Genomic DNA, 41260 nt, shown 5'->3' on the forward strand with positions numbered 1-41260 from the left:
GCGTGTGGTGTAATAGCCCAACGTGGGATGCAGCAGCGCCTCGCCCATATAGTCCGCCACGGTCATGGGGCCGTGGGCCTCAATCCGGGCGAGGAGATGCTGGGTCAATGTGCTCATGTGGCGGGCGCGGGTTCAGGGCGGGCGCGCAGGATGAGGTAGAGGCCGAGGGCGATCATCGGCAGGGAGAGCAGCTGCCCCATGGTGAAGCCGTAGCCGTTCATCTGCAGCGCGAGGCCAAGCGGGTTGCCCGGCGAAATGAACTGCGCATCGGGTTGGCGGACAAATTCCACAAGGAAGCGCGCGGTGCCGTAGCCTGCAAGGAAAGTGCCGATCAGGGTGCCGGGCCGTTTGAGCGCGCCGCGACGATAGGCGAGCCACAACATGAGGCTGCCGAGGATCACGCCTTCCATGAGGGCTTCATAGAGCTGGGAGGGGTGGCGCGCGCAATAGGCCACCAGCTGGCCGCAATCCTGCGCGGCCTGACCGGGGAAGATCACGCCCCATGGCAGATCGGTGGGGCGGCCCCAGAGCTCGGCGTTGATGAAGTTGGCGATCCGGCCCAGAAACAGGCCGACCGGCACGCCAATCGCCATGGCATCCCCGACCTGCATCGGGCGCAGGTCATATTTGCGGCAATAGAGGTATCCCGCGAGGATCACGCCCAGCATGCCGCCGTGAAAGGCCATGCCGCCATCCCAGATGCGGATGATGTCGCCCGGATTGGCGAGGTAGAAGGCGGGTTTGTAGAACAGCACATAGCCAAGGCGGCCGCCAAGGATCACGCCGAGAATGACCCAGCTGAGCAGATCTTCGACCTGCCGCGCTTCAATCGGGGCGGTGTTGCTTGGCCAGAGCGATGCGCGATTGACGGTGGCGACCACAATGCGCCAGCCGATCAGGATGCCGACGATATAGGCCAGCGCATACCAGCGCAGGGCAAATTCCATGCCAAAGGCGGAAATCGAGAAGATCTCTGGCGAGATATTGGGGAAGGGAATTTGTCCGCTCATGTGCCTCTCCGTTTGCGGCCCAAATGGCCGGGTGCGCGCGACAAAGTCAACCTTGTGTCTGCGGGCGTTGACGCCCATATAAGGGGTCAGGATCACAATGCGGAGAGAGCGATGCAAACCCGGAACAAATTCATGGACGACATGTCTCAGTTGATGACCAACGCCATGGGTGTCGCTCAGGGCGCCAAGGATGAGGCGGAGAACGCCATGAAATCGCTGATGGACCGCTGGCTGGCGGATCGCGATTTTGTCACCCGCGAGGAATTTGATGCGGTGCGCGCCATGGCGCAGAAGGCCCGTGAAGAAAACGAAGCCCTGAAAGCGCGGATCGAGGCGCTGGAAGGCAAGTAAGGCTCAGGCTTTTGCCGAGCTGATGAATGCGGGGCTGGCCGATGGGTCGGCCCTTTTTCTTTTGGCTACAGCGCGATTGTGCCTGTGATGCAGCTCTGCACGGCGCCGCCGACCCAGATCTCACCACCGTCACTTTGCACATGCACGCGGCCTTTGCGCCCCAAGGCGGTGCCTTGTGCGGCCACGTAGCTGTGTGCGGCATGGCCTGCACCGATGAGCCATTGGGCGATGCCTGCATTCAGGCTGCCAGTCACCGGGTCTTCCAGCCCGCGGGCGGTGAAGCCGCGCACTTCAAAGTCGGTTTCCGTTGCCGGGGCAACGACGCCGATGCGCAGGCCGTTCAGCGTGGCGTAGTCCGGCGAGATGGCCATGGCCGTGGCGTGATCGCGCAGCAGAAGCGCCGCCCAGCCGGGGCCATTGTCGACCCATGCGGCCTCTATGATGTCTGTCTCTGAGAGGCCGAGACCTTTGATGGCGCGGGCGCGGGTGGCTGCATCCAGTGCGCCGCTGCGGGTGAGGGGCGGGGCCATGAAGAAGAGCTTCTCTCCGTCGCGGCGGATGCGGATCAGGCCTGCGCCGCAGTCTTGCAGGATGTCGTCGCCTTTGGGGACACCGCCTTGGTTGAGCCAGACCTGCGCGCTTCCGAGTGTCGGGTGGCCGGCAAAAGGCAGCTCTTGTGCCGGGGTGAAAATCCGCACGCGGTAGTCGGCCGCAGGATCGCGGGGCGGCAGCAGGAAGCTTGTTTCACTTAGGTTGGCCCAGTTGGCGAGTTGCCCCATTTGGATGTCGCTGAGCGGCTCTGCGTCGCCGACAACGGCCAGCGGGTTGCCAAAACTCGGGTTGTCGGTGAAGACATCAACCTGCGCAAAGGGGAATTCCTGCTGTCCCATCACTATCCTCTTGGAATCTGGCGAAAATCCGGGCATTGGGAACAGCCCTTCCTTGGGTCTCTCACCGGGCGGTGGAGACTTGTGCATAGTTCACTTTAATCCACAACTTATTGCGTTATCCACAGATATTTTGCTTTACACATCGTAAAGGGCACCTCACCATATGTTGTAAGGGCGGTGGAGTTTTCCACAGGTCCTAGAGCAGGCACCAAGCGTTAGGGGAGCTGCCAATCCCCACGCGATAGCAAAACGAGGTGGCGCCATGGCATTATCAGAGCAGTTTCTGGAAGAAGACCTGCACCCTATTGATATCGTTGAGCATATCGCAGAGGTGCGGGACTGGAATTTTGAGCGGATCGCAGATGACCAGATCGCTATGGCGGTCGAAGGACAGTGGAAGACCTATTCCATCACGCTGGCCTGGTCTGCCTATGACGAGACTTTGCGGCTGGTCTGTTCCTATGAGGCGCAGCCGCCGGAAGAGAAGCTGCCGCAGCTTTATGAGACGCTGAATGCAGTGAATGATGAGTGTTGGTCCGGTGCCTTCACCTATTGGGAGCGCCAGCAGCTGATGATTTATCGCTATGGTCTGGTGCTGGCGGGCGGACAGGTGGCGAGCCCTGATCAGATCGACACGATGATCCGCAACGCGGTGCAGAACGCGGAGCGGTTTTACCCGGCGTTTCAGCTTGTGGTCTGGGGTGAGCGAACTGTGAAAGATGCAATGCAAGTTGCCATTGCAGAGGCCTACGGGCGGGCGTAACACTTGCCCCCAACAGGATAAGGGGGCTTTCATGGACATGACTTTGGTGGCCGAGCGCGGGCTTGTGCTTTTGGGCTGCGGCAAGATGGGCTCTGCGATGTTGCAGGGCTGGCTGGCGGATGGGCTGCCTGCGGGCTCGGTCTGGGTACAGGATCCATTTCCCAGCGATTGGGTGCAGCAAAGCGGTGTCCATGTGAATGCAGAGCTGCCAGCCGCGCCCGCGGTGGTGCTGATCGCGGTGAAACCACAGATGATGGCGGATGCGCTGCCGGTTCTGGCGGCCATGGGCAATGGCGAGACGCTGTTTGTCTCGGTTGCGGCGGGCATCTCCATCGGCACCTATGAAGACATTCTCGGCGAAAACACCCCGATTGTGCGCGCCATGCCCAACACGCCCGCGGCGGTCGGCAAGGGCATCACGGCAATCGTGGCCAATGGGCCTGCGGGAGAGGCCGGGTTGGTCGCCTCTGAGGCGCTGCTTTCTGCAGTTGGGGAGGTGGTGCGTCTTGAGCGTGAAAGCCAGATGGATGCGGTCACCGGGCTGAGCGGCTCTGGCCCGGCCTATGTGTTTCACATGATCGAGACCATGGCGGCGGCAGGAGAGGCGCAGGGCCTGTCGCCTGAGCTGTCCATGGCGCTGGCCAAAGCCACGGTGGCGGGCGCAGGCGCGTTGGCGGAGAGCGCTGAGGAAAGCCCTGAACAGTTGCGCATCAATGTGACCAGCCCCAATGGCACCACGCAGGCCGGGCTGGAGGTTCTGATGGACACCGCAGAAGGCCTGCCGCCTCTGATGATCAAAACCGTGGGCGCCGCGGCGGAGCGGAGCCGGGAGCTGGCCAATGGCTGAGATCAGTTTTGACGATTTTCTGAAGGTCGATATTCGCGTGGGCACGGTGGTGCGGGCGGAAGACTATCCGGAGGCGCGCAAACCTGCGATCAAGCTCTGGGTGGATTTTGGCGATGAGCTGGGCGTGCGCAAAAGCTCGGCGCAGATCACCGCGCATTATAATCCCACCGGATTGATCGGCAAACAGGTGATGGCGGTTGTGAATTTTCCACCGCGCCAAATTGGCAAATTCATGTCGGAAATTCTGGTGCTGGGGCTGCCCGATCAGGCGGGAGAGATCACGCTGATCGGCCCGGACGGGCCGGTGCCAAACGGGGGGCGGATGCATTGAAATCGCTTTTGATCACACGGCCGCTGCCAGATGAGGTGCTCGCGGCGGCGAGGGCGCAGTTTTCGGTGACGGTGCGGCTCAACAACCTGCCGATGGAGGGGGATGAGCTGCGCGATGCCCTGCGCAACTTTGATCTGGTGCTGCCAACACTGGGTGATGCCTTTGACCGCAAGGTGTTTGCCGATGTGGCGGCGCCGCGCTGCAAGATGCTGGCGAATTTTGGCGTGGGTTTCAATCATATCGACACCAAGGCGGCCAAGATGGCGGGCATCACCGTGACCAACACGCCGGGTGCTGTGACCGATGCCACGGCAGATGTGGCGATGACCTTGATCCTGATGAGCGCGCGGCGCGCCGGCGAGGGTGAACGTCTGGTGCGCGCAGGCCAGTGGCGTGGCTGGCATCCGACCCAGATGCTGGGGATGCATCTGACCGGCAAGACCGTCGGCATCGCGGGCATGGGCCGCATTGGTCAGGCGATTGCCGCGCGCTGCCATTTTGGCTTTGGCATGCCGGTGAAATACTGGAACCGCTCTGAAAAAGAGCTGGCATTTCCGGCAGAACGCGTGACCTCGATCACCGATCTGGCGGCGCAGGTGGATGTGCTGGTGGCGGCGGTGCCCGGCGGGGCGGACACCCATCATCTGTTTGATGCGGAGGTCTTTGCCGCGATGCAAAGCCACGCCCATTTCATCAATATTTCCCGCGGGGAAGTGGTGCATGAGGCCGCTTTGATCGCCGCTTTGGAGGCGGAGGAGATCGGCGGGGCGGGCTTGGATGTCTATGAGTTTGAACCCAAGGTGCCGGAAGCGCTGCGCAAGCGCGAAAATGTCACCCTGTTGCCGCATCTGGGCACAGCGGCGCTGGAAGTGCGCACGCAGATGGGACTGATGGCGGTGGAGAACCTGATCGCCTTTTCCCAAGGGCAAACGCCGCCAAATCTCGTTTAGATTGTCGGCCTGAAAACCTGAGGCGCGAGTGGCAGGTTTATTCCGCCGCTCTGCGTTCCTTGGGCATGTCGCCCATGGCCTCGCGCCAGTGACGGCGGCAGAGAGACACATAGCTTTCATTGCCGCCGATCTGCACCTGAGCCCCCTCGCGCAGGACATTGCCGGTTTCATCCTGACGCACAACCATGGTGGCTTTCTTGCCGCAATGGCATATGGTGCGCACTTCGCGCATCTCATCGGCCAGCGCCAGAAGCGCGGCGGAGCCGGGGAACAGCTGGCCCTGAAAATCGACGCGCAGCCCGTAGCACATGACCGGCACTTTCAGATCATCCACGGTGCGGGCCAGTTGCCAAACTTGTTCCTCGCTCAGGAACTGGGCCTCATCAATGAAGACACAGGCGATTTTTCCTGCCTCGATGCGGGCCTCGATCTTGGCATAGAGATCAGAACTTGGATCAAAGGTGTCTGCAGGTTCGGAAATGCCGATGCGGGAGGCGATGCGTCCGGCCCCTGCGCGGTGGTCGAGCTTGGCGGTGAGCAGATAGGTCTGCATCCCGCGCTCACGGTAGTTGTGAGAGGCCTGCAAAAGCACAGTCGATTTGCCGGCGTTCATGGTCGAATATTGGAAATACAGCTTGGCCATGGGCGGGTGATAAGACGCAACGGGCCATGGGTGCAAGACCATGGGGGGAGGGCTGCGCGAAAAACTCTGACGGCGATGCACAGAGGCCGATCGCTGCGCCGGATCGGCGGCTGAGACAGGTTTGTTTGGCGGGTGGAGCGCACCCCGGGGTCAAACTGGTTGAACCATTGGGGATGTTGATCCCGGGATGCGCGGCCTGTTGGCCAACGGCAGATCTCCACGCAGATCTCCACCGCCCTCCTATGATCCGGCTGCACCCACCGGACACTGACATTGCCGGAGGAAACGCTTCCGGTCTTTCTCAAATGACAAAAATAGGGTTAATTCGAAAATGGGAAAAGAAATCTGCCTTTCCCCTCACGTGGGGGTGTGAGATGAAATGCGGCAGATCATTCAATGGGTTGGAACGAATATATGAGCGTTGTGGACAGTTATCTGAAGAAGCATTCCGAGGCCTTGGTGAAAGACGTCGGGATCGAGGCTGCCTGCGAGCTGACGGGCAAGTCCAAAGCAACACTGGGGCGCTACTATTCAGGGCATGAGGAGCACGCGGATCGGTTTATGCCGATTGATGCGGTGGCCGCGCTGGAAGAGGCGGCGTCTTATCCGCATGTGACCGCAGCGCTTGCGGAGCTGCGGGGCAATTCGCTCAACCATGACAGCCGCCGCAACCCGAACAGCAAGGGAGGCGTCAACTCTGATGTGATCGCGCTGAGCCAGCGGTTTGCTCTGCTGATGGCGGAATACAACCAATCCATCGAGGATGGGGTGATCACTGTCACCGAGGCCAAACGTCTTTTGCGCGAAACCGTCGCGCTGCAGCAGGTTCTAGTGGATATGAAGCTGCATCTGGAAGAGGAATCCGTCTGACCGATGATCGATGCGTCCGGGCGTCGGCCGCTTCTGGCGGCTGAGCGTCACACACCGGAACTGTTGCACGGGTTTCTGGCTGATCTGGAAGCCACGCGGACTTCAGCGGAGGTCTGGGCGCTGATCGTCGAGGTGGGGCAGACCCTGAACCTGCCGTATATTGATTTCATCTGCGCCAACAACTTCTCCAACTGGAAGCGGACGCTGTTTATCCGCACCTCGTATGACAGCACCTGGCTGAACACGCACAACAACGATCCAGAGACCTCCAAGTGGAGCTATTTCCGCACCCATGCGATCAATTGCCTGACGCCGATTGCGGTGGGGTTGGAGTTTGCGGATGAATTTCACCACATCCCGGAGCAGCGCTACAAGGTGCTCAAGGAGGCGGCTGAGCGGGGTTTGCGCGCGGGGTTCTCTATCCCTCTGAGGCTGAATGCGCCGCCGCAGGCCGCGCTGATCACCTTTTGCGGGGACCACTCCAAAAGAGAGATGCGACACATCATTCAGACCCATGGATGGGTCCTAAATACTGTCGCAATGATGGGCCATCAGCGGTATCTTGCTCATTTTGCGGCAGAATTTACCGAGCGGAACCAAATTTCGGACAAACAGCGCGAACTTCTGGAAATGATCGGGGCCGGGCTTCAGGACAAGGTGATTGCCGAGAAACTTGAGATCTCTGTTTCTGCGGTGCGGCAACGGATGAAAAACATCCTCAGCAAAACCGGACTGTCCAATCGAGCGGACCTTGCAGCGCTGGCGATGAGCGCCGGGCTGGTGAAAGATCCGCTGAACCGGATGCACAATGAGGAAGCGGGCATTCTGGTTGAGATGGATGATCCGCCGGGCGGCAAGCATCTTGTGAGATACCGTTAGCATCTGAATTATAATGATTATTTTCGGGTTCTGGTGTTTTTTGGAGCCCAAAGAAAAAGGTGCCCCGGAGAACCGGGGCACCTACACGTCATGAAAAGACATACAGGGAAAATATGTGCACGGGTGTGCATACAAGACTCCGCACGGGACAGCGCAGAGTAGAAGGGGATCAGTAAACTATCACCTCTCGAACCTCTTGTCTCAGGATGCCTGGGGTAGCACCGCGGCGAAACAACAGCTCCCTCCGTAGACCATGCTAGCGCATTACCTTACGTGAGTCTGGTAGGGCAGACTGGGTGGTCACAGTAAAGAGAGCTGTCAATTGTGATAGTTTTCTCGAGATAGGCTATCATTTCTGACAGTCAGTGTGCGGCAGTATACCGCACACTTCGAATCACAGTTTGTTAATGACGCTTGACGAGCACGGATCCAACTGAATAGCCCGCGCCGAAGGAGCAAATCACCCCGTAGTCACCGGCTTCCAGATCGTCAGAGTATTTGGAGAAGGCGATGATGGAGCCCGCAGAGGAGGTGTTGGCGTAGTCCTGCAGGATGTTGGGCTGCTCGCCGTCTTCCGGTGTGCGGCCCAGAACCTTCTTGCCGATAAAGTCGTTCATCGACTTGTTGGCCTGATGCAGCCAGAGGCGGCGCAGATTGTCCGGGGAAACGCCTTCTGCTTCGAGGTGGGACAGCATGTGGGCGGAGACCATTGGCACCACCTCTTTGAACACCTTGCGGCCGTTTTGCATGAACTGCATGTCGCGGCGGTCTACCACGCCATCGGGGCGGGAGCGGCGCAGGAAGCCGTTGTTGTTGCGGATGTTGTTGGAGAACTCGGTGGCGCAGCGGGTCGAGATGATCTCGAAGTAGTCGCCTTTGGCGTCTTCGGCGCGCTCGATCACGGTGGCGGTGGCCACATCGCCAAAGATGAAGTGGCAATCGCGGTCGCGCCATTCCAGGTGGCCTGTGCAGATCTCCGGGTTCACAACGATGGCTTTGCGCACAGAGCCGGAGCGCACCATATCAGCAGCAGCCTGCAGGCCAAAAGTTGCAGAAGAGCAGGCCACGTTCATGTCAAAGGCAAAGCCGCCCGCGCCAAGGGCGTTCTGGATCTCAATTGCGATGGCCGGATAAGCACGCTCCATGTTGGAGGCCGCACAGATCACCAGATCAATCTCGGAGGCGTCAACCTGCGCCTGCGCGAGCGCTTTGGTGCAGGCATCAAGGGCCATTTCGGTCATCACGCCGGGTTCGTCATCGCTACGCTGGCGCAGCAGCGGGTGCATCACATCGGGGTTCAGCACGCCCTCTTTGTCCAGCACGTGGCGCTGTTTGATGCCGGAGGCCTTGTAGATGAATTCGCTGGAGGAATGCTGCATGGGCTCCATCTCGCCGGCTTCGATGGCGGCGGCGTTCTGGGCGTTCATCTTGTCGGCGTAGGCATTGAAGCTTTCGACCAGCTCGTCGTTGGTGATGACTTGATCTGGCGTGAAGACACCGGTGCCGGTGATGGCTGGCTTGAACATGTTGGGCCTCAAGAGTTTCCTGTGACGGGCAAATAGCATGGATTTGGGCGAAAAGGTCAAGGGTTTACCCCTGGTAAGCTTTCAGTTCTGCCTTGTTTTGCTGATCACAAGCGGGGGGAGGCCGGTTCGCAAGATCAGGTAAATGGGGCATCCGGATAGGTGACCCCAGCCAAATAGAGACCTTGTGGCGGACACACCGGGCCGCAGGCGGCGCGGTCGCGGGCCTCAAGCGCGGCCGTCACATCATCCGGCGTCCAAGCGCCTGCGCCGACGCGCTCCAGCGTGCCGACAAAGCTGCGCACCTGATTGTGCAGGAAGGAACGCGCGCGCACGTGAAAATGGATTTCCGGCCCGCCGATGGTCTCCACGCGCTCCACGCGCAGCTCATCCAGCGTTTTCTGCGGGCTGGCGGCCTGACAGATGGAGCTGCGGAAGGTGGTGAAATCATGGTTGCCAAGCAGGCGGTCTGCGCCTGCCTGCATGGCGGTGACGTCGAGATCGTGTTTGACCTGCCAGACCAGCCCTGCCTCATGCGTGGCCGGGGCGCGGCGCATGAGGATGCGGAAGAGATAGCGCCGTTCGGTGGCGGAAAACCGGGCGTGCCAGTCGTCATCCACCTTTGCAGCTTTGACGATGGCTACCGGATCTGGCTTGAGCTGAAAGTTCAGCGCCTCAGACAGGCGGAAGGGATCCCAGTCTTTTTCCATGTCACAATGGGCGACCTGTGCCAGACCATGCACCCCCGCATCGGTGCGGCCTGCAGCGGCAATGGTGTGTTCGCGCGGCTCAAGCTTGGCCAGCGCGGCCTCAATGGCCCCCTGAACCGAGGGCTGATCGGCCTGGCGCTGCCAGCCTGCGAAAGGGGCGCCGTGGTATTCGACTTGGAGAGCATATCTGGGCATGGGCGTCCGGTTACCGCACTTGGGGGGAAATTTGAAGCCATTCTCACCACTGGAAATACAGGGGGCCGCCGCATAGGTTGAGGCAAACAGGCAGAGGGCCCAAGCCATTGGTCATAAGCACAATAACAGATGGGATCGCGCGCCAGGTTGAGGCGGTGGCCGACGGGGTCAGCGGTGTGTTTGAGCCGGTGGTGCGGCTGGGGGTGACCGGGCTTGCGCGCTCTGGCAAGACGGTGTTCATCACCTCGCTGGTGGCCAATCTGCTGGATCGCGGGCGTATGCCACAGCTGGCTGCCGCCGCAGAAGGGCGCATTGAGGCGGCGTTTTTGCAGCCCCAGCCCGATCAGCTGGTGCCAAGGTTTGATTATGAGCGTCATCTGGCGATGATGACGGGGGCCGCGCCCCAATGGCCGGAAAGCACCCGGGCGATCAGCGAATTGCGGGTGTCCTTGCGGGTCCGGCCCAATGGCCTTCTGGCTGGGTTGCAGGGCGCGCGGACAGTGCATCTGGATATTGTGGATTATCCGGGCGAATGGCTGCTGGATCTGGGGCTGATGGAGAAGAGCTTCGCGCAGTGGAGCGCAGAGGTTCTGGAGCGGATCGCAGAGCGGGATGAAGCGGCCGAATTTCTCGGTCTGATGCGCGCGATGAACGGCGCTGATGATCTGGATGAACCCAAGGCGCAGGATCTGGCGGCGGCTTTTGCGGAATATCTGCAGGCGGCGCGCGCGGGCGGCTATTCCGATTGCACCCCGGGGCGATTCTTGCTGCCCGGTGATCTGGCGGGATCGCCGGTGTTGACCTTTGCGCCGCTAGCGCCCGTGCAAAACGCGGCCAAGAGCAGCCTGTGGCGGGCGTTTGAGAAACGCTTTGAGGCCTATAAGGCGCAAGTGGTGAAGCCGTTTTTCCGCGATCATTTTGCTCGCATCGACCGGCAGGTGGTGCTGGTGGATGCGCTGGGGGCGATCCATGCGGGGCCGCGCGCTCTGGAGGATCTGCGCGGCGGGCTGGCGGACACGCTCACCGCATTTCGCCCCGGACGCACGGCCTGGCTCACGCGGCTGCTGGGGGGACGGCGGGTGGAGAAGATCCTCTTTGCCGCTACCAAGGCGGATCATCTGCATCACAGCCAGCATCCGCAGTTGACCACGATTATGCAGGCGTTGACGCGGGAGGCGGCGGATCGGGCGCAATTTGCGGGGGCAGAGACCGAGGCGCTTTCGCTGGCTTCCTTGCGCGCGACGGTGGAGGAAACCGTGAGCCATGACGGCGCGGCGCTTGATTGTGTGCGCGGGCGGTTGCTGGCGGACGGGCGGCAGGCGGCGTTTTATCCCGGCCAGTTGCCGGAGGATCCCAATGTGTTGCTGAATGCGGCCAAGGTGGGCGCGGACGGTTGGTTGGATCAGGATTATCAGATCATGCGCTTTGCGCCTGCGGCCAACACCCTACGCCCCGGCGAAGGCCCGCCCCATATCCGGCTCGACCGCGCGGCGCAGTTTTTATTGGGAGATGTGTTGTGACGGCGGTCCTGCGCCGTGCGCAAGCATCGGATGGGCCTGTGATGGGCGCGATCCTGCAAGGCTGGATCGAAGACGCGCCGTGGATGCCGGTGCTGCACAGCTTGGCCGATACCCAAGCGTTCTGCGCGCATTTGATTGCGGCAGAAGAGTGCTGGGTGGCTGAGGCGGATGGGCAGGTTCAGGGGTTTCTGGCCAGCAAAGACGGCTGGATTTCGGCACTTTATCTGCGACCCGAAGCGCGGGGGCGCGGGCTGGGAGCCGCGTTGTTGGCGCATGCGCAAGAGGAAGCGGCAGAGCTGCAGCTGTGGTGTTTTCAGGACAATCACGCGGCGCAGAGGTTTTATGAGGCCGCTGGGTTTCGTGCGGAAGAGCGCACGGATGGCGCGGGCAATGCGGAGCGGTTGCCGGACATCCGGTATGTCTGGCGGCAAGAGCGGAGAGAGATGTCATGAGCAAAGGCCCGGTTTTGATTGAGCTGGAAGACAGCCCTGCGCCGAAGGTGGCGGAGGCGGCGCCGGTGCCGGATTTGATGGTGGAGACGCCAAGCGGGCAGGCGATGCAGGTGGCGGCCAAGCTGGGGGCGGGGAAGCCGTCGCGGTTGGCGCGACTGTTTTGGGCCTTGGTGGCGGCGTTTCTAGGGGCAGCACTTTCGGTGGCGGCTTGGGATTTTGTGACCGGTCTGGTGGTGCGGTTCCCGCTCCTGGGCTGGGCGGTCATGGTGATTGGGGCGGCGGCTTTGGTGGTGGCTGTGCTGATTATCCTGAAAGAGCTGGCAGGTCTGGCGCGGCTGCGGCGGGTGGATGGGCTCAAGGCGCGGGTGGATGCGGCAGTGCAGGCGCATGATCTGACGCAGGCACGGGGCGTTGTGGATGATTTGCTGCGGTTTTACCGCGGGCGGGAGGATCTGGCCTGGGGGCGGGATGGTCTGACCAAGCAGCGCGCAGAGGTGCTGGACGCAGATGCGCTGATTGCTTTGGCGGAGGCGGAGCTCATGACGCCGCTGGATATGGCGGCGCAGCGCGAGGTGGAGGCGGCGGCGCGGCAGGTGGCGGCGGTGACGGCGCTGGTGCCGCTGGCCTTAGCGGATGTGGTTGCGGCGCTGACGTCCAATGTGCGCATGATCCGGCGGATTGCGGAGATCTATGGCGGGCGGTCTGGCACGTTGGGCAGCTGGCGGCTGTTTCGCGCGGTGATGACCCATCTGGTGGCCACCGGGGCCGTGGCTGCGGGCGAAGACCTGATTGGCACGGTTGCAGGCGGCGGCGCGTTGGCCAAGCTCAGTCGCCGGTTTGGCGAGGGCATCGTGAATGGCGCGCTGACCGCGCGGGTGGGCGTTGCGGCGATGGAGGTGTGTCGCCCGCTGCCCTTTGGCGCAGGGCGCAGACCTTCGGTGGCGGGGTTGGTGAAGCGGGCCTTGACCGGGTTGTTCAGTAAGGAGAGCTGAGGCGGCAGCGTGTCATAACCGGCCGCTGCGCTTGTGGCGGCTTTGGGGAGCCTCCGGCGGGGATATTTAGGGCAAGAGGAAGCGGTGGTGCGGCCGTGCCCCAGCGGGGTGTGGGATCAGCGCAGGATTGGGACGCCGCCGGGGCCTTTGATCTGTTCGACCACACCGGCGCGCAGGGAACGGCCGATTTTATGGGCCAGGGCAGACCAGGCGGCGGCTTGGTCCTCGGTGAGTTCACGCTTGAGCGTCATCTCAAAAAGCGCAAGCCAGGCGTCAAACATGCCGGGGCGCACATTGCCCGCCTCGCGGTGGACCTTCAGCGGGTTGCCATCATAGCTGCGCTCATAAAGGATCGCATTGGCCCAGAAATCAGCCACCTTGGCCTCATGGGCGGGCCAATCCTCCACATGCACGGCAAAGACCGGCCCGAGACCCGGGTGTTGGCGCACCATTTCATAAAACGCGGCCACCACGCGGGAGATCTCTTCGCGTGTCACGTCAAATTTTGGGGGCAATGTGGCCATGTTTGGTGTCCTTTTGGACGTGCCTACAGAGGCGCTGCCTTTCATACAAGCGCGCAGGGCGCTTTGTGGGTGTGACATATGTGTTTTACTTGGGATTTGGAAGTGAAACACTCGGGTTTGGTTGTTGAGAGAATCTGTCAAGTAACTGAAAATAAACAAAAATAATCTTGAGGTTGCGGATTTTTACGGATACCACTGGAGCACGAATTGATGCGGGACTCGTGGTGAGTCTCGATAGCCAGCAGAACAACCACAGCCAGCCCGTCGCCAGCCAGTTTGGGTTCTGAAAAGCAAAAGGAAAGACCGATGACTGATAAAGCTTGCAACGTATGTGCGTTCTTTGACGGGGCTGCTGTTTCTGAAGCTGCGAAAGCCGATACCGCGGGTCTGTGCCGCTTCAACGCGCCGACCTTCCTCACCGAAGAGGAGATGAAAGGCGCGGCGCAATGGCCGGTTGTGCAGAGCAACGACTGGTGCGGCAGCTTTGAAGGTCAGGCGGCCTAAGTCGTCGACCCTGTGTCTGACGGTTTTCTGATCAGACCAGCACGCCAGATGCGGCTCTTTTAGGTCCCCTCAGTTCACGCCACGTAGCCAGCTTTTGCCAGCCACGCCGCCAGACCAACCCGGACCCAGCCTGATCCAGCCAGCCCGTTTGACAGCATGTGAGGGAGTTGCGATTGCCGCAGCTCCCTTTCTTATATGGTCTTGGGCGTGCTGCGGGGGCGATCATTGCTTTACCCCATGGGCTGAGCCGCCTATAAGGCGCTCATGACGCAGATATTCGCAATTATTATTCGAATTATCAGCCCGGCGCTCTGATCCAAGAACGAGCCGCCGGGACAAGGCGTATGGACTGCCGCGCCGCTCTACATCCTTCCAAATAAGACCGCCTGAAAAGGACCGGACACATGTGTGCCGATACCGTCAAAGAGACCCCAGAGTACAAAGATACGCTGAACCTTCCGAAAACCGATTTCCCGATGCGCGCGGGGCTGCCCAAGCGTGAGCCTGCGTGGCTGGAGCGTTGGGAAAAGCTGGGTGTGTATGACCGCCTGCGCGAGAAAGAGGGGCGCACGCCCTTCACGCTGCATGACGGCCCGCCCTATGCGAATGGCCATTTGCACATCGGTCACGCGCTGAACAAGACCATCAAGGATATGATCGTGCGCTCCCATCAAATGATGGGCCATGATGCGCGCTATGTGCCGGGCTGGGACTGTCACGGTCTGCCGATCGAGTGGAAGATCGAGGAGCAGTATCGCAAGAAGGGCAAAGACAAAGACGCGGTGGATATTGTCGAGTTCCGTCAGGAATGCCGCAAGTTTGCCGAGGGCTGGATCGACATCCAGCGCGAGGAATTCAAACGTCTGGGCATCACCGGCAACTGGCCAAACCCTTACATCACCATGGATTATCACGCTGAGGCGGTGATTGCCGATGAGTTCATGAAGTTCCTCATGAACGGCACGCTTTATCAGGGCAGCAAGCCTGTGATGTGGTCTCCGGTTGAGAAAACCGCGCTGGCGGAAGCGGAAGTTGAGTATCACGACAAGGAAAGCTTCACGATCTGGGTGAAGTTCAAAGTGGCTGAGCCGGCTGATCACAAGCTGGCGGGCGCTTATGTGGTGATCTGGACCACCACGCCCTGGACGATCCCTTCCAACAAGGCGGTCGTGTTTGGCAAAGACATTGCCTATGGCCTCTATGAGGTGACCGGCACGCCGGAAGAAAGCTGGGCCAAAGTGGGCGACCGTTTTGTGCTGGCCGACAATCTGGCCGGTGACGTGATGACCCGTGCGCGTCTGGACGCCGATATGTGGAAACGCGTTGGCGATGTGCCGGTGAGCGATCTGGAAGGTGTGGGCCTGGCCCACCCGTTGCATGGCGCCGAGGGTGGCAACGGCGAATGGGATGATCTGCGTGATTTCCGCGCCGCTGAGTTTGTGACCGACACGGAAGGCACCGGCTTTGTGCATTGTGCGCCAAGCCACGGGATGGAGGAATTCGAGCTCTACCGTGATCTGGGCATGCTGGAGAGCGTTCTGACCTATAACGTCATGGATGATGGCGGGTTCCGCGCGGATCTGCCGTTCTTTGGCGGTAAATACATCCTGAACCGCAAAGGTGGTGAGGGGGATGCCAACAAAACCATCATCGACAAGCTGGTGGAAGTGGGCGGCCTGCTGGCGCGTGGCAAGATCAAGCACAGCTATCCACACAGCTGGCGCTCCAAGGCGCCGATCATCTATCGCAACACGCCGCAGTGGTTTGCGAGCGTGGATCGCAAGCTGGATGACGGCAAAGGCGAGATGGGCGACAGCATCCGCGAACGCGCTCTGCGCTCCATCGATGAGCTGGTGAAATGGACCCCGCAGAAGGGCCGCAACCGTCTTTATTCCATGATCCAGGATCGCCCGGATTGGGTGCTGTCGCGTCAGCGCGCCTGGGGTGTGCCGCTCACCTGCTTTGTGAAGAAAGGTGCGCTGCCCACCGATGAGGGCTTCCTGCTGCGGGATCCTGAGGTCAACGCCCGCATCAAAGCGGCCTTTGAGGAAGAGGGCGCGGATTGCTGGTATGTGGAGGGCGCGAAAGAGCGCTTCCTTGGTGAAGGCTATAACGCGGATGAGTGGGAGCAGGTGTTTGACGTGCTCGACGTGTGGTTTGACTCAGGCTCCACCCACGCCTTTGTGCTGCGTGACCGTGAGGACGGCACCGAGGACGGGATCGCCGACGTTTACATGGAAGGCACCGACCAGCACCGTGGCTGGTTCCATAGCTCGCTGTTGCAGGCCTCGGCCACGCTGGGCCGGGCACCTTACCGAAATGTGGTGACCCACGGCTTTACGCTGGATGCCAAGGGCAACAAGATGTCCAAATCTCTGGGCAACACCATTGTGCCTGAGAAAGTTGTGCAGCAGTACGGCGCGGATATCCTGCGCCTGTGGGTGGCACAGACCGACTACACCGCCGACCAGCGGATCGGGGATGAGATCCTGAAAGGTGTGGCGGACAGCTATCGCCGTCTGCGCAACACCATGCGCTTTATGCTGGGCTCCCTCAGCGGGTTCACCGAGGCGGATCGTGTGGATGTGGCGGATATGCCGGAGCTGGAGCGCTGGGTGCTGCATCGTCTGGCGGAGCTCGATCATCAGGTGCGCAAGGGCTATGCGGAATTCAACTTCCAAGGGGTTGTCTCTGCGGTCTTCAACTTTGCCACTGTGGAGCTGTCGGCCTTCTACTTCGATATCCGCAAGGATGCGCTTTATTGTGACGGGGACACACTGAACCGTCGCGCGGCGCGCACGGTGCTGGATATCCTGTTCCACCGCCTGACCACATGGCTGGCGCCGGTGCTGGTGTTCACCATGGAAGAGGTCTGGCTGGAGCGCTTCCCGGGGGACGACAGCTCTGTGCATCTGATCGACTTCCCGGAAACGCCTGCGGATTGGCTCAATGAGCCGCTGGCCGCGAAATGGGCCAAGGTGCGCGAAGTGCGCCGTGTTGTCACTGCCGCGCTTGAGGTGCAGCGGACCGACAAGGTGATCGGTGCCTCGCTTGAGGCGGCTCCGGTTGTGCATGTGCGTGATGCTGAGGTGGTTGAGGCGCTTAAGACGGTGAACTTTGCCGACGTCTGCATCACCTCCACCATCGACGTGAACAACGACCCAAGCCCGGCAGAGGCCTTCCGCCTGCCGGAAGTTGAGGGCGTTGGCGTGGTTTTTGAAAAGGCTGATGGCGAGAAATGTCAGCGCTGCTGGAAGATCCTGCCTGACGTTGGCAAGCACAGCCATGACGGTGTTTGTGGCCGTTGTAACGACGCGCTGGGCTGAGGCTTTTGCCAAAGAGATTGAGGAGGGCGTCCGGTTTGGGCGCCCTTTTTTGTTGATCATGGCCCGGAACAAGGCCGCAGGCCGCCGGGCCAGCGCACGACCGCCCGCATGGGCGTGCGCTTTGGCGAGGTGGGCTGAATACTGGGCGTTCGGATGTGTTTGGCTGGGATAAAACGCGCGCTTTCGGAGGTTTGAGCGCACACCCGCGGTCCTGCGCTGACCCCGCGGCCTTGATTCCGGGCGGGTGAGGCGGCATCGTGGCGCCATGCTGCAAACCACCGTTGAAACCCCGACTGGCCTTATGACTTTGACCGAAGAGGACGGGGCCATCACCCGTGCGGAATGGGGGCAGGGGGGCGCGGACGACACGCCTTTGCTGCGAGAGGCGGCGGCGCAGTTGGTGGCTTATTTTGACGACCCAGAGCGGGGATTTGATCTGCCCTTGCGGGTGGAGGCGTCAGCGTTTCAGCAGAAGGTCTGTGACGCCATGCTGGCGATCCCACTGAGGGAAACGCGCACCTATGGGGATCTGGCCAAGGAGATTGGTGTGCCCGCGCAGGCGATCGGCCAGGGCTGTGGCGGAAATCCGATTCCGGTGATAATCCCCTGCCACCGCGTGCTGGGGGCCAATGGGCTTGGCGGGTTTTCAGGGCGCGGCGGTGTGGAAACTAAAGTCTGGCTGCTCAAACATGAGCGTGCGGGTGGGCTGTTGATTTGAAGCATCGTACCCAAAATCTGAAACGCATGACCTTCACCACCGTGCAGGAGGCGAAGCCGACCAGCCCCCGACCCTCCCCAAGGGAGGGGGCTTCACCCCTACCTAGGGTCAGGGGCTGGTCTGTGTGATCCGATACGGTTGTTGCAGATTTGTTGGGCGATGATCTAGAGCGGCTGTAACGCGGCGCAGAAGCCGGCTTAGAAACCGCTCAGAGACGTTCGCGGTAGAGGATCTGCTGAGCAGCGCCTGCGCCGAGAAGATAGACCGAGGTGGCTACAAGACCCCAATGCGCCCAGCTTTCGGGGTGGAAATCGACCCATGCGGCCCAGCCTGCAAAGAAGGTCCATGCAAGTGCTGTGGGCAGAGACAGCCAGCGCCAGCGCTCGGTGCGCACGGGGTGGATGAACTTGATCGGCAGGAACATGGCCACTGCCAGAACAGTCACAAGCGCGAGGCTGACCCAGAAATTCGGCTCCACCGCAAAGATCACAATCACCAGCATGTTCCAGCATCCGGGGAAGCCTGAGAAGGAATTGTCTTTGGTTTTCATGCGGGTGTCGGCGAAATAGAGCGCCGAGGTGAAGGTGATCACGATGATTGCAAACCAGCCGGTCCAGCCGTCCATCAGCCCTGATTTAAAGAGCGCGAAGGCGGGGATGAACACATAGGTCAGATAGTCGATGATCAGATCGAGCAGCACGCCGTCAAACTCAGCCGCGTTTTTCTTCACGTCGTAGTGGCGCGCGAGCGGGCCGTCGATGCCGTCCACGATGAAGGCCACCACAAGCCAGAGGAACATGAGGCTCCATTTGCTGTCAACTGCGGCGAGCATCGCCAGCATAGCGAAAACCGCCCCGGTAGCAGTGAAGAGATGAACGGAGAGCGCGCGTGCATGAAGTGTCATGCCGTTGTCATGCAGCAAAATGGGGCGTTTGGCAACGGTTGAGCGCGCCTCTTGCAAGGCACTTTTTAGAGAGATGCCTTTGTGATGGGCGCGGGGTTGACAAAGCTTGGTGCGAGGCCTTAGGCGCGCGGTTTGAGCGCGCGGATCTGGGCTTTGATGAGATCAGGCAGCGCGGTGTCGGCCCCCTCGGGCGCGGCGTCAAGTGCTGAGGCCACGTCTTTGGTGAGGATGCCGATTGTATTGTCCGCTTCCCAGCCGTCGCGGGCAAATTCGATCTCCTCAAATCCTGAGGCGAGCCAGTTTTGCCCCGATGAGGTGTGGATGAGATCCAGAAGCGCGCGTTCGTCCAGACCGCTCTGATCGGCCCAATCGAGCACAAGGCGGGTCATGGCAGTGTTGGAGGCGGCGAGCAGGTTGTTGAGCACTTTGGCCTGCATGCCCGCGCCGAAGCTGCCCATGAGGTGAAAATGCGCCCCCATGGCCTCAAACAGGGGCTGATGCGCGGCGATGTCCTGCGGCTCACCGCCAAGCATGAAGGACAGCCGGGCCTCTTCGGCGGCAACGGCGGCGCCGGACATGGGGGCGTCGATCAGGGTAATCCGCGGTGGGATCCTGTCACGCAGCGCGCGGACGTAGCGTGGCGACAGGGTGGAGGAGATGATGACGGTGGAGAGATTGGGCGCGGCTGCGAGCAGATTTTGCGCGCCAAAGAGCACATCGTCGGTCTGAGCGATGTCGCGGACCACGATGATCAGCGTGGTGAGCTGGGCCGCGAAATCGGGCAGCGCCATAACATGCGGTGCAAGCGCGCCGAAGTCGGAGGGCGGGCGCACATCAAAGCCTTTGGCGTCAAACCCTGCAGCGCGGAGCGCGGCGAGCATCGGAGCGCCCATGCGGCCGCAGCCTGCGATGCCGACGCCGGTGGCGAAATCTGGATTGGTCAAGTTGTGGCCCCCGCCTGCGTGATGCCTGCGGGGGCTCACGTGAATTAAGAGAACGCGCGTTTGAGCGCTGGAACGTTTGAGAGCACTATAACGTCAAAGGCGAGCACGGCCAGCAGGGTGAGGCCCACAAGCGGGAAGGCGATGGAGACCACGGCGGCGATCAGGAGCGCGCCTTTCCAGAGCGGCATTTCACGCGGTGCTGGCGGGGCGGCGAGACGCAGGGCTTTGCCCGGGCGGCGTTTCACCCACATGACGACGCCTGAGACACATAGGAAGATCACGGCAAGACAGAACAGGGTGTTCAGGATCAGGTTCCAAAGCCCCATGAGGCCCATGTGGAAGGGGATGCTGACCGCCATGGATTTGCCAGCGACGGAATAGTCGGCAAAGCGCACCTCGGCGAGGATTTTGCCGGTGTATTGATCCACATGCACGGTCACATCGCCCATTGGGTCGGTGCTGTCGCTGCTCATGCTGTCGCGGTTGATGGTCCAGACGCCTGTTTCATCGCCCGGATAGGCGACGCGGAAGCGGCCCTCAAGACCCAGCGCGCGCCCCAAAGCCACGAGGCTGTTGATGTCGACCGCCGCGCCTTCGGGGGTGCCGGTGACGCCCACATCGGAACCGGAAGCAGGCATCGGCGTTTGCTCAAGCGCCCATGGCACGTCGTTCTGGTTGCCGTGGCCCATGGCGGCGTGGGTGCTGTCTGACAAGGGCACGTTGTTCCATTTCTCAGCCGGGAAGGTGGACCAGGCCTGAACAAATTTGCCGCCCCAGATGCCGGCCCATGCCAGACCGGAGATCAGGAAGATCACCATGAGGGCCGAGATCCAGAAGCCGACAACTGCGTGCAGGCTTTTCCAAAGCGCGCGGCCACGGGCGGCGAGGTTTGGCACCAGAACGGAGGCGGAGTTGCCACGGGGCCACCAGATGTAAAGCCCGGTGAGCACCAGAACGAGGCCGAGGCCTGCGGCGATCTCAATCAGGCGATCACCTGTGTCGCCCAGCAGCAGCGAGCCGTGCACATTGTCGGCAAAGTCATACCAGCCGTTGCGGCGGTCCCAGCTTTCCAGAACGGCGCCGGTGTAGGGATCAACGGCGACGAGCTGTTGGTTGGTTTCTGTTTTGACGCGGAAGACAGCGGCGAGGCTGTCGCTTTTGGGGCCGATGTATTCCACCACGGTGCCGGGCACAGCGTTGGTGGCGGCCTCTGCCTGTTCTGAGATCGAGAGGGCGGTGGCTCGGGGCGTGACTGCGATTTTCTCCCCGTCGCGCCCGTCAAACTGGGTGATGAACATCATCATCATTCCGGTGATGGCAAGCATCATCAGGAAGGGGATCACATAGAGGCCGGCATAAAAATGCCAGCGCCATGCGGCGAAATAGAGTTTCTGGGACAGGGTGTTGGGTGCGGCTTCGCCGCTGAATTGGCTGTTCTGAGCCATGAAGATATCTCCTGACAGACCGCAACCCGGGCAATCGGGGCGGTTTGGATAAAGCTAGGTTTTGAAGGGGTGTCAGGAGAGGGAAGGGGGGCCGCGCGCGTCATAGCGGCGGTGAAAGCCTGCGCTTTCGTGGGTGAAGCCCTGATGTTGCCAGAGCGCGGTGAGCGTGCCCTCCAGCAGCAAAGGGTGCGGGCCGTCCGCCACAATCGCGACGTCAGGCACAGCGGAGAAGGCGCAGGGGCTGCGCTCTTCGCCGGTGCGTTCGTGCAATGGCACAGGCTCGCCGTTTTCATCGACAAGCATCTCCACCATTTCGTCTGCGGTACAGAGCACGAGCAGGATGTGGCCGTCGTCCATCACCTTTGGCATCCACCCTTTGGGGATGACAGCTGTCAGGCCGATGGCCAACAGCAGGATGAGGGGCAACAGCCGGTGCAAACTATGCAAGTCCCGCGATGATGGCGCGCAGGGTGCCGATGCCGTCGCCCTTTTCAGAGCTGGTCAGCACCATCTCAGGATAGGCGGCGGGGTGTTTGGCGAGTTTCTCGCGCACCTGTTTGAAGATCTTTTCGCGATCTTTCTCTTTCACCTTGTCGGCTTTGGTCATCACCACCTGAAAGGTCACGGCGGAGCTGTCGAGAAGAGACATGATCTCTTCGTCCACGTCTTTCACGCCATGGCGGCTGTCGATCAGCACAAAGGCGCGGCGCAGGTTGGCGCGGCCAGAGAGATATTGCTTCAGCAGGCGCTGCCATTTCTCGACCACCGGTAGCGGCGCGTTGGCGTAGCCATAGCCCGGAAGGTCCACAAGATAGTGGCTGTCGGTCAGGGTGAAGAAGTTGATTTCCTGCGTGCGGCCCGGTGTGTTGGAGGCACGTGCCAGACGGGTGCGCCCGGTCAGCGCGTTGATCAGGCTGGATTTGCCAACGTTGGAGCGGCCCGCAAAGCAGACCTCCACACGGTCACCGGCGGGCAGACCATCCATGGCCACCACACCTTTGAGAAAGTCGGAGTTGGCACCATTGAAGAGCTTGCGGCCGCGCTCCAGCGCGATCGGTTCCGGGTCTTCGACAAATGGGAAGGGCAGTTGCATCAGAGAAGCTCCGCTGTGTCGCCGACGGAAATGTCGCCGGTTTTGGTTACGACACCGTAAACGCCGAAGTCCTGATGGCCATAGGCCCCCTTCAGTGCGCCCAGCGTATCGGCATCGCGCACGCCGGTATCGGGGTTGGATGTGGTGGCAAGGCAGCGGGTGATGCGCTCGCGCACTTCGATTTCGGCGGTGCCGATGCGCAGGGTCTTTCCGATCCAGTCAAACTCGGAAAACGCTTCAAACCCGTCCAGCCAGATATTGCCGCGCCAGCGCTCTGTGGAGAGGGATTGGCCCAAGAGCTCCTCGACAGCGCGGTGGCTGGCGGTGGCGTGGATGGCGATGGAGGGGAAGTTGCTGTCGGTCATGCCAACCTCGCCTGCAGGCAGCAGTTTGGCACTGGCGGCGCGGTCTTTGGGCATGATCGGGCGCACCCAGTCGATCAGCTTGTCGCCTTGGGTGGCGGGATCAATGGTGAGTTCCCACAGATCAGGGTGGTTCAGGGTGATTTTGCCGCTGTCCTCATCCACCTTGGCGGTGATGGCCATCAGGGCAGGGGCCCCGGCGGCACGGGAGAAATTACGGCAGGAGGCCCATTCGCCACCTTCGGTCTTGGCAGCCTCATGGGCCACGGCCCAGCGGCGATCCCAGGGGAAGGTCTGGCCTTCGACCAAAGAAATGTGACCCACGGACTCGCGTCCGTGGGCCTTGATTGGGTGTCTCCAAAGTGCGGCAACTGTGCCCATCACTTGGCGTCCTCTTTTGGTTTTTTCTTAAAGCTGGCTTTGATGTTGCCAAATACGTCCGGTTTGTAGCCGTGCTGACGCATGATGGCGTACTGCTGCACGAAGGTGATCACGTTGTTGGTGATCCAGTAGACCACGAGGCCGGAGGCAAAGCTGCCGAGCATGAACATGAAGACCCATGGCATCCAGGCAAAGATCATTTGCTGGGTCGGATCGGTGGGCGCCGGGTTCAGCTTTTGCTGCAGCCACATGGAGATACCCAGCAGGATTGGCAGAATGCCGAGGCTGAAGATCTCAAAGAAGCCCAGTTCAGGGATGCCGAAGGGCAGCAGGCCGAACAGGTTGAAGATCGAGCTTGGATCCGGCGCGGACAGGTCGGTGATCCAGCCAAGCCATGGGGCGTGGCGCAGCTCCAGCGTCACGAAGATCACTTTATAGAGCGAGAAGAAGATCGGGATCTGGATCAGGATCGGCAGACAGCCGGCCGCTGGGTTGACCTTCTCTTTCTTGTAAAGCTCCATCATGGATTGCTGCATTTTCTGACGGTCGTCACCGGCCGCTTCTTTCAGCTTTTCCATCTGTGGCTGGAGTTCTTTCATCTTCGCCATGGAGGCATAAGATTTATAGGCCAGCGGGAAGACGATGATTTTCAGGATCACGGTCAGGCCGATGATCGCCCAGCCCATGTTGCCGATCTGGACGTTCAGCCAGTGCAGCAGGGCAAAGATTGGCTTGGTCAGGAAGGCAAACCAGCCCCAGTCGATGGACTCAACGAAGCCCTGAACACCGCCCTCGTTCTGATAGGCGCGGATGGTGGCCCATTCCTTGGGACCAGCAAAGAGCTGGCTGGAGGTGGTGGCGGTCTCGCCCTCGGCGACGGTGAGCGTGCGCATCACGGCTTCGGTCTGGTAGATGTCGCGGTTGGCGTCATATTTTGCGACCGATTTGAAGCCTGTGCCCGGTGCCGGGATCAGGGTGGCCATCCAGTAGTGGTCGGTGAAACCCGTCCAGCCGTTGGCCTCAACCTGTGTCACCTCAGCCGGTGCGCCTTCGCGCTGGTCAAAGGTGAAATCGGTCATGTCGTCATAGTCGATTTCAGCCAGCTCGCCGTCCGCCATGGAGACCATGCCTTCGTGCAGGATGAAGAAGTTCTTCAGATCCTCTGGCTGGCCGTAGCGCGCCAGCACACCGTATGGTGCGAGGGATACGGAGCCTGCGCCGGTGTTCTCGACCGATTGGTCCACGGAGAACATGTAGTTGTCGTCCACGGAAATGGTGCGGCGGAAGGTGAGGCCTGCGCCGTTGTCCCAGGACAGGGTCACGGGCGCGTCTTCGCTCAGGATGTCGCCGCTCTCAACAGACCAGAGGGTGTTGGAACCGGGCACCTGATCAAGGTTCAGACCCGCGCCGGGGGCCCAGCCGTAAAGCGCGTAGTAGGCGTTTGGCTCACCGTTGGGAGACAGCAGGGTCACGATCTCGGAATCGGCGTCCTGTGTCACGCGGTAATCATTGAGTTTCAGATCGTCGATGCGGCCGCCCAGCAGGGAGATCGAGCCGGTCACGCGGTCGGTTGCGATGTCTAGACGGGGTGCATCTGCAGCGGCCGTTGGCTCAGCACCTGTGGCAGCGGCAGAGGCCGTGTCGGTGCCAGCGCTGCTCAGGGCAGGGGCCGTAGACGGCGTGGCGGCATCAGTGCTTTCTGCGGTGATCGCCGGGGCGTTGGGATCCTCCACCGCTTCTGGTGGGGGAAACAGGGTGAACCAGATCAGGATGACGCCAAAGCTGAGCGCCGTCGCGAGGATGAGGTTCTTGTTCTGATCGTCCATTGCCGCAAGCCATCTGTCGTTGAAACGTTGGGGAGGTTCAACAGAGGTGGGGGCCAAAGGTCAAGGGGATTCGACTGGAATCACAGGAAAGCCGTTGTGTCGTTGCTTGTCTGTGCGGGTGGCGCGTGGCTGTTGGCGCGCAGATCAGCTCGGTTTGTTGCCGATCTGGAGGGCCGGGCCGATTTTTTCCTGATGGGCGGCCATCCATTTCAGGGTCTCATGGAACGGCATAGGGCGGGCGATGCCGTAGCCCTGCACGTGAGAACAGCCGAGCTGCGCCAGCATGGCGTGTTCCGCGGAGTTTTCCACGCCTTCGGCCAGGGTCTCGAGGCCCAGACGCTCTGCCATGGTGACAATCGCCGCAATCATGCGCTGCTGCTCCTGATCACGGTCCACATTGGTGACAAAGGAGCGGTCAATCTTGATGCGTTTCACCGGCAGGCGGCGGATCGAGGAAATGGAGGCGTGGCCGGTGCCAAAATCATCCAGATCCACAGAGCAGCCAAGGGCGGAGATGGCTTCAAGGTTGCGCACAACCATATCGTCAGGTGCACCAGCCACCACGCTTTCCAGCACTTCGATGCCGAGACGCGCAGGCAAAAGCTCGGTGCGGTCGAGTTCCCACTGGATACGCTCCACGAGAGTGGGGCTGCGCAGCTCTTCGCCTGCGAAATTCACGCCCACGACCGGCACGCTGTAGCCCGCATCATCCCAAGCACGCAGTGCATCAAGGGATTGGCGCAGCATTAGGTCGGCAAGCTGGCTCATCTGGCCGGTTTGTTGCAGGACGTCGAGAAACTGGATGGGCGCGAGGATGCCGCGTTCGGGGTGTTCCCAACGGGCCAGCGCCTCAAAACCGGTTACAAGGCCGGTGTCGGTGGAGACCTGCGGCTGGAACCACGCGCGAATTTGGTCGCGTTGCAGGGTGCGGGCTGCTTCGCTTTGGGTTTTGCGGCGGGAGATCACCTTGCGGCCCATATCCGTGGAATAGGCGCGGATGTTGGAGGCACCGGTGAGCTGTGCTTCGTTCATGGCCATTTCGGAGGCCTGGACGAGCGCTGTCGCGGTTGGGCGGCTCAGACGTGAGGACAGGCAGAAGCCCACGGACACGCTGACATAGATGGAGGCCATCTGCAGGGGCACCGGCTCTTCCAAAGCGGTCTGGAAACGGGTGGCCATCTGGATGCCGCTTTCGACATCAAAATAGGCCACAGGCGCCAGCGCGACAACAAAAGCCGCATCACCAGAGCGGGCCACCATGTCGTCAGAGCGCAGGGCGAATTTGAGGCGGTTGGCGACATTGCGCAGCACGTCTTCGGCGGCCTGATCGCCGTGGTTTTCACGCAGGCGGGCAAAGTTGTCGATCTTGATGGAGAAACAGGCGGTCACACGACCGTCGTGTTCCAGCGTCGCCATCTTGTCCTGCATCTTGTGCTCAAGACCCGTGCTGGTCAGCAGGCCGGTCAGCCCGTCTGTTTCACTGCGGCCGCGGCGCTTGGTGCTTTCGGAAAACGGCGAGAAGGCCAGAAACGGCAGCGGCAGCAGGAAGGCGCAGATCAGCAGGCCGATCTCGCCAAAGATGAACCATGCCGCCAGAGTCGCCAAAGGCACGACAAGCGGAAGCGCTTGCCGGACATGAGACTCCTGAACCCAGAATGCACGAAGCGATTCCAAGAGCTGTCCCAGCTTTGACTGCATTTGACGTTTCCCGTGCGGCATAAAACTCGAACTACTCTTATCGATTCTCTTAAGTGATCCGTTAACGCAGCTTAGGAATGCTGTCGGAATTTTGTTCAAATTTTACCGGATCACGCATCAAACCGGCAAAATCGAAGAGGTTCGGATCCATCATGTGGCTGGGCCGCACGTTGGTGAGGGCCTTGAACATCACCTGCCGACGACCGGGGCTGTTGGCCTCCCATTGGTCCAAAATCTGTTTGACCTGCTGTCTTTGAAGCCCGTCTTGCGAGCCGCAGAGATCACACGGAATGATGGGGTAGTTCATCGCGTTGGCAAATTTCTCGCAATCGGCTTCGGCCACATGGGCGAGGGGGCGGTAGACAAAAAGATCCCCTTCTTCGTTAACCAATTTGGGCGGCATGGTCGCCAGTCGCCCGCCGTGGAAGAGGTTCATGAAAAATGTTTCCAGAATGTCGTCGCGGTGGTGCCCCAGAACCACGGCGCTGCAGCCTTCTTCGCGGGCAATGCGGTAGAGGTTGCCGCGGCGCAGACGTGAACACAGTGCACAATAGGTGCGACCGGCCGGAACTTTGTCTTTCACGATCGAATAAGTGTCCTGATATTCGATGCGGTGCGGAACCTTCATGCGCTCCAGAAATTCGGGCAACACGGTTGCGGGAAAGCCCGGCTGGCCCTGATCCAGATTGCAGGCCAGAAGCTCGACCGGCAAAAGGCCGCGCCACTGCAATTCATGCAAAATAGCCAACAGGGTATAGGAATCCTTGCCGCCGGAGAGGCACACAAGCCAGCGCGCGCCGCGCTCAATCATACCGTATTGTTCGATTGCCTCACGGGTTTGGCGTACGATTCGTTTGCGCAACTTCTTGAAACTAGCGGAAGAAGGCGCGCCATGAAAAAGCGGGTGAATATCATCGAGATCATCAAGCATGTGCGCCTTATGCGAAGTCTTGGGCAAAGGTCAATCTGTCCCCAAAGTTATCCACAGGAGAGTCATGCGGCGCAAGCTGAGATTCGCAGTCAAAGGCCCTGTTTTTTAAGGTGCGCCTCAAAGCTGCACAAAAGATTGGTTTTTTAGTGAGCTTTTGCGCGACAGAGGTGTGAAAAAAAATGGGACCGCCTAACGGGCGATCCCATTCTTAACCATTCGGCTCTGTGTCTTACGCCTTTGATGTCAGGCGTCAGGCACCGCTGCTTCTGCGTGCTGAGCGGCTCACTGAACTTGCTCTTGGTTGCATTTGCGCGCCAGATCGAGCGCCTTGGCGGTGCCGGTCAGATCAACTGTGAAGCTGTAGTGTTTTTCCGGGAAGACAATCATGGTCTGCTCGCGGCGGATGGCCTCGTAAACAGCGGGGTTGTCGGTCAGGACGTAGCCGCCGCTGTAGCCTTTGGTGATATTGCCGCGCATGCCGGTGGCTTCGCCAACATAGATTTCATCGCCAAGCAAAATGCCAACCGCTTCTTTGTCGCCGCGCTTGATGTCGGTCTCGGCCGTGGTGAACACGCCGATGTAGCCGATGCCGCGATCTTTGGTCAGGCCCATTTGGATCACGTTGTCGAGCTGATCCTTGGTCTCAACAAGGCAGGATTTCTTTTCGGTGTCGATGTGAACATTCCACCCCTCAATGGCGCCGTAGCCGATAAATTTATCCGCATAGCTGGCGGAAGCGGCGAGTGCGGCGACACATGAGGCCGCGAGAAGACGTGAAAAACGCATGGGAAAACTCCAAACAAATCAATGGGTGATGCCACAGCTCTAGGTAGATTGGCTGGGCCTGTCCAGAGCATCACGCGCGCGCGGCAGAAATCGGCGGGTTTCAGGACTTTGAGCAGCCGCAGTGTTTGTCGTCTTTGCCGTCCGGCACCGGATCATAGCCTGAGCTGCCGAGCGGATGGCAGCGCCCGATGCGGCGCAGGGTGAGCCAGCTGCCTTTGACCGCGCCGTGTTTTTCCAAAGCTTCCAGCGCATAGGCGGAACAGGTGGGCTGATAGCGGCAGTTAAACCCCACCCATGGGCTGAAAATCAGCCGGTAAGCTTTGACCGGAAGGGCGAAAAGGCGGGCGAGGGGCGTCATGGCCGCAATGTAGGCTTTGGCGGAGGAAAGAAAAAGGGGGCGCAGCACAGCTGGTCCCCCTGAGACTGTCTTTGGCAATGGGGCCTGTTACTTCACAATGTGCTCGTCTTTCACAAACATATTGGACCAGGCGCGGTCGATGAGGTCGGGGCGCATCTGGTAGGGAATGCCCTCAAATTCGCAGATGGAAATCATCTGGTCGATCAGGAACACCGGCTGATAGTTCGCATAGGTGTTGTCGATCGTGGGGTATTTGGTTTTTAGCAGGTGCACGAGGCTGGCTTCGTCCAGCGGCAGACCTTTTTTCTTCGCCACAAGTGCGAAGATTTTCAGGAAGTTTTCCTGGCTCGGGCCGTCGATTTTGATCTTGTAGAAGATCCGGCGCAGCGCCGCTTGGTCAAAGATCTCATTCGGGTGGAAGTTGGTGGAGAATATGACGAGTGTGTCAAAAGGCACCTCGAATTTCTCACCGGACTGCAGGGCAAGGATGTCTTTGCTTTCCTCAAGCGGAACAATCCAACGGTTCACGAGCGCCTGAGGCGGTTCTTCCTGACGGCCCAAGTCGTCCACGATGAAGATGCCGCCGCTGGATTTCAGCTGCAAAGGCGCCTGATAGGTGCGCGCGGTTGGGTTGTAGACCAGATCAAGCATGCTAAGGGACAGCTCACCCCCGGTGATCACGGTGGGGCGGTCACATTTGACATAGCGGCTGTCAAAGCGCGCGGTGCGGCGCAGGCTCGACATGTCCTGCTCTTCGGCTTCGGCGGCGGAGTGCACAATCGGGTCATAAACGGTGATCACCTGACCGGCGTATTCGATGGCGTGAGGCACATAGACCTTATCCCCCATCGCGTCGCGAATGCCGTTGGAAATCGAGGATTTACCGTTGCCCGGAGGGCCATACATCAGGATGGAACGGCCGGAGCCCACAGCCGGTCCCAACTGATCCAGCAGGGTGGGGGGCAGGATGAGATGCCCCATGGCGTTGGTCAGTTGGTCCCGGGTGATCTGGATGTTGCGGATGGATTGGCGTTTGACCTGCTCGCGGTAGACTTCGAGCGGCACAGGCATGGCGCCGAAATACTCGGACTGGGCCAGCGCATCCATGGCGCGGGATTTGCCGGCATCGGTGAGCTGATAGCCCATTTCATTGCCGCTGTTGGCGTTGAGTGTTCCGGTGGCCTCAAGCAGCTTCTGTTCGCGCGCCATATCCACCAGCTGTTGGGTGACGGCGATGGGTAGGCAGACGGCCTTGGCGATTGCGGTGACCATGTCCACGTTTTTGCGGAAGATGGTTTTCAGCAGAATGTCCCGCATCATGACAACAGGCAGTTGCATGTCTTCGAGCCGCTTGGGGGGCGGCGGGGCCATCACATTGGTGGTCTGCATATTCATGGATGGATCGCTCCTAATCGGGCCACGGCTGGCCCCATTGCTGTTTCCATCTCATAGACAATCAAAAGGTGGCGTTTTTTGGGCCGCATCAAGCCGCGAAGGTGAAGCTTGCACAGACAGCGGCTTGCAAAAAGCGCCTTCGCCAGATCGCGGTGTTACTGGCCGTAAAAAGCGCCGAGCAGGAGGTATGTACAGAGCATCAGGCCGATGCCGGTGCCCATGGGCAGGGTCATTTGATCGCCTTTGCCCACTGCCACGCCGTCGGCCGAGGGTTTCAGCCGCCATGCGGCCCAGTCAGGCGCAAGTTTGCGCAGCGGTGTAAAGCGCACGATCAGGGTGGCAACGGTGGCGGCGATGAGAGAGGCAAAGGCAATCCACATCATGTCGCCCGCGTCTGCGCGGTGCACAAAAAGCGCACCAACAGCGGCCATTTTCACGTCGCCAGCCCCCATCTGCCGGAGCATCCACATCAGCAGGAGGATGGCAAAGACCACCGCGTAATTGGCGAAGCGCCAGACAAAATCCATCAGCGGCAGGGAGGCGAGGCCGACCACAACAAAGACGGCAAAGAGTGCCCAAACGGTCATGTTGCTGATCCGTTTGAACTTCATGTCGACATAGAAAGCATACAGGCAAATCGGGAGCGCCAAGATCAGCGACCATAGCGCAAAACTGCTGGAAACCTGCATCTTTATAAAGCCTTAGGCGCGCTCAAGTGCATCCAGTGCACGGACCGCCGCCTCAAAGTGTTGCGGATGCGTTTCGATGGCTTCACGCAGCAGAACCTTGCCGGTTTCGGTGTCGCCCTGCTTGATCGCTGAAAGCGCCAATGTATGCAGCAGCTGCGCGCGCTCGGTTTGCACCATGGGCACAACAGGCAGTGTGTATTTGCGCTGCGCACCGCGGGCGAGAACCATGTTGTTCTTGGCGGTGAAAAGTGTGCTGTCCTGACGGATGGCCTCGCCAAACAGGCGTTCCGCTTCGGCATAATCGCCGCGGGTCAGTTTGGAGTAACCCCAGTTGTTCATCACACCGCCGGGGCGGGTGGTGAGGCCAACGGCGATTTCATAGAAGCTGTCGGCGCGGTTCCATTCCTGATTGCTGTCCGCAATCATGGCCTCAAGGCGATAGCGCTTGAAGGTCTCATGGGTGGGAGGAATGCTGTCCAGCGTCTTTTCGGCTGCGTCCCACTGGCCCGCGCGGATCTGCGCATCGGCGAGATCAACGCGGTCGTTTGCGGTGCTCTCTTTGTGTTTGGTGACACGTGTCCAGGCCGGGACGGCCTCGGTGAAGCGTTTGGCACGCACATAAGACACCGCCAGACCACGCTGAATATCAATGCGGTCAGGGTTGTCGTTCAACGTGCGTTGGAAATAGGCAATGCCTTCGTTTGGATCCGCCACCGTCAGCATCACATCTGACAGGTTGCTTTCATCCAGCGCGTTCACGTCCTGAATCGCGCGCTCAACGCTCTCTTGGTCGCTATCGGAGCAGGCTGCCAAAACAGCCAAGCTTAGCCCGCAGATCGACCCCAACACAGTATGGCGCATTTTTGCGTCCTTTGCTGCTCGTGCCTTCAACTATGGTGTCTGACGGATGAGATAGTCACTGCTGCCCCGTCGAACCAACTTATATTCTTGTGGTTTTTCGTCAGCATAGCTGGGTTGATTCGATTTTGCGAGCGCTAAGCGCAAATTATCCCGGATTGCGTCACTTTCGCCATTGTCCAGCGCATAGGCCCGTCTGAGGATCTGTTCGGCCTCGGCGTTTTTGCCCTGTTCCATCAGCGCAACGCCGAGATTGTTCCAGGTTTCGGGGTTTGTGTCGTCTGCCTGCGTGGCCTCGCGCAGCATTGTTTCCGCCTGTCCCAGACGCCCCATGACCAGATTGGCAGTGCCAACAGCAGAGATCACCTCGGGCGTGCGGCCCTGATCCACGGCGGCGCGCACAAAGGCGTCCATGGCCAGCTCGTATTCGCCCGCATCCATCAGGCGCCAGCCCACAAGCAAACCGTCGACCGCTGGTTCAGAGCGGTCCACGGCGGGCGCATAGGGGCTGTCTTTGGACGCCCCAAGGCCGCCCGTGTCACAGGCGGCCAGTGAAAATGCTGCGATAAGGGCGCAGGCCCGAAAACCTGTCATCTTTTTGTTTTTGCTCGTTTTGCCTTATTGGCCGAGCTGCGTGATCCCGATCACGGATGGGCTGACCAGAATGATCAACAGCGGCGGCACTGTGAGCATCATTGTGGCCAATGTCATCTTTGTTGGCAACTTGTTTGCCGCCTCTTCCGCCCGCATCACACGTTTGTCACGCATCTCCCCGGCATAGACCCGCAGGGCCTCGGCGATGGAGGTACCAAAGGTGGCCGATTGGATCAGCACGGTCACAAAGGAGGACACATCCTGCACGCCGCAACGCTCGCCCATGTCAGAGAGCACCTGAGATTTGTCCTTACCGGCTTTCATCTCCTGCGCGACGATCTGAAATTCCTGGCTGAGCGCCGGATAGGAGGCGCGCAACTCGGCCGCAACGCGGACGATAGATTGATCAAGCGACTGACCGGCTTCCACACATACCAGCATCATATCGAGGCTGTCGGGAAAGCCTGCGGTGATTTCCTCTTTGCGCTCTTCAACGCGGCGGGTCACCCAGTATTTCGGGAGCATGTAGCCTGCCGCACCGGGGCCAAGGGTCCAGAGCATCATATCGGTAGTGCTGGATTCCGGGGTTTGCTTCACAAAAATGAAGTAGCTCACACCCAAGATCAGACCGCCGATGCCCAGAAGAAACTGTGCCAAGTGATAGGCACGCACCGCGTCGCGGGAGGGGTAGCCTGCCTGCATCAGTTTGAGGCGGACAGAGCTCAGTTCCTCTTCGCTTTGAGGTTCCAGAAAGGCTTTGTATTTGTCGAGTTTGGCGTTGGCGGCCTTGCGACGCAGCTTGTCCTGTTGTGAGTTCTTGGTGTCTGTCTTGCCGCTTTGTGCGCGCTTGAGCTTTTCGATGGGGTCATCCTGACGGGCGACCATCATGGCAAAAACCAGCAGGGCAAAGAAGCCGCCAAGCACCAGAACAGCGAGAAGGGGACCTTGGGGACCGATCATGTCGGTCAACATCAGGTTCAAGGCTTCCATAGTGGTCATAGTGGTTTCTCCTCAAACTTTGATGTTGGTCAGGATTTTCATCACGATGAGGTTCAGGCCAAGGAACATGCCCACGGCGATACAGCCGGGAATGTAGAGCCAGTGGTCTTTGACTTCGTCGTAGTAGTTCGGGTCCATCACGTTGATCACGATCAGCGCCAGAACCGGGAAGGCGGACAGGAATTTGCCGGACCATTTCGCCTCGGCGGTGATGGCTTTCACGCGGCGGAACAGGCGGAAACGTGCGCGGATCACTTTGGACAGGCCGGCGAGGATTTCTGCGAGGTTACCACCGGATTGCTGCTGGATGGTCACGGCCACAGACAGAAAGCGCATGTCCTGCATGTCCAGACGTTCGGCCATATCCTTGAGCGCGTCGCCCATGTCGCGGCCATAGGCGGCCTCATCGGCGATCACGCCAAATTCGGTGGCCAGCGGGTCTTCGATTTCCTTGGACACGATCTGAATGGCGGAGGAGAACGGGTGGCCCACCCGCAGGCTGCGCACCATAAGTTCGATGGCGTCAGGCAGCTGCTCTTCGATCAGAGAGATGCGTTTGTTGGCCTTCATCGACACCCAGGTGAAGACGCCGCCAACCCCCATCATCACACTGATGGCGGCGCGGGTCACTGTGCCTGTTTCCGTGCCAACGGAGAGACCCACAAAGGCAAAGATGGTGAGCGCGACCATGATCAGGATCAGCTGTTGGGGCGAGAAAGCGATGGCCGCCTTTTGGGCCTTTTCAGCCAGCACCGAATAGAGCGGGATGCCACGGTTTTCGGTGTGCTGTTTCATCTCCTTGCGGAGCTGTTCCAGCACCTCTTCGCGCTTGGCGCCCTTGTCGAGCATTTCAAGGCGGCGGTTGACGCGGCTGTTCAGGCTGATGGATTTGCCAAAAACAGTCAGGTAGATGCCTTCGACCAAAACGAAGACACCCACAAAGATAAGCCCGTAGACAATGAGTTCGGGTGAGAATGGCATGTCGTCTTACCCCGCAGACGGTTCGTAAATTTCAGGTGGCAGGTCATAGCCCCAGAGGCGGAAGCGCTCGGAATAGTGGCTGCGCACGCCGGTGGCGGTGAAGTGACCGATAATCTTGTTCTCCGGCGTCAAGCCGGTGCGCTGGAAGCGGAAGATTTCCTGCATGGAAATCACGTCGCCCTCCATGCCGGTGATCTCGGTGATGGAGGTCATCCGGCGCGAGCCGTCCTGAAGGCGGGAGGCCTGCACGATCAGGTTCACCGCCGAAGAAATCTGGCTGCGCACCGCTTTGATCGGCATTTCGATCCCGGCCATGGCGATCATGTTTTCCAGACGGGAGATACCATCGCGCGCGTTGTTGGCGTGGATCGTGGTCATGGAGCCGTCGTGGCCGGTGTTCATGGCCTGCAGCATGTCGATCACTTCTTCGCCACGGGTCTCGCCCACGATGATGCGGTCAGGACGCATCCGCAGCGCGTTTTTCAGACAGTCGCGCGGGGAGACCTCGCCTTTGCCTTCCACGTTGGGCGGGCGGCTTTCCATCCGGCCCACATGGGTCTGCTGCAGCTGAAGTTCCGCCGTATCCTCGATGGTGAGGATGCGTTCGGCGTTGTCGATAAAGGAGCTGAGCGCGTTGAGCGTGGTGGTCTTACCGGAACCTGTACCACCGGACACAATCACATTGAGACGCGTGGCCACAGCGGCCTGAAGATAGGCGGCCATTTCTTCGGAAAAAGCGCCAAAACGCACCAGATCGTCGATGCCCAGTTTGTCTTTTTTGAACTTACGAATGGAGACCAGCGAGCCATCCACCGCAATCGGGGAGACCATGGCGTTAAAACGCGAGCCATCGGCCAAGCGGGCGTCCACATAGGGGTTGGATTCATCCACCCGGCGCCCCACGGCGGAGACGATTTTGTCGATGATGCGCAGCAGGTGGCGTTCGTCTTTGAACACCACATCGGTCAGCTCCAGCTTGCCGGCGCGTTCCACGAAGATCTGCTTGGGGCCGTTCACGAGAATATCGTTGACGGTTTCGTCCTGCAGGAGGGTTTCCAGTGGACCAAGGCCTGTGACCTCGTCATACAGTTCCTGAAAGACCGTCGTGCGCTCTTCGCGGTTCAGGACAATGGCCTTTTCCTGCAGCACTTCGGTGGCAATCGCCGTGATTTCCGAGCGCAGTTCCCGCTCGGAGGCTTTGTCCAACGCGGCAAGGTTCAAGTTGTCCAGAAGCTCGCGGTGCAGCTCCAGTTTGATTTCCCCAAGCCGCTCCTTGCGGCGGCGTTCCTTATCGCCCGCGACCACTTCGCCAGCGGCCTGCTGCGCCATCGGGCGGCGCATGATCTTTTTGGCTTCGACCGCAGCTTCCGGCGCTGGGGCCGTGGGGGCAGGCTTTGCAGCTTTTTTCTGCGCGGCGGCCGCCTTTTGGGCGACTGCGGCGCTGGGCTTGGCGTCGGCTTTTTTATAGCGGGAGAACATGGGGTGATCCCTCTTTAGGCAGCTTTGTCGTCAGATTGATCGAGCGCATGCAGGCTGGTGGCCAGTTTGGCGATTTCCTTGCGCAGCGGGTTTTTGGCCGCTGAGACCGCGAGGGGCTGGCCGTGGTCTGAGGCCTGCGCGATCTGCTTGCCGCCGTCCGGCAGATGCAGGTCGATGGAGATGCTCAGGCTTTCGGCCAGACGTTTGACGCGGCTTTTGCCCGCCAGATCAGTGAATTTCGGTGCGCGGTTCATCACGTAGCGCAGCTTTTCAAATGGCAGATCTTCGGCCTGCAAAGCCCGTTTCAGGCGCATTGCGTTCTGGGCGGAGCGCATGTCGATTTCCATGGTCGCAAAGTAGACATGGGCCGCCTGCAGAACGACTTCGGACCACTGCACAAGCGTTGAGGGCATGTCCACGATCACGTAGTCATAGTGCTTGCGCGCCATTTCCAGCACCCGCTCGATGTCCTCAGGGCCGACCAGATCCAGCGGAATGATGTCTGCGGGCGCGGTGAGCACATGCAGGATGTCCTCGTATTTCTGCAGCGCCTGACCGAAGCTGTCGCTGTCCATGCTTTCGGTATCGGTGATCAATTCAAAAACCGAGTCCGGGCGGGGCAGATCCAGGTAGGTGGACATGGTGCCAAACTGCAGATCGAGATCGACCAGGCAGACGCTTGGCGTTGTGTCCCCAATGGTTGCCAGTTCCCAGCCGAGATTGGTGGCCAGAGTGGTCGCGCCGGTGCCGCCTGCAAGACCATGCACGGCGATCAAAACGCCTTCGCGGGATTCCGAGGAGGCTGACAGGGTGACTTTGCTTTCCGGCCCAGCGGCTTTGGCGGTTGTGGTGGTGCGCAGCTTTTCGATGGCGGCCTGAAGCTCGCCCGGTGGCAGCGGGTAGGGAATGAATTCGTCAGCGCCGTGGCGCAGCAAATGGTGCAGGGACGCGGGCGTAACATCCTCTGCAATCAGAAGCGTGCGGATATTGCGATTGCGTGCCTCTGTGATGATGGCTGTCAGCTCGTCCAGCGCGTCTTCATCCATGTCATCAATCGCCAGAGCAATGAATTCCAGATGTTCGGCATCCGGTTGCTCCATGAATGGAAGCGCGTCTTCAAACCCCAGGTCGCCCCATTGCTCCCCAAGTGCCTCTTCCATGTCCACGATCAGAAGCTCAAAATTCTGCACATCCCGGCAAATTGTGCATGCCAGGATCGGACTTTGATCAGTTTGCAGCGGTTCGCTACTCATATTCAGCCTCTAGTTCGCTTGCGCTTGACGCGCGTGATGTTGTGCAGAGGTGCCCACCTCGTTCAGCGTTTGGACTTCAGGGAAGCCCCCAGTGCCGCGAATCTTCGCAAGGGCACTTTGCCTCAAGAACGAACATCCCCCTCAACTGGGGCAACATTGGGGCCAAAAAGCCGAAATTGTGCGGAATTGTGCGACGATCAGCGGGTGGGGCGGGGATCGTTTCCCAAATAAAACAAAGCCGACCCAAGGGCCGACTTTGTGTAAGGTGTTGTTTTATTAGCGTCTTTGGGCGCTTTGCGTTATTCGCCGCCACCAGAGACCGCGAGGCCGGAAATTGCCGTCGTCGGGAGGGCGCTGTTCACGTATTCGCGATAGACAATCTGGGCGTATTTTCCGTCAAGCACGGTGGGGTGGCGATCCACAAAACCTGTAACTTCGGTCACGGTCCGGCGGTTCTGGCGTTCGCGGCCCTGGCTTACGACGAGAGGCTGGGTTTTGCCGAGAGAGACAACCGCTTCAAGCCGATCGGTGCCGATGCCCTGTGAGCCGAGGTAGGTCACAACGGCACGTGCGCGACGCAGGCCGAGCTGTTTGTTGTAAGCGCTGGAGCCCACCGCGTCTGTGTGGCCATAGACCTTGAAGCGCACTTCAGGGAACTGTTTGATCCAGACTGCCTGCTGGCGCAGGATTGCGCGGGCCTGTTCGTCAAGTTCCGCGCTGTCAAAGCGGAAGTTCACCATATCCGGCACTTCTTCGGCGAAACGGTTGGCGAGGCTCAGGACGTAGCTTTGATCGCCATTCTGGATGCCGAGGTTATTGACGGTGGCCTGGCCAAATGTGCCGCTGTCAACGACGGAGCCAGCTTCGCGGAACCAAGACGGCACGGCGCTATTATCGCCGTCAGAACAGGCGGCTGCGAGGAAAAGAGTGAGGATTGCTAGTTTCTTCAACATGTCGCGTCCTTCCCTTAATCCATCACGTAGCCGTAAGAGCCGTTGAAATCCTGCTTCGCCACTTCACCCGCAGCACCGGTTTGTTTCTTGGTATTGCTGGTCACATGGCCAAAGAGGAAGAGTTCCTGCTCTGTGGGTGGCTTGATCCGATCTGTGGGCAGCGCAAGCGCTTCGCCACGGGTGGGGGTTACAAGATGGGCTGTTACAATGATCACCAGTTCAGACTGTGAGCGCTGATAGTCGGCGCTGCGGAACAGGGTGCCCAGAACAGGGATGTCGCCGAGCCAAGGCACCTGGGCATTGTTGTCAAGAAAGTCATCTTCCAACAGGCCTGCGATGGCAAAGCTTTCCCCGTCGCGGAGTTCAACGGTAGTTGCGGCTTCGCGACGTGTGAAGGCCGCGATGTTAAGGCCGCCAGCCACGATGCCGTTTGCTGTATCCAGAGCGGAGACAGCTGTTGCCAGTTCCAGATTGATCAGATCGCCGTCGACCACACGTGGTATAAAGTTCAACTCGATGCCAAACGGCTTGAATTCGACGCTGACTTCGCCGTCTTCACCGGGGCTGGGAACGGGATATTCGCCGCCCGCAAGGAAGCTGGCCTCTTGCCCGGAGAGTGCTGACAGGTTGGGCTCTGCCAACATGCGTGTCAGACCTTTGCGCTCCAGGGCCTGAATCAATACGCCCACTTCGAATGCACCGATGTCCAGATTAAATAGGCCAGCGCCGGTGGAGCCAGTCGAAACTTGGACGCCTCCTCCTTCTGCAGGAGGCAACAGGAATTGACCGGTTTCGATAATGTCACCTGAGCCGGAGATCTGAAGGCTGGTGCCCAAAGCCTTGGACACACTGCGCTGCATCTCGGCAAACCGCACTTTCAGCAAGACCTGCTGTACGCCACCAACAACCAAAAGGTTTGAAACACGCTCTGGCGCATAACGCTCCGCCAGATCCAGGGCGCGTTGAAGGCGTTGCGTAGAACTGACTGTGCCCGACAGGACGATGCCATCATTGGCGGAGCGCACTTCGATTTTCTCGTCGGGGAGAATTTGGGTCAGGCGCTCTTTAAATTCGCTGAGGTCAGGAGATACCTGAACCTCGACATTTGTGATCAGCCTGCCGGTTGCATCAAGCAGGGTGAGCGTTGTGATCCCCGGAGATTTGCCAAGCACATAGATTGTGCGGTCCGACAGGGAAGAGATATCTGCAATTGCCGGATTGGCAATTGAGAGCTCTGCAAAGGGAACGTCGCTTTCCACCACAACGGCGCGGTTCATCGGCACGCCAAGTGAAGAGTTTGTACCGCTGCGCACCACCCGAAGGCTTTCCGCAGCAGTGGAGGTCGCCATAAGCGGCATAACCCCAACGGCAACGCCCAGAAGGGTCGCGCCAATAAGTCGTCTCATAATCATTGTGACCTGCCTCTCGATCACGCCTCAGTTCGCGGGTCTTTTGCCCACAATTGGCAGCACTCTGCGCCAGTTTGGTAAATATTGCAAGAATCAATGACTTTGGCGGGCTTGTTGATGTGTGGGGCTGTGTGCAGGCAGACACATTCCATCCGTTAGACGTGTGTCGCCTAGGGCCACACAAGAAAAAGGCGCCCGCGATCTGGGGCGCCTTTGAATTGGACTGGAACCGCTGACCAGCCTGATGTTTCGGGTTTAGTTTGTGCAGGGGATCGGGATGGTGGACACATTCCCGCCCTTGCGTGTTTTGATGGAGCACACGCGTTCCGGCTCTACCTGAACCACCTCGCGCACTTCCGGTTCGGGCGCATCTTCGATGCCCAGCAGGCGTTTCTGGTCGACTTCGATCACTTCGGCGACCGTGTCATCCCCAGCGCCCACAAGCGAGAGAGACAGGCGGCCAGAGCTTTGCGCAAAGTTCAGCGCAGGCACCTGATCGCTGGCAACGGCGACCGTCACGGTGCGGGCGATGCCGCCGCCTTCCATTTCTTCGTTCACGGACTGATCCACGGCAATCAGTTTGACATTGGGCTTGATGAGCTTGGTAAAGTCGCCACGGCGAGAGATGTCGTTTTCGACGCCGCCGGTCCAGTAAACATCCACGCGGTCGCCTGGGCGCAGCAGCCCGGACACGCCGCTGGTGACGTCGACCTTGATGGTGAAGGCGCGCTCGCCTTCCTTCAGGCGGGAGCGAATGCCGGCTTCCTGACCCGGTTCGGTCAGCTTCGCCGCGATCAGGACTTCGCCTTTCTCCATGGTGCGCAGGACAACACGTTGCTTGTTGTCGCCGTCAGGGAAGATCTCATCGGCGTTTGTGAACATGCCCTCTGGCATGGCGGCTTTGGGCCATTTGGTGCGGCGCACGTCTTTGAGGGCAAGCTTCTCGCCAAACTTCATTTGGCGCGCGACAATAAAGCCATCCACCAGCTCGACGGTTGGCGGCGCGTTTTTACGGGCCAGCTCGGCCTGTTTGTCGATTTCCTTGATGTAGTTTTGTGCCATGTAGACCGCGAATCCCGCGATCCCCAGACCGAAAAGCAGCACGGCTGCAAAGATACCACGCATGGGTCCCACCTCGTGTTTGTGTCGTTGTGCAAAGAAGGCGCACAGACTGGTTCACGAATGACATTGCTTGGCAAATGTGGCGAATTCAGGGAGCCAAAGGACAGGTTTCGTGACGTCTCTGTATGAAGTGCGCCAGATGCTGACTGGCAAAAACAAACAGGCGACCAAATTGGACGCCTGCTCAGCCATAAAAGCGTGCCAGAGGCACAGTTTTACTGTGTTGGGACTGCCGCGCTGGTCGCGTCTGCGGCATTCAGGGTCACCGCTGCAGCTGTTACCGGCGCGCGCGCCGCAGACTCAATGGCTGCAAAAACAACGATCGCAAGTCCAATAATACCTGCTGTCAGAACGACCCAGTCAACTGTGACCGCGCCCGCTTCATCGTTTTTAAAAGACTTCATAGAACGGATCATTTAATTCCTCGCCGACTGTTGAGATGTCATCAAATTGATAGGCCGGGCGCCCCGCTTATCGCAGTGCGCCCGGCCTATGAGCGCTCTTCAAGAATTAGTTGGAGCTGCTGGTTGTTGCGATGGTGCTGGTTGTTGCGTCAGCAGAGGTCAGTGCCGCGGCTGCTTCGGTGGTCAGGCCGGAAGTGGTGGTTTCGATTGCAGTGAATGCTGCAACGGCCAGGCCAACAACGGCAGCGGTCAGAACAACCCAGTCTACGGTGACTGCGCCAGCTTCGTCTTTGCGGAAGTTTTTGATGAACTTGATCATGGGATTTCTCCAGTAAAGGGGGGCAATAGAGCAGGGCGAGGCCCTTTAGGCTGTCCTGCTCCTATGAGAAGCTCTCAGG

44 protein-coding genes (1 of these 44 running past the window's edge) are annotated in these 41260 nt (G+C 59.9%); 13 read left to right on the plus strand and 31 right to left on the minus strand.

Going from position 1 to position 41260, the window contains the following annotated elements; genetic code table 11:
* On the minus strand, positions 1 to 117 hold the start of the coding sequence (locus J7400_RS14215; RefSeq protein ID WP_209064419.1) for an SAM-dependent methyltransferase. 942 nt of this gene lie to the left of the window's left edge; only the first 117 of its 1059 coding nucleotides appear in the window; it begins with the start codon at positions 115 to 117; the stop codon falls past the left edge of the window.
* Complete coding sequence (lgt, locus tag J7400_RS14220; RefSeq protein WP_209064421.1) at positions 114 to 1010, minus strand: prolipoprotein diacylglyceryl transferase; 897 nt, start codon at positions 1008 to 1010, stop codon at positions 114 to 116. The genes J7400_RS14215 and lgt overlap by 4 nt, the downstream gene beginning before the upstream one ends.
* 111 nt (positions 1011 to 1121) lie before the next feature.
* Here lgt and J7400_RS14225 point away from each other — a divergent pair, with 111 nt between their 5' ends.
* Entirely contained in the window at positions 1122 to 1361 is a 240-nt protein-coding gene (locus J7400_RS14225; RefSeq protein WP_058239539.1) for an accessory factor UbiK family protein, read from the plus strand.
* A gap of 65 nt (positions 1362 to 1426) precedes the next feature.
* On the opposite strand, the gene J7400_RS14230 is transcribed toward J7400_RS14225, so the two are convergent.
* Positions 1427 to 2251 (minus strand): PhzF family phenazine biosynthesis protein, encoded by an 825-nt coding sequence (locus J7400_RS14230; RefSeq protein ID WP_209064423.1) that lies wholly within the window; start codon positions 2249 to 2251, stop codon positions 1427 to 1429.
* 262 nt (positions 2252 to 2513) lie between these two features.
* Here J7400_RS14230 and J7400_RS14235 point away from each other — a divergent pair, with 262 nt between their 5' ends.
* Genes J7400_RS14235 through J7400_RS14250 form a run of 4 tightly spaced genes read left to right on the plus strand, consistent with a single transcriptional unit; the run spans position 2514 to position 5142 of the window.
* Positions 2514 to 3014, plus strand: a complete 501-nt coding sequence (locus J7400_RS14235) for a YbjN domain-containing protein (RefSeq protein WP_209064425.1) — start codon at positions 2514 to 2516, stop codon at positions 3012 to 3014.
* 31 nt (positions 3015 to 3045) lie between these two features.
* Complete coding sequence (gene proC / locus J7400_RS14240; protein WP_209064427.1) at positions 3046 to 3861, plus strand: pyrroline-5-carboxylate reductase; 816 nt, start codon at positions 3046 to 3048, stop codon at positions 3859 to 3861.
* A complete protein-coding gene (locus J7400_RS14245) occupies positions 3854 to 4192 on the plus strand; it encodes a tRNA-binding protein (protein ID WP_209064429.1) in 339 nt (112 codons plus the stop codon). Before proC ends, J7400_RS14245 begins: the two co-directional genes overlap by 8 nt.
* On the plus strand, positions 4189 to 5142 hold the full coding sequence (locus J7400_RS14250) for a D-glycerate dehydrogenase (RefSeq protein ID WP_209064431.1): 954 nt from the start codon (positions 4189 to 4191) through the stop codon (positions 5140 to 5142). The genes J7400_RS14245 and J7400_RS14250 overlap by 4 nt, the downstream gene beginning before the upstream one ends.
* Before the next feature lie 37 nt (positions 5143 to 5179).
* Here J7400_RS14250 and J7400_RS14255 read toward each other — a convergent pair whose 3' ends face one another.
* On the minus strand, positions 5180 to 5785 hold the full coding sequence (locus J7400_RS14255) for a thymidine kinase (RefSeq protein ID WP_209064433.1): 606 nt from the start codon (positions 5783 to 5785) through the stop codon (positions 5180 to 5182).
* A gap of 414 nt (positions 5786 to 6199) precedes the next feature.
* Here J7400_RS14255 and J7400_RS14260 point away from each other — a divergent pair, with 414 nt between their 5' ends.
* Both J7400_RS14260 and J7400_RS14265 read left to right on the plus strand, forming a co-directional pair.
* Positions 6200 to 6655, plus strand: a complete 456-nt coding sequence (locus tag J7400_RS14260; RefSeq protein WP_209064435.1) for a hypothetical protein — start codon at positions 6200 to 6202, stop codon at positions 6653 to 6655.
* Positions 6656 to 6658: 3 nt separating this feature from the next.
* Positions 6659 to 7534, plus strand: coding sequence for a LuxR C-terminal-related transcriptional regulator (locus tag J7400_RS14265; protein ID WP_209064437.1), 876 nt, complete (start codon positions 6659 to 6661; stop codon positions 7532 to 7534).
* 404 nt (positions 7535 to 7938) lie between these two features.
* On the opposite strand, the gene J7400_RS14270 is transcribed toward J7400_RS14265, so the two are convergent.
* Positions 7939 to 9060: a beta-ketoacyl-ACP synthase III gene (locus J7400_RS14270; protein WP_209064439.1), complete on the minus strand. Its 1122-nt coding sequence runs from the start codon at positions 9058 to 9060 to the stop codon at positions 7939 to 7941.
* A 134-nt stretch (positions 9061 to 9194) separates the two neighbouring features.
* Complete coding sequence (gene truA / locus J7400_RS14275; RefSeq protein WP_209064441.1) at positions 9195 to 9962, minus strand: tRNA pseudouridine(38-40) synthase TruA; 768 nt, start codon at positions 9960 to 9962, stop codon at positions 9195 to 9197.
* Positions 9963 to 10069: 107 nt separating this feature from the next.
* Between truA and J7400_RS14280 the strand changes: the two genes are divergently transcribed.
* From J7400_RS14280 to J7400_RS14290, 3 genes are read left to right on the plus strand one after another with little or no spacing between them, the layout of a single operon-like run.
* Entirely contained in the window at positions 10070 to 11482 is a 1413-nt protein-coding gene (locus J7400_RS14280) for a YcjX family protein (protein WP_209064443.1), read from the plus strand.
* The gene (locus J7400_RS14285; protein ID WP_209064445.1) at positions 11479 to 11934 is read left to right on the plus strand and encodes a GNAT family N-acetyltransferase; all 456 of its coding nucleotides are present in this window, start codon (positions 11479 to 11481) and stop codon (positions 11932 to 11934) included. The genes J7400_RS14280 and J7400_RS14285 overlap by 4 nt, the downstream gene beginning before the upstream one ends.
* Positions 11931 to 12926 (plus strand): TIGR01620 family protein, encoded by a 996-nt coding sequence (locus tag J7400_RS14290; RefSeq protein ID WP_209064447.1) that lies wholly within the window; start codon positions 11931 to 11933, stop codon positions 12924 to 12926. Before J7400_RS14285 ends, J7400_RS14290 begins: the two co-directional genes overlap by 4 nt.
* 116 nt (positions 12927 to 13042) lie before the next feature.
* Here J7400_RS14290 and J7400_RS14295 read toward each other — a convergent pair whose 3' ends face one another.
* A complete protein-coding gene (locus J7400_RS14295; RefSeq protein WP_209064449.1) occupies positions 13043 to 13450 on the minus strand; it encodes a group III truncated hemoglobin in 408 nt (135 codons plus the stop codon).
* A 306-nt stretch (positions 13451 to 13756) separates the two neighbouring features.
* On the opposite strand from J7400_RS14295, the gene J7400_RS14300 reads away from it, so the two are divergent.
* The 3 genes from J7400_RS14300 to J7400_RS14310 all read left to right on the plus strand — a co-directional run bounded on the left by J7400_RS14300 (position 13757) and on the right by J7400_RS14310 (position 17998).
* Positions 13757 to 13954, plus strand: coding sequence for a hypothetical protein (locus J7400_RS14300; protein WP_209064451.1), 198 nt, complete (start codon positions 13757 to 13759; stop codon positions 13952 to 13954).
* Between the two features lie 404 nt (positions 13955 to 14358).
* Entirely contained in the window at positions 14359 to 17280 is a 2922-nt protein-coding gene (gene ileS, locus J7400_RS14305; RefSeq protein WP_209064453.1) for an isoleucine--tRNA ligase, read from the plus strand.
* A 265-nt stretch (positions 17281 to 17545) separates the two neighbouring features.
* Positions 17546 to 17998 carry a methylated-DNA--[protein]-cysteine S-methyltransferase gene (locus J7400_RS14310; RefSeq protein ID WP_209064455.1) on the plus strand — a complete coding sequence of 151 codons (453 nt, stop codon included), beginning with the start codon at positions 17546 to 17548 and terminating at the stop codon, positions 17996 to 17998.
* A gap of 208 nt (positions 17999 to 18206) precedes the next feature.
* Here J7400_RS14310 and J7400_RS14315 read toward each other — a convergent pair whose 3' ends face one another.
* The 24 genes from J7400_RS14315 to J7400_RS14430 form a co-directional block, all read right to left on the minus strand.
* On the minus strand, positions 18207 to 18902 hold the full coding sequence (locus tag J7400_RS14315) for a CDP-alcohol phosphatidyltransferase family protein (protein WP_209064457.1): 696 nt from the start codon (positions 18900 to 18902) through the stop codon (positions 18207 to 18209).
* Positions 18903 to 19021: 119 nt separating this feature from the next.
* The gene (locus J7400_RS14320) at positions 19022 to 19846 is read right to left on the minus strand and encodes an NAD(P)-binding domain-containing protein (RefSeq protein WP_247738808.1); all 825 of its coding nucleotides are present in this window, start codon (positions 19844 to 19846) and stop codon (positions 19022 to 19024) included.
* 44 nt (positions 19847 to 19890) lie between these two features.
* Complete coding sequence (locus J7400_RS14325) at positions 19891 to 21291, minus strand: PepSY domain-containing protein (protein ID WP_209064459.1); 1401 nt, start codon at positions 21289 to 21291, stop codon at positions 19891 to 19893.
* Between the two features lie 72 nt (positions 21292 to 21363).
* On the minus strand, positions 21364 to 21717 hold the full coding sequence (locus J7400_RS14330; RefSeq protein ID WP_209064461.1) for a DUF2946 domain-containing protein: 354 nt from the start codon (positions 21715 to 21717) through the stop codon (positions 21364 to 21366).
* A 13-nt stretch (positions 21718 to 21730) separates the two neighbouring features.
* A complete protein-coding gene (yihA, locus tag J7400_RS14335; protein ID WP_209064463.1) occupies positions 21731 to 22384 on the minus strand; it encodes a ribosome biogenesis GTP-binding protein YihA/YsxC in 654 nt (217 codons plus the stop codon).
* On the minus strand, positions 22384 to 23127 hold the full coding sequence (locus J7400_RS14340) for an MOSC N-terminal beta barrel domain-containing protein (protein ID WP_209064465.1): 744 nt from the start codon (positions 23125 to 23127) through the stop codon (positions 22384 to 22386). The genes yihA and J7400_RS14340 overlap by 1 nt, the downstream gene beginning before the upstream one ends.
* Positions 23127 to 24953 carry a membrane protein insertase YidC gene (gene yidC, locus J7400_RS14345; RefSeq protein WP_209064466.1) on the minus strand — a complete coding sequence of 609 codons (1827 nt, stop codon included), beginning with the start codon at positions 24951 to 24953 and terminating at the stop codon, positions 23127 to 23129. The genes J7400_RS14340 and yidC overlap by 1 nt, the downstream gene beginning before the upstream one ends.
* Positions 24954 to 25097: 144 nt before the next feature.
* The gene (locus J7400_RS14350) at positions 25098 to 26651 is read right to left on the minus strand and encodes a bifunctional diguanylate cyclase/phosphodiesterase (protein WP_209064468.1); all 1554 of its coding nucleotides are present in this window, start codon (positions 26649 to 26651) and stop codon (positions 25098 to 25100) included.
* 61 nt (positions 26652 to 26712) lie between these two features.
* Positions 26713 to 27582, minus strand: coding sequence for a tRNA 2-thiocytidine(32) synthetase TtcA (gene ttcA, locus J7400_RS14355; RefSeq protein ID WP_209064470.1), 870 nt, complete (start codon positions 27580 to 27582; stop codon positions 26713 to 26715).
* 282 nt (positions 27583 to 27864) lie between these two features.
* Positions 27865 to 28368: a hypothetical protein gene (locus J7400_RS14360; RefSeq protein ID WP_209064473.1), complete on the minus strand. Its 504-nt coding sequence runs from the start codon at positions 28366 to 28368 to the stop codon at positions 27865 to 27867.
* Positions 28369 to 28468: 100 nt separating this feature from the next.
* Positions 28469 to 28726 carry a membrane protein insertion efficiency factor YidD gene (yidD, locus tag J7400_RS14365; protein ID WP_209064523.1) on the minus strand — a complete coding sequence of 86 codons (258 nt, stop codon included), beginning with the start codon at positions 28724 to 28726 and terminating at the stop codon, positions 28469 to 28471.
* Between the two features lie 87 nt (positions 28727 to 28813).
* Positions 28814 to 30121 (minus strand): ATPase, encoded by a 1308-nt coding sequence (locus J7400_RS14370; RefSeq protein WP_209064475.1) that lies wholly within the window; start codon positions 30119 to 30121, stop codon positions 28814 to 28816.
* A 155-nt stretch (positions 30122 to 30276) separates the two neighbouring features.
* Entirely contained in the window at positions 30277 to 30810 is a 534-nt protein-coding gene (locus tag J7400_RS14375) for a prepilin peptidase (RefSeq protein WP_209064477.1), read from the minus strand.
* A gap of 12 nt (positions 30811 to 30822) precedes the next feature.
* Complete coding sequence (locus J7400_RS14380; RefSeq protein WP_209064479.1) at positions 30823 to 31671, minus strand: tetratricopeptide repeat protein; 849 nt, start codon at positions 31669 to 31671, stop codon at positions 30823 to 30825.
* Between the two features lie 30 nt (positions 31672 to 31701).
* Positions 31702 to 32262, minus strand: coding sequence for a tetratricopeptide repeat protein (locus tag J7400_RS14385; protein ID WP_209064481.1), 561 nt, complete (start codon positions 32260 to 32262; stop codon positions 31702 to 31704).
* 24 nt (positions 32263 to 32286) lie between these two features.
* Complete coding sequence (locus tag J7400_RS14390; RefSeq protein ID WP_209064483.1) at positions 32287 to 33261, minus strand: type II secretion system F family protein; 975 nt, start codon at positions 33259 to 33261, stop codon at positions 32287 to 32289.
* 12 nt (positions 33262 to 33273) lie between these two features.
* Positions 33274 to 34242 (minus strand): type II secretion system F family protein, encoded by a 969-nt coding sequence (locus J7400_RS14395; RefSeq protein ID WP_209064485.1) that lies wholly within the window; start codon positions 34240 to 34242, stop codon positions 33274 to 33276.
* A 6-nt stretch (positions 34243 to 34248) separates the two neighbouring features.
* On the minus strand, positions 34249 to 35721 hold the full coding sequence (locus J7400_RS14400; protein WP_209064487.1) for a CpaF family protein: 1473 nt from the start codon (positions 35719 to 35721) through the stop codon (positions 34249 to 34251).
* A 14-nt stretch (positions 35722 to 35735) separates the two neighbouring features.
* A complete protein-coding gene (locus J7400_RS14405) occupies positions 35736 to 36974 on the minus strand; it encodes an AAA family ATPase (protein ID WP_209064489.1) in 1239 nt (412 codons plus the stop codon).
* A 299-nt stretch (positions 36975 to 37273) separates the two neighbouring features.
* On the minus strand, positions 37274 to 37927 hold the full coding sequence (locus tag J7400_RS14410) for an OmpA family protein (RefSeq protein ID WP_209064491.1): 654 nt from the start codon (positions 37925 to 37927) through the stop codon (positions 37274 to 37276).
* Between the two features lie 14 nt (positions 37928 to 37941).
* Positions 37942 to 39339: a type II and III secretion system protein family protein gene (locus J7400_RS14415; RefSeq protein WP_209064493.1), complete on the minus strand. Its 1398-nt coding sequence runs from the start codon at positions 39337 to 39339 to the stop codon at positions 37942 to 37944.
* 252 nt (positions 39340 to 39591) lie between these two features.
* Positions 39592 to 40461, minus strand: coding sequence for a Flp pilus assembly protein CpaB (cpaB, locus tag J7400_RS14420; protein WP_209064495.1), 870 nt, complete (start codon positions 40459 to 40461; stop codon positions 39592 to 39594).
* Positions 40462 to 40673: 212 nt separating this feature from the next.
* Positions 40674 to 40874 (minus strand): hypothetical protein, encoded by a 201-nt coding sequence (locus J7400_RS14425; protein ID WP_209064498.1) that lies wholly within the window; start codon positions 40872 to 40874, stop codon positions 40674 to 40676.
* 94 nt (positions 40875 to 40968) lie between these two features.
* Complete coding sequence (locus J7400_RS14430; RefSeq protein ID WP_209064500.1) at positions 40969 to 41181, minus strand: hypothetical protein; 213 nt, start codon at positions 41179 to 41181, stop codon at positions 40969 to 40971.
* Positions 41182 to 41260 lie beyond the last annotated feature (79 nt).

The organism is Shimia sp. R9_2, assembly GCF_017743735.1.
Lineage (GTDB): Bacteria > Pseudomonadota > Alphaproteobacteria > Rhodobacterales > Rhodobacteraceae > Shimia.

Excerpts from the sequence above, each read along its gene's own strand:
- J7400_RS14235 (WP_209064425.1), top strand. The coding sequence starts at position 2,514 with ATGGCATTATCAGAGCAGTTTCTGGAAGAAGACCTGCACCCTATTGAT.
- yihA (WP_209064463.1), bottom strand. The coding sequence starts at position 22,384 with ATGCAACTGCCCTTCCCATTTGTCGAAGACCCGGAACCGATCGCGCTG.
- J7400_RS14370 (WP_209064475.1), bottom strand. The coding sequence starts at position 30,121 with ATGAATATGCAGACCACCAATGTGATGGCCCCGCCGCCCCCCAAGCGG.
- J7400_RS14315 (WP_209064457.1), bottom strand. The coding sequence starts at position 18,902 with ATGACACTTCATGCACGCGCGCTCTCCGTTCATCTCTTCACTGCTACC.
- J7400_RS14255 (WP_209064433.1), bottom strand. The coding sequence starts at position 5,785 with ATGGCCAAGCTGTATTTCCAATATTCGACCATGAACGCCGGCAAATCG.
- yidC (WP_209064466.1), bottom strand. The coding sequence starts at position 24,953 with ATGGACGATCAGAACAAGAACCTCATCCTCGCGACGGCGCTCAGCTTT.
- J7400_RS14415 (WP_209064493.1), bottom strand. The coding sequence starts at position 39,339 with ATGATTATGAGACGACTTATTGGCGCGACCCTTCTGGGCGTTGCCGTT.
- J7400_RS14380 (WP_209064479.1), bottom strand. The coding sequence starts at position 31,671 with ATGCGCCATACTGTGTTGGGGTCGATCTGCGGGCTAAGCTTGGCTGTT.
- cpaB (WP_209064495.1), bottom strand. The coding sequence starts at position 40,461 with ATGCGTGGTATCTTTGCAGCCGTGCTGCTTTTCGGTCTGGGGATCGCG.
- J7400_RS14425 (WP_209064498.1), bottom strand. The coding sequence starts at position 40,874 with ATGATCCGTTCTATGAAGTCTTTTAAAAACGATGAAGCGGGCGCGGTC.
- J7400_RS14375 (WP_209064477.1), bottom strand. The coding sequence starts at position 30,810 with ATGCAGGTTTCCAGCAGTTTTGCGCTATGGTCGCTGATCTTGGCGCTC.
- J7400_RS14395 (WP_209064485.1), bottom strand. The coding sequence starts at position 34,242 with ATGCCATTCTCACCCGAACTCATTGTCTACGGGCTTATCTTTGTGGGT.
- ileS (WP_209064453.1), top strand. The coding sequence starts at position 14,359 with ATGTGTGCCGATACCGTCAAAGAGACCCCAGAGTACAAAGATACGCTG.
- J7400_RS14245 (WP_209064429.1), top strand. The coding sequence starts at position 3,854 with ATGGCTGAGATCAGTTTTGACGATTTTCTGAAGGTCGATATTCGCGTG.
- lgt (WP_209064421.1), bottom strand. The coding sequence starts at position 1,010 with ATGAGCGGACAAATTCCCTTCCCCAATATCTCGCCAGAGATCTTCTCG.
- J7400_RS14310 (WP_209064455.1), top strand. The coding sequence starts at position 17,546 with ATGCTGCAAACCACCGTTGAAACCCCGACTGGCCTTATGACTTTGACC.
- J7400_RS14340 (WP_209064465.1), bottom strand. The coding sequence starts at position 23,127 with ATGGGCACAGTTGCCGCACTTTGGAGACACCCAATCAAGGCCCACGGA.
- J7400_RS14430 (WP_209064500.1), bottom strand. The coding sequence starts at position 41,181 with ATGATCAAGTTCATCAAAAACTTCCGCAAAGACGAAGCTGGCGCAGTC.
- proC (WP_209064427.1), top strand. The coding sequence starts at position 3,046 with ATGGACATGACTTTGGTGGCCGAGCGCGGGCTTGTGCTTTTGGGCTGC.
- J7400_RS14225 (WP_058239539.1), top strand. The coding sequence starts at position 1,122 with ATGCAAACCCGGAACAAATTCATGGACGACATGTCTCAGTTGATGACC.
- J7400_RS14230 (WP_209064423.1), bottom strand. The coding sequence starts at position 2,251 with ATGGGACAGCAGGAATTCCCCTTTGCGCAGGTTGATGTCTTCACCGAC.
- J7400_RS14360 (WP_209064473.1), bottom strand. The coding sequence starts at position 28,368 with ATGCGTTTTTCACGTCTTCTCGCGGCCTCATGTGTCGCCGCACTCGCC.
- J7400_RS14295 (WP_209064449.1), bottom strand. The coding sequence starts at position 13,450 with ATGGCCACATTGCCCCCAAAATTTGACGTGACACGCGAAGAGATCTCC.
- ttcA (WP_209064470.1), bottom strand. The coding sequence starts at position 27,582 with ATGCTTGATGATCTCGATGATATTCACCCGCTTTTTCATGGCGCGCCT.
- J7400_RS14385 (WP_209064481.1), bottom strand. The coding sequence starts at position 32,262 with ATGACAGGTTTTCGGGCCTGCGCCCTTATCGCAGCATTTTCACTGGCC.
- J7400_RS14260 (WP_209064435.1), top strand. The coding sequence starts at position 6,200 with ATGAGCGTTGTGGACAGTTATCTGAAGAAGCATTCCGAGGCCTTGGTG.
- J7400_RS14265 (WP_209064437.1), top strand. The coding sequence starts at position 6,659 with ATGATCGATGCGTCCGGGCGTCGGCCGCTTCTGGCGGCTGAGCGTCAC.
- J7400_RS14410 (WP_209064491.1), bottom strand. The coding sequence starts at position 37,927 with ATGTTGAAGAAACTAGCAATCCTCACTCTTTTCCTCGCAGCCGCCTGT.
- truA (WP_209064441.1), bottom strand. The coding sequence starts at position 9,962 with ATGCCCAGATATGCTCTCCAAGTCGAATACCACGGCGCCCCTTTCGCA.
- yidD (WP_209064523.1), bottom strand. The coding sequence starts at position 28,726 with ATGACGCCCCTCGCCCGCCTTTTCGCCCTTCCGGTCAAAGCTTACCGG.
- J7400_RS14325 (WP_209064459.1), bottom strand. The coding sequence starts at position 21,291 with ATGGCTCAGAACAGCCAATTCAGCGGCGAAGCCGCACCCAACACCCTG.
- J7400_RS14405 (WP_209064489.1), bottom strand. The coding sequence starts at position 36,974 with ATGAGTAGCGAACCGCTGCAAACTGATCAAAGTCCGATCCTGGCATGC.
- J7400_RS14400 (WP_209064487.1), bottom strand. The coding sequence starts at position 35,721 with ATGTTCTCCCGCTATAAAAAAGCCGACGCCAAGCCCAGCGCCGCAGTC.
- J7400_RS14290 (WP_209064447.1), top strand. The coding sequence starts at position 11,931 with ATGAGCAAAGGCCCGGTTTTGATTGAGCTGGAAGACAGCCCTGCGCCG.
- J7400_RS14350 (WP_209064468.1), bottom strand. The coding sequence starts at position 26,651 with ATGCAGTCAAAGCTGGGACAGCTCTTGGAATCGCTTCGTGCATTCTGG.
- J7400_RS14270 (WP_209064439.1), bottom strand. The coding sequence starts at position 9,060 with ATGTTCAAGCCAGCCATCACCGGCACCGGTGTCTTCACGCCAGATCAA.
- J7400_RS14390 (WP_209064483.1), bottom strand. The coding sequence starts at position 33,261 with ATGACCACTATGGAAGCCTTGAACCTGATGTTGACCGACATGATCGGT.
- J7400_RS14300 (WP_209064451.1), top strand. The coding sequence starts at position 13,757 with ATGACTGATAAAGCTTGCAACGTATGTGCGTTCTTTGACGGGGCTGCT.